Origin of the sequence: Streptomyces sp. CT34, from assembly GCF_000805335.1 — a bacterium.
GTDB lineage: Bacteria > Actinomycetota > Actinomycetes > Streptomycetales > Streptomycetaceae > Streptomyces.
Map to the genome: position 1 here is coordinate 695,923 of NZ_KN708638.1, position 40,788 is coordinate 736,710.

Annotated in this window: 34 protein-coding genes and 2 pseudogenes; 12 read left to right on the forward strand and 24 right to left on the reverse strand. The window is 70.3% G+C overall.

Features of this window, described 5'->3' with window-relative positions:
• Positions 1-323 precede the first annotated feature (323 nt).
• Together RZ84_RS03060 and RZ84_RS03065 are read left to right on the forward strand one after the other, a co-directional pair.
• Positions 324-2,195: a transketolase gene (locus RZ84_RS03060; RefSeq protein ID WP_043262990.1), complete on the forward strand. Its 1,872-nt coding sequence runs from the start codon at positions 324-326 to the stop codon at positions 2,193-2,195.
• 538 nt (positions 2,196-2,733) lie between these two features.
• Positions 2,734-3,099: a nuclear transport factor 2 family protein gene (locus tag RZ84_RS03065; RefSeq protein ID WP_043262991.1), complete on the forward strand. Its 366-nt coding sequence runs from the start codon at positions 2,734-2,736 to the stop codon at positions 3,097-3,099.
• 174 nt (positions 3,100-3,273) lie between these two features.
• On the opposite strand, the gene RZ84_RS03070 is transcribed toward RZ84_RS03065, so the two are convergent.
• On the reverse strand, positions 3,274-4,182 hold the full coding sequence (locus RZ84_RS03070; protein ID WP_157878757.1) for an alpha/beta fold hydrolase: 909 nt from the start codon (positions 4,180-4,182) through the stop codon (positions 3,274-3,276).
• A 610-nt stretch (positions 4,183-4,792) separates the two neighbouring features.
• Here RZ84_RS03070 and RZ84_RS03075 point away from each other — a divergent pair.
• Positions 4,793-5,485, forward strand: coding sequence for a hypothetical protein (locus tag RZ84_RS03075; RefSeq protein WP_043262992.1), 693 nt, complete (start codon positions 4,793-4,795; stop codon positions 5,483-5,485).
• A 307-nt stretch (positions 5,486-5,792) separates the two neighbouring features.
• Here the strand turns inward: RZ84_RS03075 and RZ84_RS42235 are convergent.
• From RZ84_RS42235 to RZ84_RS03090, 4 genes and pseudogenes are all read right to left on the reverse strand, one after another.
• Positions 5,793-6,035: pseudogene (locus RZ84_RS42235) on the reverse strand (arginine deiminase family protein); the annotation flags it as partial.
• Positions 6,036-6,170: 135 nt separating this feature from the next.
• Positions 6,171-6,374, reverse strand: coding sequence for a hypothetical protein (locus RZ84_RS40480; RefSeq protein WP_241777533.1), 204 nt, complete (start codon positions 6,372-6,374; stop codon positions 6,171-6,173).
• A 53-nt stretch (positions 6,375-6,427) separates the two neighbouring features.
• Positions 6,428-6,826: an ATP-binding cassette domain-containing protein gene (locus tag RZ84_RS40485; protein WP_241777534.1), complete on the reverse strand. Its 399-nt coding sequence runs from the start codon at positions 6,824-6,826 to the stop codon at positions 6,428-6,430.
• Positions 6,827-6,834: 8 nt separating this feature from the next.
• Complete coding sequence (locus RZ84_RS03090) at positions 6,835-7,578, reverse strand: metal ABC transporter solute-binding protein, Zn/Mn family (RefSeq protein ID WP_078893542.1); 744 nt, start codon at positions 7,576-7,578, stop codon at positions 6,835-6,837.
• Between RZ84_RS03090 and RZ84_RS03095 the strand changes: the two are divergent.
• Positions 7,559-8,446 (forward strand): annotated as a pseudogene (locus RZ84_RS03095) (IS30 family transposase); the annotation flags it as partial. The gene RZ84_RS03090 and the pseudogene RZ84_RS03095 overlap by 20 nt on opposite strands.
• Positions 8,447-8,606: 160 nt before the next feature.
• Here RZ84_RS03095 and RZ84_RS03100 read toward each other — a convergent pair.
• The 3 genes from RZ84_RS03100 to RZ84_RS03110 all read right to left on the reverse strand — a co-directional run bounded on the left by RZ84_RS03100 (position 8,607) and on the right by RZ84_RS03110 (position 12,431).
• Positions 8,607-10,244, reverse strand: coding sequence for an APC family permease (locus tag RZ84_RS03100; protein ID WP_043262995.1), 1,638 nt, complete (start codon positions 10,242-10,244; stop codon positions 8,607-8,609).
• Between the two features lie 809 nt (positions 10,245-11,053).
• Complete coding sequence (locus RZ84_RS03105; protein ID WP_043262996.1) at positions 11,054-11,539, reverse strand: YfbM family protein; 486 nt, start codon at positions 11,537-11,539, stop codon at positions 11,054-11,056.
• 460 nt (positions 11,540-11,999) lie between these two features.
• Positions 12,000-12,431 carry an ACT domain-containing protein gene (locus RZ84_RS03110; RefSeq protein WP_043262997.1) on the reverse strand — a complete coding sequence of 144 codons (432 nt, stop codon included), beginning with the start codon at positions 12,429-12,431 and terminating at the stop codon, positions 12,000-12,002.
• 102 nt (positions 12,432-12,533) lie between these two features.
• On the opposite strand from RZ84_RS03110, the gene RZ84_RS03115 reads away from it, so the two are divergent.
• Complete coding sequence (locus tag RZ84_RS03115) at positions 12,534-12,911, forward strand: 5-carboxymethyl-2-hydroxymuconate Delta-isomerase (RefSeq protein ID WP_043262998.1); 378 nt, start codon at positions 12,534-12,536, stop codon at positions 12,909-12,911.
• Positions 12,912-13,070: 159 nt separating this feature from the next.
• A complete protein-coding gene (locus RZ84_RS03120) occupies positions 13,071-13,355 on the forward strand; it encodes an acylphosphatase (RefSeq protein ID WP_107068219.1) in 285 nt (94 codons plus the stop codon).
• Between the two features lie 183 nt (positions 13,356-13,538).
• On the opposite strand, the gene RZ84_RS03125 is transcribed toward RZ84_RS03120, so the two are convergent.
• Together RZ84_RS03125 and RZ84_RS03130 are read right to left on the reverse strand one after the other, a co-directional pair.
• Complete coding sequence (locus tag RZ84_RS03125; RefSeq protein ID WP_241778004.1) at positions 13,539-15,083, reverse strand: adenosine deaminase family protein; 1,545 nt, start codon at positions 15,081-15,083, stop codon at positions 13,539-13,541.
• 330 nt (positions 15,084-15,413) lie between these two features.
• Positions 15,414-16,340 (reverse strand): LysR family transcriptional regulator, encoded by a 927-nt coding sequence (locus RZ84_RS03130; RefSeq protein WP_043268996.1) that lies wholly within the window; start codon positions 16,338-16,340, stop codon positions 15,414-15,416.
• 134 nt (positions 16,341-16,474) lie between these two features.
• On the opposite strand from RZ84_RS03130, the gene RZ84_RS03135 reads away from it, so the two are divergent.
• Positions 16,475-17,722, forward strand: coding sequence for an MFS transporter (locus RZ84_RS03135; RefSeq protein WP_043263000.1), 1,248 nt, complete (start codon positions 16,475-16,477; stop codon positions 17,720-17,722).
• Positions 17,723-17,899: 177 nt separating this feature from the next.
• On the opposite strand, the gene RZ84_RS03140 is transcribed toward RZ84_RS03135, so the two are convergent.
• Both RZ84_RS03140 and RZ84_RS03145 read right to left on the reverse strand, forming a co-directional pair.
• A complete protein-coding gene (locus RZ84_RS03140) occupies positions 17,900-18,427 on the reverse strand; it encodes a DinB family protein (RefSeq protein WP_043263001.1) in 528 nt (175 codons plus the stop codon).
• A 128-nt stretch (positions 18,428-18,555) separates the two neighbouring features.
• Positions 18,556-19,530: a helix-turn-helix transcriptional regulator gene (locus RZ84_RS03145; protein WP_043263002.1), complete on the reverse strand. Its 975-nt coding sequence runs from the start codon at positions 19,528-19,530 to the stop codon at positions 18,556-18,558.
• 114 nt (positions 19,531-19,644) lie between these two features.
• Between RZ84_RS03145 and RZ84_RS03150 the strand changes: the two genes are divergently transcribed.
• The 3 genes from RZ84_RS03150 to RZ84_RS03160 all read left to right on the forward strand — a co-directional run bounded on the left by RZ84_RS03150 (position 19,645) and on the right by RZ84_RS03160 (position 22,084).
• A complete protein-coding gene (locus tag RZ84_RS03150; RefSeq protein ID WP_052229744.1) occupies positions 19,645-20,214 on the forward strand; it encodes a DinB family protein in 570 nt (189 codons plus the stop codon).
• A 282-nt stretch (positions 20,215-20,496) separates the two neighbouring features.
• A complete protein-coding gene (locus RZ84_RS03155; protein WP_043263003.1) occupies positions 20,497-20,928 on the forward strand; it encodes a GNAT family N-acetyltransferase in 432 nt (143 codons plus the stop codon).
• Between the two features lie 79 nt (positions 20,929-21,007).
• Positions 21,008-22,084, forward strand: a complete 1,077-nt coding sequence (locus tag RZ84_RS03160; RefSeq protein WP_241777535.1) for a D-alanine--D-alanine ligase family protein — start codon at positions 21,008-21,010, stop codon at positions 22,082-22,084.
• Between the two features lie 61 nt (positions 22,085-22,145).
• Here RZ84_RS03160 and RZ84_RS03165 read toward each other — a convergent pair whose 3' ends face one another.
• Complete coding sequence (locus RZ84_RS03165) at positions 22,146-22,889, reverse strand: SOS response-associated peptidase (protein WP_043263005.1); 744 nt, start codon at positions 22,887-22,889, stop codon at positions 22,146-22,148.
• Between the two features lie 251 nt (positions 22,890-23,140).
• Here RZ84_RS03165 and RZ84_RS03170 point away from each other — a divergent pair, with 251 nt between their 5' ends.
• Together RZ84_RS03170 and RZ84_RS03175 are read left to right on the forward strand one after the other, a co-directional pair.
• Entirely contained in the window at positions 23,141-23,968 is an 828-nt protein-coding gene (locus RZ84_RS03170; RefSeq protein WP_043263006.1) for an SDR family oxidoreductase, read from the forward strand.
• 896 nt (positions 23,969-24,864) lie between these two features.
• Positions 24,865-25,986, forward strand: coding sequence for a PP2C family protein-serine/threonine phosphatase (locus RZ84_RS03175; protein WP_078893543.1), 1,122 nt, complete (start codon positions 24,865-24,867; stop codon positions 25,984-25,986).
• Between the two features lie 57 nt (positions 25,987-26,043).
• Here RZ84_RS03175 and RZ84_RS03180 read toward each other — a convergent pair whose 3' ends face one another.
• From RZ84_RS03180 to RZ84_RS40490, 11 genes are all read right to left on the reverse strand, one after another.
• Entirely contained in the window at positions 26,044-26,754 is a 711-nt protein-coding gene (locus RZ84_RS03180) for an SDR family oxidoreductase (RefSeq protein WP_043263007.1), read from the reverse strand.
• 592 nt (positions 26,755-27,346) lie between these two features.
• Positions 27,347-28,408 (reverse strand): C45 family autoproteolytic acyltransferase/hydolase, encoded by a 1,062-nt coding sequence (locus RZ84_RS03185; protein ID WP_043263008.1) that lies wholly within the window; start codon positions 28,406-28,408, stop codon positions 27,347-27,349.
• Positions 28,405-29,019 (reverse strand): GNAT family N-acetyltransferase, encoded by a 615-nt coding sequence (locus tag RZ84_RS03190; RefSeq protein WP_043263009.1) that lies wholly within the window; start codon positions 29,017-29,019, stop codon positions 28,405-28,407. Before RZ84_RS03190 ends, RZ84_RS03185 begins: the two co-directional genes overlap by 4 nt.
• A gap of 2 nt (positions 29,020-29,021) precedes the next feature.
• Positions 29,022-29,285, reverse strand: coding sequence for a hypothetical protein (locus tag RZ84_RS03195; RefSeq protein ID WP_043263010.1), 264 nt, complete (start codon positions 29,283-29,285; stop codon positions 29,022-29,024).
• Positions 29,275-30,801: an AMP-binding protein gene (locus RZ84_RS03200; protein ID WP_043269002.1), complete on the reverse strand. Its 1,527-nt coding sequence runs from the start codon at positions 30,799-30,801 to the stop codon at positions 29,275-29,277. The genes RZ84_RS03195 and RZ84_RS03200 overlap by 11 nt, the downstream gene beginning before the upstream one ends.
• Positions 30,802-30,815: 14 nt before the next feature.
• Positions 30,816-34,136, reverse strand: coding sequence for a non-ribosomal peptide synthetase (locus RZ84_RS03205; protein ID WP_043263011.1), 3,321 nt, complete (start codon positions 34,134-34,136; stop codon positions 30,816-30,818).
• Positions 34,133-36,409, reverse strand: a complete 2,277-nt coding sequence (locus RZ84_RS03210) for a class I tRNA ligase family protein (protein ID WP_052229745.1) — start codon at positions 36,407-36,409, stop codon at positions 34,133-34,135. Before RZ84_RS03210 ends, RZ84_RS03205 begins: the two co-directional genes overlap by 4 nt.
• Complete coding sequence (locus tag RZ84_RS03215; protein ID WP_043263012.1) at positions 36,406-37,476, reverse strand: NAD(P)/FAD-dependent oxidoreductase; 1,071 nt, start codon at positions 37,474-37,476, stop codon at positions 36,406-36,408. Before RZ84_RS03215 ends, RZ84_RS03210 begins: the two co-directional genes overlap by 4 nt.
• A complete protein-coding gene (locus tag RZ84_RS03220; RefSeq protein WP_043263013.1) occupies positions 37,476-38,795 on the reverse strand; it encodes a lysine N(6)-hydroxylase/L-ornithine N(5)-oxygenase family protein in 1,320 nt (439 codons plus the stop codon). The genes RZ84_RS03215 and RZ84_RS03220 overlap by 1 nt, the downstream gene beginning before the upstream one ends.
• Positions 38,796-39,104: 309 nt before the next feature.
• Positions 39,105-40,235 carry a cytochrome P450 gene (locus RZ84_RS03225; RefSeq protein WP_043263014.1) on the reverse strand — a complete coding sequence of 377 codons (1,131 nt, stop codon included), beginning with the start codon at positions 40,233-40,235 and terminating at the stop codon, positions 39,105-39,107.
• Positions 40,236-40,367: 132 nt separating this feature from the next.
• Positions 40,368-40,788 (reverse strand): acyl-CoA dehydrogenase family protein (locus tag RZ84_RS40490; protein WP_241777537.1); only part of this gene is annotated, 421 nt, incomplete at its 5' end.

A 40,788-nucleotide genomic window follows, 5' to 3' on the forward strand; every position in this document is an offset into this window, starting at 1 on the left:
TGCGCCGGCGACCACTTCGCCGAAACCGCCGACGAGGCGGCGCCTGGCCTCGGTAGGCCCGCCCTGCCGCCCTCGGAGAGATCAAGGCGCGCCACCGGTTCGATGTCCGGCCGCCACTGCCTGGCCATCCGCCCTCCGGTCCCCCCACCCGCCCGACGGTGCCAAGTGCGCAAAGCTCGCCGCCGCGTTCGAACACACCGCCCAGGGCCGTCCTGCCTGATCACCGGCCAAGGGGCGGATACCCTGCCCGGACGGTGATTCGGCCACCCCGAACCGGCGGCCCTCACCCGGCGCCCTCCGGCCGTCCACGAAAGGCCCTCACCATGACCGCAACGCAGACCACCATCCTCGGGCCCGAAAGCGACCTGCCCCAGATCTTCGAACTCGCGCAGCAGCTGCGGGTGGACTCGGTGCGCGCCAGCACCGCGGTCGGCTCCGGGCACCCCACCTCAAGCCTGTCCGCGGCCGACCTGATGGCGGTCCTCATGACCCGCCACCTGCACTACGACTGGGACGCACCCGACAACCCCGCGGGCGACCACCTGGTCTTCTCCAAGGGACATGCCTCGCCCCTGCTGTACGCGATGTTCAAGGCGGCCGGCGCCGTCAGCGACGACGAGTTGATGACGACCTACCGCCGTTTCGGCCACCGCCTGCAGGGCCACCCCACCCCCGTGCTGCCCTGGGTGGACGTCGCCACCGGTTCCCTGGGCCAGGGCATCGGCTACGGCGTCGGCATCGCGCTGGCCGGCCGGGACCTGGAGAAGCAGCCCTACCGGGTGTGGGTGCTGTGCGGGGACAGCGAGATGACCGAAGGGTCCGTGTGGGAGGCCCTCGACAAGGCCGGCCACCACCGGCTGGCCAACTTCACCGCCGTCATCGACGTCAACCGCCTCGGGCAGAGCGGCCCCACCGAGCTGGAATGGGACACCGGCGCCTACGCCCGCCGCATCGAGGCGTTCGGCTGCCGCGCGCTCGTGATCGACGGACACGACCTCCAAGCGATCGACCAGGCCCTCACCACCGCCGCCGACGGACAGGCCCCCACGGTCGTCGTCGCCAGGACCGTCAAGGGCCACGGCGTAACGGAGGTGGCCGACAAGGAGGGCTGGCACGGCAAGGCCCTTCCCGAGGACATGGCCGACCGCGCCGTCGCGGAACTGGGCGGCGTCCGTGACCTGCGTGTGCGCGGCCCCCGGCCACCCGCCACCACGCCCGCCCCCGTCCCCACCGCCGGTCCCGTCGAGCTGCCCCGCTTCGAGGTCGGCGACAAGGTCGCCACCCGCGTCGCCTACGGAGGCGCCCTGGCCGCCCTCGGCGCCCGCCCGGACGTGGTCGCCCTGGACGCCGAGGTCGGCAACTCCACCCACGCCGAAGACTTCGAAAAGGCCCACCCCGAGCGGTACTTCCAGACCTACATCGCCGAACAGCAGATGATCGCCGACGCCGTCGGCATGGCCGTCCGCGGCTACCGCCCCTACGCCACCACCTTCGCCGCCTTCCTCACCCGCGCCCACGACTTCATCCGCATGGCCTCCGTCTCCCAGATCACCATGGCGCTGTGCGGCACCCACAGCGGAGTCGAGATCGGCGCCGACGGCCCTTCCCAGATGGGCCTCGAAGACCTCGCCATGATGCGTGCCATCCGCGGCTCCACCGTCCTCTACCCCAGCGACGCCACCTCCGCGGCCGCCCTGACCGCCACCATGGCCGACCTCGACGGCATCTGCTACCTGCGCACCACCCGCGGCGCCTACCCCGTCCTCTACGGCAGCGACGAAACCTTCCCCGTAGGCGGCTCCAAGACCCTCCGCCACAGCGAGCACGACCAGGTCGCCCTCCTCGGCGCCGGCGTCACCCTCCACGAATGCCTCGCCGCCGCCGAACACCTCGCCGCCGACGGCATCCAGGCCCGCGTCATCGACCTCTACTCCGTCAAGCCCATCGACGCCGACACCCTGGTCCGCGCCGCCCAGGACACCGGCGCCCTGATCGTCGTCGAGGACCACCACCCCGAAGGCGGCATCGGAGAAGCCGTTCTCTCCGCACTCGCCGCCACCGGCAACCACCCCGCCTTCACCCACCTCGCCGCCACCGGCCTACCGGGCTCCGGCACCACCGACGAACTCCTCGACGCCGCCGGCATTTCCCACCCCCACATCGCCCAGGCAGCCCGCGCCCTGCTCCGGCGCTAGCCTCAGCAATCCGCAGCGCGACGCACAGCCCGCAACAGCAGCCCACACCCCACCATCGAGCGGCGGCGAGGCCAGACCCCGCCGCCGACTTGTCACCGAGATGACCACCACTCAGTCAGCGAGCCGGTCGATCGGTCAGCCACTCAGCCAGTCAGTCACCGCAAGGCACGATCCATTGCGACCCGGTGGTCGAGAACCCACTGATGCGCCCATCTCCCTACTGTGCACGAACGTCACCGCGGACTCTCGACAACCTCTGAACACAACGGCGTGCCAGTACAGATCAGGCTCGTTCTACCTTGGTGGCGAGTGCATACCACCCACCGTCGGCGATGACCGGTCCGTCGGCGACGAGCGCTCCGGATTCCACGAGCGCCGCAATCCTCCATCGGTGCCAGGTACTCCGCCGGCGTCAGTCACATACCCGTGCCGACCCCGGCACGACCCTTCGAGCGCCCCGCAAGAATTGGGTGCCGCGCCCAGCGGTGGCGGAAGCAATTCGCTGTCCCCTCGGATGCGGTCTGCGTAGGGTTCCCGCATGACGGATGAGAGTGCGCAGGCGATACAAGCGGCCATCGACCGGGAGTTGCGGCTTCTCGACCCTGAGGTCCGTGCCTGCCCGGCCCGTGTTCTGGAGCTTCTGGACCCGGAGTTCACCGAGATCGGGGCTTCTGGGCGCCGATGGGATGTGGAGTCGATCCTCTCGGTGACGAGTGCCGGAACCGTATCCCCGGACCGTCCGGTGAAGGTCAGCGACATGTCCGGTGTCGTCCTTGCCCCAGGCATCGTCCACCTGACGTACCTCGCCGACCACCGGGGCCGCCGGTCATGGCGCAGTTCCTTGTGGCGTCTGACGGAGACGGGCTGGCGGATGTACTTCCACCAGGGGACTTCGACCGGCTGAGTGTGGGAGACACAGTCGCAGGCCGGCGTCCCCGGTGCCTGGGCGACTCGCCTTCCGCCTCGGTCGACGTGCTCCAGCACTGCGGACGATTCGTGCCGGGACACCGCCGGCTTCCGCCTCCAGGCCGCTGCCTCCGTGGGGAAAAACATGCGCCGCAGCGGGTGTTGCGGCCGGTCAGCGGTGGTCCGCCAGTTCGTCGAGCCATGCGCCCAGTAGCGCATGTGCCTGGGCGGGGCGGTCCAGGTGGAGGTTGTGCCCCGCGCCGCCGAGCGTGACCGACGTCATCCGTGGGTAGTGCGGCAGCAGCAGGTCCATCTGGTCGCGCCAGCCTACCTGCCCGTCTTGACGCCCCGTCAGGAGCAAATGCGGGCGGTCGTCCGTAGCGATCCGCTCCTCGGGTCGAATCGGCAGCAGGTAGTTCTTCAGCAACTCCGCGGCATCCTCGCGGTGGCAGGCGCGCAGGCCCGGCAGAACATGTTCGCGGAACGCCTCCCAACCGCCGCGGTTCTGCCATACGCCGACACCGAGAAAGTCGGCGCGGTCCTCCGGCGGGAGCGAGGCCAGCAACTCCTCGTCGCGTTCCAGTGCCTGGTGTTCGGGAAGACTCCGCTCGCCGTGCGGCAGAACCAACGGCGCGAGGAGCGCCATCCCCTGCACCCGGTCTCGGCGCTCGGCCAGTACATGCCGGACCATCTGGCCGCCGAAGGACTGCCCCAGCACTGCGAACGGCTCGCCGTGCGTCGTCGCGTCGATGAAGTCCAGCAGCGCCCCGGCGACCGCCCCGGCGGTGACACGACCGTTCAGCCGTGGTGAGCGGCCGTGACCGGGCAGGTCGACATAGATCCGGCGCCAACCGGGACGACCGTCGAACACCGCCTCCAGCGGCAGCAGAAGCCGATGGTCCACGGTGTACCCATGCACCATGATCAGCGGCGTACCCTCTCCACGCTCGACGTGGAACAGCGGCATGGTCGCGGTCACGTAGTCCTCTTCCCCTGAGTCAGTGTTGCGAATGTTGCCAGTTGGCACAAGGTGGGGCGAGGTGCGGTTATTCCCGCTCCTGGAGACGTTGGCGCAGTTCACCGTGGTTGGTTCGTTGGCGCGGTCTGGGGCCGGGCTGGCCCTTGGCTTCGCTGTCGGAGGCAGTCGGACCGGTCGGTGATCCCGTCCCCCCTGTTGGCGCGTCCCGCGGACTCTCTGACGCAGAGCTCTGCCCTGCCGTGGGTGCCGGCCGCGGCAGGGCACGCGCCGGCTTCGGCTGCGCCGGCAGGCAGTGCGCCGGCGTGATGGCCTCTTCAACCACGCTACTTGCGCCAGTGCCTTGGGGTTTTCACGCGGTGGGTTACGAGCCTCGTCCACGACTCACGCCACCCCTTCACCGAGCAACTCGTGCGGGAAGCGCACGCTCGGCCGCCGGAACCCGAGTAGTGGCAGGCGCGGCAGGCGAGGCGAACGCCGGTCGCCTCGTGGCGTGACGCCTGGCCTCGTCAAGCCCTCAACCACCACAGACCCGCATGTGTGTTGCTCGTCAACCATCTGCTTGAATTGGCCGACGACCTGAGGAAACACGGCCCCGAACCCCTCGGCAGGCAGTGTCGCGGCGCAAGACTGACTGACCTGACTCGTGCCTTGCAGCCAAAGGAGCGGTACGGTGACTGGCGATCGCGCCCATTACTGGGAGGTTAGGAAGCGCATGATTGACCCACTTCTCCACCAGACCATCGAAAACCTCGAAAGCGCACTGCCGGAACTGGAGGCACAGGAAAAGCAGCTGCGCGGCGAACTCAACGACGTGGTCCAGCGCGTCACCTCTGCACGTCACGCCCTGGAGCACCTGCGGGTGCTGACTGGCGCCGCCGCTCCTGTTGAGCAGCCCGCGCCCACCACGGTCGAGACGGATGCCGCTGCGGCGGCACCGGCGTCGGTGGAACCGGCAGGTCACGGCGCCGGACAGGACTCCCCCGGGCTCGATGCCCCTGCCGCTCCCGAGCCCGTGGCGGAGCCCGCAGGCGCCGCGGCAGCGACCGTACCGTCGCCGCGCGCGGCGACGCCGCGCGCCAAGGCCGCTACGGCGAAGAAGCGCACCGCCAAGAAGGCCACGGCGAAGAAGGCCGCTGTACCGGCAACGGCCCGGGCCAGGAAGGCGGCTTCGAAGAAGGCCGCCCCGGCCCGGTCGGCCGCCGAGGGCGCAGGAGGGCTCCTGGAGGCCGCGCTGAAGGTGCTCCAGAAGGCGAACGGGCCGCTGCGCGCCAGGGAGATCAATGAAGCCCTGGGGCGGGAGGCAACTCCCGGGCAGATCGAGTCTGTTCGCAACACCCTCGATCGGGTGGCGAAGCAGCAGAAGCTGGTGACGCGTCCTGGGCGAGGCACGTACGCGGCACTCTGACCTCGTACAACCGCGTTACGGGTAGGGCCACGTTCCCCTTGGGACGTGGCCCTACCCGTACTTCGGCACTCGGGTCGGCGCTCAGTTCCGAGCGTGAATCTCCACGTCGCCAACCGGAATGCGACTTGGGGAGACAGGCGATGGGTCAAGTCTCGACGTCGTGGACGTCTTCCGCCAGTCGCCGCGTCTTCTGTCAGTCGCCGCGTCTTCCGTCAGCCGCTGCGTCTTCCGTCAGCCGCTGCGTCTTCCACGACCCACTACACCTTCCGTCACTCGCTCCCCGGAGCTTCTGGGCAGTGGCGAGCATGCGGTGGACGGGCCGGGACATGCAGCGGGGTCCCCCGCGTCCCCTGACCAGTTCGTCGCCTGTGATCTCGATGACGTGGATGCCGGCATGCCGCAGATCGTGCTTGGTGAAGGCGCGGTGCTGAAGGTCGAGTCGCTGGGTGTCCGGCCTCTCCCGGAACAGCGCGTACTTCTCCTGGTCACCTGCGGGGAACTCGTCCAGGATTCCCAGCGCATCGAACGCAACCGGGGTGTGCACCAACACCGCCCCGGACGACGTGGGTACTCAGCGGCGGTTACCACCATGGGGACCCCTGAATGAAGTTGACTGCCCCGAACCGGAGCGGACCGACCCTGCTTGCTGCCCACATACCGCCCTGACACGGGCGGCGCAGTGGCATCAGTCGGCAGCAGGGCACTCCCCCGCCCTCTCCGGACGTCCCACCACGACCAGTTGCCCGTCGGAGGAACGCAGCACCTCGATCGGCGTCCCGTAGAGCCCGGTCAGGGTGGCGAAGGTGATGACCTCCTGCGGACTGCCGGTGGCGGATCCGCCCGCGGCCACGTACACCACCGTGTCGAGGTGATGCAGTATCGGATTCACGTCATGGGCCACCATCACCACGGCCACGCCTTCCTGATGGCAGATGCGCCCGATCAACGCGGCCACCCACCCTGGTGGGACAGGTCGAGACTGTCCAACGGCTCGTCCAGCAGCAGCAGTCGGGGACGGCACACGAGGGCCTGGGCGATGAGCAGCCGTTGCTGTTCGTATCCGATGCGGTGGCCGGCCTGGCCGGGTCGGGCGCCGAGGACCCGCACCTCGCCCCCGGCGACCGGTACGGCACCGAGCAGCACCTTGATCAGCGTGGACTTGCCGACTCCGTTCGGCCCGAGGACCGCGGTGAACTCGCCCGCGCCGACGGTGAGGTTCACACCGGACCACAGGACCCGGCCGCCCACCCGCACGGCGGCGTCGCGCGGTTCCAGCACCGGCACGGCGCCGACTCCGGAGGCGTGGCCGCCGGCCACGTGCACCCCGGCTCCCGGGTTCATCACCCGACTCACCGCCCGGCGGCCTTTGCCAGGGCCTGCCGGATTCCCTGAAGTTGGGCGGTCTGCCACTGCCGGAAGGTCGCGATGGCGGGAGCCAGGGTCTCGGTGACGGTGGCCACGGGGATGCCCGCGTCCTTGGCCTCCTTGACCTGTGCCTGGACATCCGGCGTGGAGTTCTGGGAGTTGTAGACGTAGATCCTGATCTGCTTGTTCTTGATCTGGTGGTCGATGGTGGCCTTGTCCTTGGCCGTGGGGTCGGTGCCCTCGCTCATCGCGTGGAGGAAGGTCTCCGGGGTGAGCATCTTCAGCCCCAGGCCCTGGACAAGGGGGGTGACGATGGATTCCGAAGCACCGACGGGCGTGCCGTGGTACTTGCCCTTGATCTCCGATATGAGCGTGCTGTACGAAGCCAGGTCCCTGGTCTCGAAGTCGGTCTTGCGCCGCCCGAAGTAGGCGGCGTCGGCCGGGTCGGCCTTCTTGTAGTCCTCGGCGATCTGCTCGATGACCTGGTGGACATCGGCCGGCGAGTACCAACGGTGCGGATTGCCGCCCGGCTTCACACCGACCAGGTCGCCGACCTTCAACTCGGTACGCCCGCTGCCGGGGTTGGCGGCGAACAACTTGTCGGCCCAGGCGTCATAGCCGATGCCGTTGACGATCGCGTACCCGGTACCGGCCACCGTGCGCGCGTCGGCGGCGGTCGCCTCATAGTCGTGCGGGTCGGTGTCGGGGAGCCGGGAGGTCCGCCGCAACCGGACGGTGCTGTCCGACGGCCGCTGGTACTACCGGCCGCACGCCGCCCAGCGCCGCACGGACCAGCACAGGCCACGGCCCAAGACAGGCAAGATCGGGCAGAACCCTGAGCTGCGGGACTTCGTCCAGGACCACCTCACCAGGCGGTGGAGTCCTGAGCAGATCTGCCACGCTCTGCGCAGGCGCTTCCCCGACCCGCCGGAGATGCACGTGGTCCACGAGACGATCTACCAGGCCCTCTATGTCCAGGGCCGCGGTGAGCTGAAGCGGGAACTGACCCGCGCTCTGCGAACCGGACGCGCCATGCGCCGGCCCCACCGGCAGGCGGCGAGCCGTAGGCAGCGGTTCCCGCACCCGATGGTCATGATCAGCGATCGGCCTGCCGAGGTCGCCGACCGCGCCGTTCCCGGCCACTGGGAAGGCGACCTCATCATCGGCAGCAACAACCGCTCCGCCATCGCGACGCTGGTCGAACGCAGCACGCGCTACCTGATGCTCGTCCATCTTCCCCGCGGGCACTCAGCCGCTGCCGTCCGCACGGCACTGGTGGAGACCGTCCAAACCCTTCCGCCTCATCTGATGCGGTCGCTGACCTGGGACCAGGGCACAGAGATAGCCTACCACCACCACTTCACCGTCACGTCCGACATCCCGGTCTACTTCTGCGACCCGGCCAGCCCCTGGCAGCGCTGCTCCAACGAAAACTCCAACGGCCTGCTGCGGCAGTAGTTCCCCAAGGGCACCGACCTGCCCCGGCACACCCGCGAGGAGCTGGACGCCGTCGCCGCCGAGCTGAACAGCCGCCCACGCAAGACGCTCGACTGGGAAACCCCAGCCGAGCGTCTGTCTAAACTGATCGCGGCTTGATCAACTCACCACGGTGTTGCAACGACCCCTGGAATTCGCCCGGACGGGGCCCGCGTGCGTATGGACCATGGCCTCCATGTCTGGCACGACGTCGTCGGCCAGGGACCCGGGTACGGGTCGGCCGGGCCGGGAGGCCAGGTCGCGGGACGTGGGGTTGGGCTCAGTGGCCGCCCTCGTTGACGACCGCCACCTCCTCGATGTTCTGCTCGATGGCCTCGGCCGGGACGGCAGTGGCCCGGGCCCAGTAGTAGATGCCGACGGAGAACAGCGCGACGATCGCCATGTCCCACCAGAGCGGGATGTGGCCCTTACCACCGAAGCCACCCTGCCAGGAAATGACCCCCATACCGATCAGGTAGACCGGGAGCCACTGCGCGGCCTTCCAGTCCAACCTCGGCGCGTTCGGCAGCTGCCTCTTCGTGGCATAGGCGGCGTAGCTGCCGAGCAGGACGTAGCCGATGATGATCGCCCAGCCGAGCCGCTGGAGGGTGTCCCAGCCGGCCCAGTAGATGATCAGGCTCGCGACGACGAACGACAGCGGGGAGAGCACATTGCCGCCGGGGAGGCGGTAGGGACGCTCGTGGTTGGCCAGCCGCCGGCGGAACACTCCGAAGGCCAGCGGGGCGCCGGCGTACATCAGGACGCTGGCGGAGGTGATGAAGGAGACGAGTTGCTGCCAGCTGGGGAAGGGCAGGAAGCAGATCACGCCGGTCACGAAGGAGATGATCAGGCCGAACCACGGTACGCCGCGGCCGTCGGTCCTCTCGAAGAGCCGGGGTGCGTAGCCGTTCTTGCTCAGGCCGTAGGAGATACGGGAGGTGGAGGTGGTGTAGATCAGGCCGGTGCCGCCGGGGGAGATGATGGCGTCGGCGTACAGGACCCAGCCCAGCCAGCCCAGGCCGACCACGGTGGCCAGTCCGGCCCAGGGGCCGCTGATGCCGGCGTAGTCGAGCTTGGCCCAGCCGTGGGCGAAGGAGGCCAGCGGCAGGGCGCCGATGTAGACGACCTGGAGCGCGGTGTAGATCACCGCACCGATCACCACCGAGCCGATGGTGGCGCGCGGCAGATCACGCTTGGGGTTGCGGCTCTCCCCCGCCAACTGAATGGCCTGCTCGAAGCCCAGCAGCGCGAAGATGATGCCACTGGTGCTGATCGCGCTCAACACACCCTTGGCACCGAACGGCGCGAAACCGTGCGAGGTGAAGTTGTGCGGATGGAAGTTGGTCGCCGCGATGACGAAGATCGCCCCGAGGGGTACGGCGATCTTCCACCACGTCGCGGCACTGTTGGTGTGTGTGAGCACCTTCACACCGAGGAAGTTCACTGCGACGAAGATCGCCATGAGCACGAGAGCGACAACGAAACCGCTCGGTGTCAGGGTCCCGTTCGCGTGTTGGAATCCCTTGGCCCATGACCAGTGGCCGGCGTAGCCGATCATGGCCTCGACCTCGATGGGCGCCACCGTCGCCGCCTGGAGCCAGGAGAACCAGCCGAAGGACATGCCGGCCAGGCCGCCGAAGGCGTAGTGCGGATAGCGGGCCGTGCCACCGGCGACCGGGAAGAGGCCACCGAGCTCGGCATGCACCAGTGCCAGCAGCACGATCGCGACCGCGCCGATGCCCCAGGAGATCACCGCGGCCGGGCCTGCCACCACGACGGCCTTCTGGGCGCCGTAGAGCCAACCGGATCCGATGATCGAGCCCACCGAGGCCCACATCAACCCGATCAGTCCCACATCCCGGCGGAGAGAGCTGGGGTCACGTGCCTTCTGGGGAGCAAACTCGCCAATGCTTACCATGCGGCGCCTTTCAAAAAAGCCCAGGGCTTGCTGGAAAATCTGCCTAAGATTAGAAAGCGTTTACGGATACGCAAAGAGTCATTGCCGGAATATTACTTTCCCTGGAAAGTTTCCGGCTGACTTTCTCTGGTTCTCTGGTACCGCCGGGATGCCCGATCGGATGGGCGGCGGGATGAATGCGCAGACCTGAAGGCACGGCGGAATATTTCCAGCGATCCCTTCGACCACCGTTCGCGCCACACGATCAAAGCTTGATCTTTCGTGTTCGGACATTGCCATTGAACACAGCTGTCCGCCCTGTTCACGGTCCCGAGTACTGCACTAACTTCCCGTCAAGTTACCTGATCTGGAAGGCGATTGGCGTCCTGCCGACCGGGAACCGGACGTCCCAGTTCGGTGTGTACACCGGCAAGTTCCGGCTGTGGCCGGCGGCCGTTTGATCGAGGCACAGCGCGGCGGTCTCTCATTTCGTCGGCGGCGTAGAACCTGGGCACATTCGTTGCCACGGCCTACTTCTGTCCAGATTCGCTGACCCCGGCCATACCCCTCTCGGACGCTTCGTGCCGGCACACCAGGGCTGTCTTCCGGGGCGGAGCGGCACTCCCTCCGGAACGTCCGACAGCCGAGCCGGTCCAGGTTCCGCCGGTCGAGCCAGAGCGGGCAGGGCACAGCCTGCCGGGCCACAGCCAGGTCCGGCAGGCTTTCCCTCACCCGTGACCAGAGGTCCCGTGCAGGGGACGTCGCACGGTTGATCCCCGGCCTACCGAAAGGGGACGGGGCGGCTAATCCCGAACGCGCGAAAGCTCAGCTCAAAAACTGAAGCTCATGAACGCCCCATATCCGCTCTCCGCCGCCTCTATGAAGAATGTGACGAGTTCCTCGTAGGAGCGCTCGAGCCAATCCAGCTCGCCCTCCGGATCGAACCTCCAGGTGTTGGGGTACACCTCCTCCGTCATCATCTGCTCCGGGTCATAGTGCACCGCCAACCGCTCCCACGGGGTCGCCCGCAGCTGCCTTGCCAAGCTCCCGATTTGCTCCGCCGACCACCCGAACAGGGTGCCGTCCTCCAGGATCTGAAACCCGTCCATCAGGAACTCGATTTCCACGTCCGTCTCGTCGAGCAGAAACTGGAGGCCGGCCCACGCCTTGTCCGGGCCGCCGTGAGGGCGATCCGGCATCGAGAGGTCGTCGCTGTCGTACAACTCGTAGATGTATTCACCAGCCCAACTCGGGTCGTTCTCCGCCCTGTCCAGCTCCTCCATTGTCGCGCTGATGAAGGAGATGCTCACGCCCATGAAGTCCAATCCCCCTTGATGTAGGACTTGTTCAGCACTTGTTCGACCCTTGGCTCGAACGGCGACGTGAGTGTTCCACACAGCTCTGACACACGGCTGCGGCCGGCGGCGAACGACGGCAGCGGTGTCCGATGGCGTATGTGGTTGGGCATGGTGGAGAGGAGGGTTGCACAGGCTGGTGTCACGGCCGACGTGGATGCGATCCTCCGTCGGTCCCGCCGTCCACGATTCATCGCCCGGCCCGGTTGTGGGAAGAATGAAGGAACCTCGCCGGAGCGACATACCGGTGGCCATGCTCGTAGCCCGGCATATCCCTTCAACCGCTGGTGCGGTATTACGCGGAACACCGTTGAGCTGACGGGGCCCTGGAGCGGTTCCGCCGGTCGGCGGCCGACACGTCCGCAGCTGGAGCGTCCCCGCCGCCAGGGTCACACGCCTCCGGAATCACACGCCGCCAGAATCACGCGCCGCCGGAATCCGGGGCACCAGTTCGCCGTCCGCACTCGGTCAGCTCCTCCAGTACGGCGAGGGTGCGGGCGGTGGCGTCGTGGGGAACGAACAGGTGGTCATGGTGGAAGCCGGCGACCACGTTGCAGCTGATACCGGCCTGCGTCAGCGCCTCGGCGACGGCCGCGGTGAGGCCGACGGCATCCAGGGCCGAGTGCACACGCAGTGTCACCCAGCCGGCGATGTAGTCGTAGGCGAGACCGGCCCGGTCGGCCTCCTGCCTGGGCAGGACGAGCGTCAGTCCCTCCTCCTCGGCGACGGTGACGACGGGACGGATGTCCGGCCGGACACGACCATCGGGAGCCACGGTGAACACGTACTCCCCTGGGTTCAACTCCGGTCGCATATCAGCGAGCAGCTTGTCCAGGTCCTTCTCCGCGGGCAAGTGGCTCTCCTTCAGTGGTCGGTGTCAGAGTGGCATCGGGCGTCTGCCGGACGGTGACTGTCCGCATCCGCCTGCTGGTTCGACGCTCCGGGAGGAAACCCTATGCCGCACATACTCATCGACCACGACGCGACGCTGCGGGAGGTCCTGGACCGCCGCCGCTTCGCTCACGAACTGCACGCGCTCGCCGCGAAGACGGTCGACGGCATCACCGTCGAGAGCTGCAAGACTCGTTTCCGCTGCGTCGACGACGTCGTCATCGCCCACGGCGAACCCCAACAGGCCCTGATCCACGTGGATTTCGCGATCCTCCCGGGCCGCACCACGGAAACCAAGACGCTACTGAGCCAGGCCGTCCTCGACCTGGTACGCACCCACACGGCGGCGGCCACGGGCCTCACGGTCCATGCCTCCGTCGAGGTCCGGGACCTCGACGCGGCCTACGCCAAACACGTGAAGCCGGTGACCACACAGGAGTGATGACCGGAGTGATGGGTGGGAAGTGACGCACGTCACCGGGCCACCTGAGGGCCTGGAGCGTGCCACGCCCAGGCCCTCAACCACACCCAGGGGTTGGCGAGGGGCGTGCCGGACGCGACGATCGTCCCCCGGCCCGGCCCGTTGATCTACAGTCTGCCCATGGTGAGGAAGCACGTGATCGTGTCCGGACGGGTGCAGGGCGTCTTCTTCCGGGACACCTGCCGTCAAACCGCCCTTGAGCACGGCGTCTCGGGGTGGGTGCGCAACCTGCCCGATGGGAATGTCGAGGCGGTCTTCGAAGGAGACGAAGGCCGCGTCGCGCAGATGGTCGACTGGGCACACCAGGGGCCACCGGCCGCGGCCGTGGAGAAGGTCGAGGTACGGGACGAGGAGCCGGGACGGCTGGGCGGCGGCTTCGAGGTCCTGCCCACGCCGCGCCTGTAGACCCGTGCCGTGCGGCCGGTCGGGAGCGGCGATCGGGCTCGCGCGGCCGGTCGGGACCAGTACACCGGTACCGCAGCGCACGGCCTCGGCGCCCCGTGCGTGAGACGTGCACGGGGCGCCGAGGCCGGGAATGGGACAGCGGTCGGCGTCAGCGGTGACCGGGAAGAGGCCACCGGTGAGTGGTCACCGGTGAGTGGTGAACTTCCGCTCGAAGGAGGTGAAGGCGGTCTCCTGCCGCCACTCGACGGCCGCCTTGGGGCTGGACGCGAGCAGGCGGCGGCAGGTGGCACCGGGGGTTCCGCTGCCGGGGAGCTGTCCGCGGCAGGCGGCGACCGGGTGGTAGCCGTACCGGGTCGGGTTGCCCTGCCACAGGCTGCGGCCGGGCAGGAAGGAGTACTGCAGCGAGGCGCGGGCCAGGTCCTTCAGTTCGCCGTAGCCGAGACCGTACGTCGTGGACGCGTACCGGTACTCGTGGGAGATGTCGATGCGGGAGATACCGGGGTCGTCGGTGGCCAGCACGATCGGCACCCCGTACGCGCGGTAGGTCGTGAAGGGGTGCTCTGCTCCCTTCACGCCGAGGATCTGGGCGTTACTGGTGAAGGGGACCTCGACGGCCACCTGGCGGTCGGCCATGGTCCGTGCCAGTTGCCGCCAGTTGTCCTCGTGGACGAGGTCGACGCCGTGACCGATACGTTCGGCGTGGGCGACGTCGACGGCCTCGTTGATGTGGAACTTCAGGTCTTTCGGCTTGGCCAGGCCCGGCCACAACTCGCCCGCGTGCAGGGTGATGTGGGCGCGCGGATACGTGCGGTGCAGATAGGCGAGCATCCGCATCTGGAGGGAGTAGTTGCGCAGGGCGCTTTCGCCGTCCTCGGGCTGGACGAGGTTGACCGCGGTGAACCGGCCGTCCCGCTCGGCCAGGCGCATGCCCAGTTCCATCTGTGTGAAGACCCGCTCGGGACTGCTGCCGCGGGAGACCTGGGAGTTCCAGCGCACGGTCAGGCGGCAGCCCGGGGCGGGGTGGGAGGTACCGCAGCGGGAGGCCGTACGGAACTCGGCGTCGGCGTCGTCGGCTTCCTTGCGGGCGGTGGCCACCAGGCGGTCCAGCTTGCCGTCGGCGACCAGGGCCTTGTGCATACGGTCGAAGTCGCCGTTCCAACCGACCTGGTCGGCAACCTTCTTGGCCTGATCGGAGGCGGGCGTGACCAACGTCTCCAGGTAGAACTGGTTCTGCCCGACGATGTCGTCGGCGACCTTCGACAGCAGCTTGCCGCGATGGCGCCAGGTCACCTCACCGAACTTGCCGAACGCGTCGAAGAAGTGGTCGTGCCCGGACTGTCCCGCCGGGAAGTCCTCCATGGACCAGGCACGCATCAAGGCGTCGTGGAAGGACCGGTCGGTCCGGGCGTCGGCGGCCGGCCGCTTGCCGGGCCCGCACGGCGCCTCGACCGCCGTCATCGTCTTTTCGTCGATGCACAGTCCGTCCTGGGCGGCGAGCGTGATCAGGTACTCGGTGGGGACTGCGCCGGAGAGGTGGTTGTGCAGGTCACCGCCCTTCGGCAGATGCCGGAAGAAGCCGCGCAGCCGCGCCGGGTCCTGGCGAACGGACTCCAGATAGGCGGCGGTGCGCGCTTCGGCCGCGGTCAACGGACGCACGGAACGCGACGTGGGGGCAGAGGAGTTGGCCGGCTGCGCGGCAGCGGGCAGTACGGACGACAACGAGAGCATGCTGAGGGTGGCCAGACCGACCCGGAAGGCCCGGCGACGGTTCACGGCACGATGGTGATCACGATTCACCATGGCATCGTTGCTGCTCAACCGGGCTACCGGGAGGCACTTTTCGGCAATTTCCCCCGGACGAGAGTCCGGCTCGGGGACCGGCGGGACTGGCGGGACCGGCGGGACTGGCGGGTCCGGCCGGTCCGGCGTTCACAGCGGCGGGCGCCGGCGCGCGCTTCGCCCCTCCCACGCCCGTACATCCCCACAAATCCCACCAAGCCAACTGATTCCATCAACATCATCAACTTCCGGGCGCCGGGAGCGCGGTGGTCCCGACCGCTATGCCCATGCGGGCGTCCAGCTCCCGGCGTCGGAGTGGTCGCGCCGCCCGGAGTGGAGGTGGTCGCGGAGCGCGGCGAGTCCCGGGTGCGCGTTGTCGCGGTGCCACAGCAGTGAGTGCGGGTAGACCGGTGTCGGATTCCGCACGGCGACGCGCCGCAGGCCGTGGTCGGCGGGCCAGGCGAAGCGGGTCTGCTCGCCGACGAAGGTCGCCAGTGACCGGGAGTCGGCGATGGTGTCCAGCAGCGGCTCGGTGCCGAAGTCGGGGCCGGTGATCTCGATGGTGAGCCCGAACGCGGCGGCGAGGGCGTCGTAGTAAGCCCCCCACTCGGTTCCGGGAACGATGCCGGGCATCCAGATCCGGTGCCCGACGAGCTCGGCGGGCGTGACCGCGCGGGCCGCGGCGAGCTCGTGGGCCGGCCCGGTGAGGAACTGGATCGGCTCGTCGAGGACCCGGGCGGCCCCGATGTCGTCGGGGAGCTGCCGGCCGGGCATGGTGACGGCGCGGAAGGACGCGTCGATGGTGCCGGACCGGATGGCGTTGACGGCCGCGTCGGCGTCGAAGAGCGTCACGACATCGAGCTCGACCTCGGGATGCGCGCGATGGAAGTCGCGCAGCAGGTCGGCCGGGGCGAGCCGCCGGCCGATCACGTCGACGCGCAGCGCGCGGCGGCCGGGACGAACGGAGGCGACCGCCCGCTCTTCGGCCCGCAGGAGATCGCGGGCGTGGGGCAGGAACGCCTGTCCGTCGATGGTGAGCGTCGCGCCTCGCGCGGTGCGGGTGAACAGCCGCACGCCGAGGCTCTTCTCCAGCGTGGCGATGCGTTTGGAGACGGCCTGCTGGGTGATCGACAGTTCGGCGGCAGCGTCCTGGAACCGCCCCGCGTCCGCGACGGCCACGAAGGTACGCACAACATCGAGATCCACGCCCGCCACGCTATACGCACAACACACGGTTGTGCATTGCTGTCTGGTCGGTTGTTTGATCCGGGCGTCTGCCAGTCGCTTTGATGCCGGTGGTCGGTGAGCGGTTGTTCGGAGCGGCGAGAGGCGCGTGGGGTATGGCGGGTAGGCGGGCGCTGGGGCGGCGGTTCCGGCGGTTGTGGGCGGCGTATGCGGTCAGCGCGTACGGCACCGGGCTCGGTTTCGGTGCGTTTCCGCTGATCGCGGTCCTCGTGCTGCACTGCGGGCCGACCCAGGTGGCGGCGCTGTCCGCCGCGGGACGGGCGGTGGGGGCCGTGGTGGCGGTGCCGCTCGGTCCGTGGGTGGAGTTCCACCGCAAGCGGCCGGTCATGGTGGCGATGGACCTGACCCGCTTCGCGGCGTTGCTGAGCGTCCCCGCAGCGTTCGCGTGCGGCCTGCTCAGCTTCGCGCAACTGCTCGTTGTCTCCGTCGTCGTCGCCGCGGCCGACATCGCCTTCAAGGCGGCCAGCGGTGCGCATCTGAAGGCGCTCGTGCCGCCCGAGGACCTGCTCGTCGCCAATGGCCGGTTCGAGTCCACGACGTGGACCGCGACCGTGGTCGGACCACCGCTCGGCGGGGCCGCGATCGGACTGTTCGGCCCGGTGACGACCGTGGTGGCCGATGCGGTCAGCTATCTGCTGTCGGCGCTGGGCATCCGCGCCATCGGCGGGAGCGAGCCGCGCCCCGCACGGACCGGTGCCCCGCGGCTGCGCGCCGGTGCCCTGCTCGAAGGGTGGCGCCACATCCTCACCCACCCCACGCTCCGCCCGCTGTTCTTCAACTCGATCATCGTCAACGGCCTGATCATGGCCGCCGAGCCGCTGCTCGCCGTACTCCTGCTGGGCCGCCTCGGGTTCGCGCCCTGGCAGTACGGTCTCGTGTTCGCGGTCCCTTGCGTCGGCGGTCTCGTCGGCTCGCGCCTGGCGCCCCGGCTCGTGACGCGGTTCGGGCAGCACCGGGTGATGGTCGCCGTCGGGGCGCTGCGCGCGTGCTGGCCTGTCGGATTGGCGTTCGTCCGGCCCGGCGTCCCCGGGATGGTACTGATCATCGCCGTCCAATTCGGCCTGGTGACCTGCTGCGGTGTGTTCGCTCCCGTGCTGGCCACCTACCGGCTCGACCACACCGCCCCCGACCGGGTCGCCCGCACGCTGTCCGCGTGGTCGGTCAGCAGCAGCACCAGCATCGCGGCGATGACCGCCGTGTGGGGTCTGCTTGCCGCCGTCACGAGCCCCCGCACCGCGATCGCACTCGCCGGAGTCCTCCTCCTGGCCACCCCGCTGCTGCTCCCGCGCCGCGAGAAGGCGCCCCGGAGCGCAACGGAACAGGCCGCGAGTGCATCGGCGTAGACGCCCGCTTTCAGGAACGGCTACCCGACCGCTCCCATCGGTCCGCGGCTGACGTACCCGGCCCGCGGCTGACGTCCCTGGGCGGTCGGAGCGGCAACCGCAGGCAGTGCCAACGTCCCCGTACGGAAGTCCGGCCCTTCGGTACGGCTTCGGTTGCCGGACCTCCGCACCGAGGGATCATCGACCCGTGCTGCCGTCCAACTGCTCGCGCAGAATATCGGCGTGGCCGGCGTGCCTGGCGGTTTCCTCGATCATGTGCACCAGGACCCAGCGCATCGACGGGGGCGGCGTCTCGCGCAGCGAGCGCGCTCCGGGACGGTTCAAGTCCTCGCATGCTGCGGCGATCTCGTTGCTTCTGACGACCGCGGCACGATAGCCGTCCACCACCTCGTCAACCGTCTCGCCATCGGCGATCGGCGCCGCGTCATCCCACCGGTCGGTCCGCTTGCCGGCGTACGCCCACTCGAACCAGTTGAGCTCGACCGACGTCAGGTGCTTCACCAGCCCCAGCAGGCTCGTTCCGGAGTCCACCCCGGGCTTGCGGGCCTGCTCTTCCGTGACGCCGACCGTCTTGGCCGCGACGGCATCGCGCAAGTAGTCGAGGAAGGCCGGCAACGTCGTCTTCTCGTCCGCGTTGAGCCCTGGGGGGCGCAAGTCACCGCGCGTATCCGCATCCGTATCCGTGGCCGTGTACGTGTCCGTCATCGCCTGAGCCTACGGCATCGTTGTGGATCGTCCACTGTCAATTCAGCGCAGCGAGACGGTTGTTGGCAACGGTGGTACCGCAGGTGACCACGCCACCCGGGATCGGGGCGGTCCCGCAGCAGCCAGCCCTAGCCACCGGTGCGCCGGCGCGACGCGCGGTTGAACCGGGTACCCCAGTCGCGGATCCGGTCGAGCAGTTCGGGCGGGTGCAGCACGTGGAAGTCCGCGCCGAGCACGCCCATTGCCATGGCCGGCCAGTCCAGGGAGTCGGCGGTCATGCGTACGCGGCAGTGCCCGGCGTCAACTTCCTCGATCGTTCCCCACCGGCCGATCCGTTCCCGCACGGTCGCGGCCGGGGCGTCGACCAGGACCTCCACGCGGTACGGGCGGGGCACGTTGCTCAGGCGGGCGCGGACGAATTCGGCGGCGTCGGCGGCCGGCAGGTCGCGAAGCCGGAACCGGGAGCCGGTGCTGTGCGGTGCGGTGAGCCGGTCGACCCGGAAGGTGCGCCAGTCGTGCCGGGTGAGGTCGTAGGCGACCAGGTACCAGCGCCGGCCAAGACGGACCAGGCGATGGGGTTCGACGTGCCGGTCGGTGTTCCGGTCGTCGGCGGCCGTGTAGGAGAAGCGGAGTTGCTCGGTGTCCCGGCAGGCCAAGGCAATCGTGGTGAGGACGGCCGGGTCGACGTCCGCCCCGGCCGCCGTGCCCCAGTCGGCGGGCTCGGTCATCGTGCGCAGACTCTCCACCCGGCGCCGCAGCCGGGCCGGCATCACCTGCACCACCTTGGCCAGCACCCGGACCGAGGACTCGGCGATGCCCTCCACCGCGCCCTGGGCGGCGGTCTGCAACCCCACCGCCAGGGCCACCGCCTCCTCGTCGTCGATCACCAGCGGCGGCAGTGCCGCGCCCGCGGCGAGCTGGTAGCCGCCCTCGACGCCGCGCTGCGCCTCGACCGGATATCCCAGCTCGCGCAGCCGGTCGATGTCCCGCCGAAGGGTGCGGACCGAGATCCCCAGTCGCCCGGCCAGCTCGGTGCCTGGCCAGTACCGGTGGGTCTGAAGCAGGGACAGCAATCGCAATGTCCGGGTACTGGTATTTGCCATGCTCCTGATTCTCCCCGGAATTAGGTCAGAAAGTGACCGCTATGGCTCCTAACGTGATACCCGACCGACGGAACAGAGACACCGGCGGCACGGATTCAAGGGAAGACGGAGACCATGAGCGAGAACATCACCGGCACGGAGTCCACCAACCGCGACCTGGCCAACGCTCCGGCCGCCGCCGGCGAGCGTGCCGACCTGCTGGAGTTGCTGGCCCACCAGCGGCGCTTCCTGCGCTTCACCACCCGCGATCTCACCGACGACCAGGCCCGGCAGCGGACCACGGCCAGCGAGCTGTGCCTGGGCGGTCTGATCAAGCACGTCGCCTCGGTCGAGCGGAACTGGGTGAACTTCATCCTGGAGGGCCCCTCCGCGATGGGTGACTTCACCGCCATGACGGAGGCCGACTGGGCCCGTCGAGCCGACGATTTCCGACTGCTGCCCACCGAGACGCTGGCCGGCGTGCTTGCCGACTACGAGGAAGTAGCCAGCCGCACCGATGAGTTGGTGACAACCCTGCCCGACCTGAACGCCGCCCAGCCGCTGCCGAAGGCCCCGTGGTTCGAAGCCGGGGCGCACTGGACCGCGCGTCGGGTGGTGATGCACATCATCGCCGAGACCGCGCAGCACGCCGGCCACGCCGACATCATCCGCGAGTCCCTGGACGGCGCCAAGAGCATGGGCTGATGGGCCAATGGGCCAACTGGCCGGCAGGACTGGCTCGTTGCTGCCCTGCGATCCGGCGCGCCCCGTCCTCGTACGGTCGACTCGTACGAGGACGCGGGCACCCTGCGATTCGGCACGCTGACGGTCGCGCACCGCCACTGCGGTGTAGCGAAGTGACGTAGCAGGTCGTCGTGACGGGCCGGCCGTCGGGCCGCCCGTTGCTCCGCCACACACCCGGGAACTACTTTGTTTTTCAAAGTTAATGCTTGGAAAAACAAAGTGCTCTCGCTACGCTGCTTCCCCATGACCAGAAACAGGGAAGATGGATACGCGCTCTCCACGGACCCGGACCGGCTCGATGTCGCCCTGGTGCACCGCTGGCTCTCGACCGATGCGTACTGGGCACTGGAACGCAGCCGGGAAACCGTCGAGCAGTCGATACGCGGCTCGGTGAACTTCGGCATCTATGACACCGCCGGCTCCCAAGTCGCTTACGCGCGCGTCGTCACCGACCGGGCAACCTTCGCCTGGCTGTGCGACGTCTATGTCGCTCCTGCACACCGCGGCAAGGGTCTTGGAACCTGGATGGCCGGCGCCGTGCGCGATCACCTCGCGCCCTACAAGCTCAAGCGCGTTCTGCTCGCCACTCGCGACGCGCACGAGGTCTACGCGAAGGTCGGCTTCGCGTCGCTCCCGAACCCGGAGAGCTTGATGGTCTTGAGTCCGGCGTCATGAACCGACCGGTCACAAGGTCAATTGATCGTTGCCCAATGCGGCCGAGCCGGCCGGTCGACGCCGGCCCGGGTACGGGAGCGTGCGCAACACCGGCGGGAATGGAGCGAAGGGGGCAGGCATGCGTGTGGTGATCTTGTGTGGTGGGGAGAGCCCCGAACGAGATGTCTCCCTGGCCTCGGGCCGGTCGGTGGCCCGGGCGTTGCTTGATCTACGGCATGAGGTGGTGCTGGTCGACCCGGCTGCCGAGGTGCCGGTGTTGGCCGGGCCGCTGCATCCCGGTGACGCGGTCGCCGAGTTCGCGGTGGGGAAGGAACCACCGTCCCTCTCGGCACGGCATGAGTCGAGGCGGCGCATGCACGCCGCGCTGACCGGCGGACCGGTCCTGGAGCTGCTGCGCGACGCCGAGTTGGTGTTCCTCGCGTTGCACGGCGGCTGGGGCGAGGACGGGCATGTCCAGGCGCTGCTGGAGATGGCGGGCGTGCGGTTCACCGGTGCGGGCAGCGGTGCCTGCTCGGCGGCGTGGCACAAGGGGCGGGCGCAAGCGGTGGTGGGTGCGGCCGGTGTGCCGGTGGTCGAGCGGGTCCTGTGGCGGCCCGAGGCGGGCGAGGTGCCACCGGATGTGAAGCGGCTGGTGACCGATGGGCCGGTGGTGGTCAAGCCGGTCGCGGGCGGTTCGAGTGTGTCGGTCTGCCGTGTCGACTCGCTCGCTCAGCTGACGCAGGTTGCGGCCGAGGCCCGGTCCGGTGATGGGGCGCTGATGGTGGAACCGTTCCTTTCGGGGCGGGAGTTCACCGTGGGCGTGGTCGGTGGCCAGGTGCTCCCGGTGGTCGAGATCGAGCTGACGACGGCGGTGTTCGACTACACGGCCAAGTATCAGCCCGGGGCGGTGAGCGAAGTGTGCCCGGCGCGGGCGCCGGCCAACTTCACTGCCCGGCTACAGGAGTTGTCCCTGCGTGCGCACCAGGATCTCGGCTTCGGCGGTGACGCGTACTCACGCACCGACTTCCGTTGCGATTCCCACGGCGAACCCATGTGCATCGAAGTCAACGCGCTTCCGGGCCTGACGGCGACGAGCCTGCTGCCGCTCGCGGCAAACGGGGCCGGCTGGGCCTACCCCGACCTGATTCAGCGCATCATGGACCTCGCGACACGCTGAGCGCGCATATCGCGCATGGTCTCGGTCGTCTGCTCGGCGGCGCCTTCGCTGCCGGCCGGCGTCAGACGTGGTCGTCGTCTGCGGCGTCCAGGAGGTGAGGGCCGTTGTTGCGTACGTTGTTGACTGCGGTGGACACCGCTCGGGAATTCAGGTGGCCGGCAGCGGGGGCTGCCAGCAGGGCGCGGAGTTCGTCGGCGTCGTGGTGGTCGGGGTCGAGCCAGGCGTTCCAGTCGGCAGGGGCGATGGCCAGCGGCATGCGGGGGTGGACGTGTCCGGCGGCGTCGGTGGCTTCGGTCGTGATGATCGTGCAGGTCATCCACCACGCCCCGGGGGCGTCGTCGTCAGACACGTCGGGGTCGCGCCAGTACTCGTACAGGCCGGCGAGCGCCATGACCCGGCCGTCCTCGGGGCTGATGAAGTACGGCTGCTTGCGGGCCTTGGTCGTCTCGGTTGCCGCGATGGCCTGCCATTCGTAGAAGCCGTCGGCGGGCAGGAGGCAGCGGCGCTTTGCGAACGCCCGACGGTAGGCCGGCTTCTCCGCGACGGTTTCGACCCTGGCATTGATCATCTTGGCGCCGACGTTCAGGCTCTTCGCCCAGGACGGCACCAGGCCCCAGCGCAGCGGTCGCAGCTGCCGGGTGATCTCGCCGGTGTCGCGCTCGACGCGTTCGAGGACCGACCACACGTCATCGGTCGGAGCCACGTTCCAGCTCGGGGCGAGCTCCTGGGCGGGGTCCCAGGAGGTGACGTCGAACACGCCCGCAAGATCCTGCGGGCGGCGGGTGGAGACGTATCGGCCGCACATACCCCCACCCTGCCACGTGGCGGTCCGGTGGCCGGCAGTACGCTCCGAGTGGCCTCCGCGGGCGCACCCCACGGCGAGTGGAGACGAGGCCGACGCCGAATCCGACGAGGGGCAGCTGGGTCGGTGGGGAGGGTTCCGCGAGAGGCTCAGACCGGGACTCGTACCGGGATCGGGGTCCCACCGGTCTCCGTTGGCGAAAATCCCCTGGCAAGCCGCACGTGGCGCCGCACGGGTCCGTAACGTGGCGGATCGTGAACATCCTCATCGTAGGCGGAAGCGGCTTTCTGGGCCGGGAGTTGACTCGGCAGGCATGGGCTGCCGGGCACGCCGTGACGGCGACCTTCGCGACCCGCGCCGGCGACATCCCCGGGGTCCGCCGGCTGCCCATGGACCTGCGTCACAGCGCCGAGATCGCAGCGGCCCTCGCGGAAACGCAGCCGGACGCCGTCATCAATGCGGCGTACCGCAAGACCGACTGGGCAACAACGGCCGACGGCGCGATCCGCCTCGCTCTGGCGGCCACTCAGCACGGATCCCGGCTGGTGCACGTATCCAGCGACGCCGTCTTCTCCGGCGCCGACGTCCACTACGACGAATCCGCCACGCCGGATCCCATCACCCCGTACGGGGCTGCGAAGGCCGCGGCCGAAACCGCGATCCGCCTGTTCGCCCCGACCACCGTCATCGCTCGCACCTCGCTGATCATCGGCGACGGTGGCTCCGTGCACGAGGCATTCATCCACGAGCTGGCCGCCGGGCGACGACGTGGCGTGCTGTTCACCGATGAAATCCGGTGCCCCGTCCACGTAGCCGACCTCGCCCGGGCCCTTCTTGAGCTGACCGTCTCCGACCACACCGGCGTGTGCCACCTCGCCGGTTCCGATGCCATCAGCCGTCATGAACTCGGTCTCCTGGTAGCCGACCGCGATGAGCTGGACGCCGCCATGCTGACCGCCGGCAGCCGCGCCGGCACCGGTTCCCCAGGGGCGCTGGACGTCCGCTTGGACAGCACGCGGACACAACGCACCTTGCGCACCACACTGCGCGGCGCCCGCGACTTCCTGCGTCGCGAACGATGATTTGTACCTCCCCGCATGGGAGTTGAGAAGCCAGGGCTTGCCAGATCCCGGGTTTGCCAGATCCAGGGGTTGCCGGATCCCGGGTTTGCCGGGCTCCGGAAGGCGATCGCAGTGGGTGCCGCTGTGGTGGGGATGGTCCCGTCGGCCGGCCGAGCTGGTCAACGGGGCAGCCGGCCGAGCTGCTCAAAGGGGCAGGCTGCTCGGCTTTCCCGCGCGGGTCTTTCCGACGTAGCGGTTGATGGCCGGGAGGCTTGTCGCCTTGAGCACCGCGCGGCGGACGTGGAGTTGTCAGGCGGAGTTGGGGACGACCAGCGGGCGGCGTTCCGCGCGGTGCGCTGTCGGTCCGCGACGACCGGCCGCCATGACTTTTCGTAGTGGTCGAGAGCGGCCTTAGTGCGCGAGTAAGCCTGCCGGCCCGGCCCCTGACGTGAGCTCACGTAGATCGGTCATCGGCCCGGCAGGCCGCCGGGACGGAGCCCGAACGCCGTGGTCACCCGCCTGGTGAGGTCGTCCTCGGTCATCGTGGTGTAGATCTCGATGGTGCGCAGCTGAAGACGGAACGACGTTCCGGATCCGTACCGGAACGTCGTTCCGCTTTTCCTCGGATGTCAGGACGCCAGAGCGGGCCCGGCAAGCGGCTCGCCGGCGCACGGCTGTCTGGACGTGCCACGCCCGCGGCGGGTGCCTGCCGCGTCTTCGCTGCGATCGGCTCGGCGCACCACGTACGCACCTTGCCCTGAGCACGTTTCCGCCGGAACCTCGGTTACGCGCCCCGGTCGACGCTGCCGGTGTCGTCACCGCCGGGCACCCCCTGCCGCGCGCTCACGACTGGCAGGCGTCATCCGGCCCGAGGATGCTTGAGGTGTGGTACAGCGCGACAGAGCGGGAGCGGGGACGTGAAGGCGCTGAGCGTGGTGCGCGCCACCGTGGGACGCTGGTGTCTGCGCCACCTTCAGCTGCTCCCCGTCCTTCTGCTGGCCGGAGGTGCCCTGTTCGACTACGCCACCCCGCCGCATGTCAGTGCGGAAGCCTTCTACACGGCCGCGCCGATGACCGCTGCCGCACTGCTGTCACTGCGCGCGACCGTCCTGGCGGGCATCGGAGCCTGTGCCACCGACATCGCGCTGCTCACTCACTTCGGGTTTCTGCCGGGTTCCGGCGGGCTGAGCGAACTGGCGGCGGTCGCGACCGTCTCGGTCCTCGCCGTCGTCGTCAACCGCCTCATGTACTACAGCTACGTACGGCTGCAATCCGCACGCAGGATCGCACTGGCCGCGCAGCGCGCCGTGTTGCCGCAGCCACCGGCCTCGATCGGACCGCTGCGGATCGCGGTGCGTTATCAGGCAGCTGTGAAGGACGCACAGATCGGTGGCGACTTCTACGGCGCGCAGGACACTCCGTACGGTGTGCGCTGTCTGGTCGGCGACGTACGGGGCAAGGGCCTGAACGCGGTCAGGGTGGTGGCGGTGGCCATGGGGGCGTTCCGGGAGGCCGTCGAGGAGGAACCGACACTCGTGGGGCTCGCGGCCCGGCTGGAGCGGGCACTGCTGCGGGAGAGAGAGCGGCGTACGGGGCCCGAGCGGATCGAGGGGTTCGTCACCGGCGTGCTCGTCGAGATCCCGCCCGGCGACGACGAAGTGCGGCTGGTCAATCGCGGCCACCCCGCGCCGCTGTTGCTGCACGCCGGCCGGGTACGCAGCGCGGAGCCGTCCGAGCCGGCCCTTCCCCTGGGTCTGGCGGAGCTGTCCGCCGGCCGGCAGCGGACCGACACGGTGCCCTTCCCCTCAGGGGCCACTCTCCTGCTGTACACCGACGGCCTGAACGAGGCGCGAAACCGCGCCGGGGACTTCTACGACCCGGCAACCAGGCTGACCGGGCGCGAGTTTCCCGGGCCGGATGCACTGCTCGACGCCCTGCTCTCCGACGTGAATCACCACACCGGTGGCCGCATCAGCGATGACATGGCGCTGCTCGCGGTCAACCGTGCACCGGCCGCACCGGGAGACGATCCTCGATGACGCCCTGTGCGTGGTGCGGTCGCGACGCCCGCACGCGGTGGGGCGTGACGCGTTCTGTCAGCGTCCGCCCAGGCTGCTCCCGCCATCGACGTCGAGAACGTGGCCGGTAATGAACCCCGCCTCGTCCGACAGCAAGAACGCCACAGCCGCGGCGACGTCGTCGGGGGTGCCCAGACGCCCCATCGGAATCGACGCAATCGCCCTTCGCTCGCCCTCGCTGCCGACCGGCCGCGCACGACGGAACAACTCCGTCGCCGTCGGGCCGGGCGACACCGCGTTGGACGTGATGCCATCCGGGGCCAACTCCAACGCCCACGACCGCGTGCACCCCACCAGCGCGCTCTTGGCCGCCGCATAGGACGTACGGTCCTTGGCCCCATACGTCGCCCGCGAGGTGATGTTCACGATCCGACCGAACCGCTCCGCACGCATACCCGGCACCAGCGCCTGGACGATCTGAACCGAAGCACGCAGGTTCAGGTCCACCACCTGCTGCATGACCGCCAAGTCCAGGTCCTCGATGGGCTGAGGCTGGGCGATACCCGCGTTGTTGACCACCCGGCACACCGTACGCCCCCGGGTCGCCTCCTTGAGCATGCGCGCGGTGTCCTCGACATCGGACAGATCGCACCGCAGGAACGTGCCGGGGAACTCACCCTCGGGCGCACTCCGCGCCACACCGACGACCCCGTACCCCGCCTCCGCCAACCGCCGAGAAACCGCCAACCCGATGCCCTTGCTGGCGCCGGTGACCAGAACGTCTTTCATGCCGCTCCCCAAACCTCCACAGTTTTCCGGGCGTTGCTCGCCCAGTGCCCTCGAACACGGTCGCGCACACCATGGTGACACGCCCGCAACCACACATGCGGAATCCCAGTCACCGCCACGGCCTCAACACGGCGATCCTGTCGGCTCGGGAGGGAGTCCGCCAAGATCGTGCCGAACCCCACAGGCAACACGAAAGGGCCCTCACCTTGGCCCGCTTGCTCGACTGGTTGACGGTGCCGCGCAGATCCTCCGGGAGTTTCATTCCGGCGCCACAGATGGTGGGTGCGGACGCCTCCCAGCCGGGCGGTCCGGTCCGGGATCACGGATGGTGGGTGCGGGGCCAGGGAGTTGGGTCTTGAGCCACCCCCCAACCGGGACACTCGGGGTGCCACCTCCGACGCGGTACCGCCATGGCCGGTCCCGCATCCACCCGTTCCACCCGTACCGCGGCGCCGCACCGCGGTACGGGTGGAACGGGTGGAACGGGTGGAACGGGTGGATGCGCGGCCAGGTCTTCCGGTCCTCCCTTCCTTGCCCCTCCTTCCTTTCCCTTACCCTGTCCTCCCCAACAGGTCCGTGCTCCTGTCCTCCCCTACAGGCGGAAGGTCTGGGTCCGGGACAGTGACGGGTCGCCGGGGCGTACGTGGAGTTCGCCGCGGTCGGGGAACATGACGACGGCCGCCACGGTGCGCTCGGCGCGGATGTCGCCCCGGTCGGGGACGCAGATGGGGGGCTGTGCCATGAGGGCGAAGTGTTCCTCCGCGCCGGCGCCGGGCGGCAGTTCGTCCAGGCCGGCGGTGGCCGCCTTCAGTCTGCGCACCGAGGAGTTGCGGGCGAAGACGTTGATCTCGTCGCCCGGTGCGAAGTCGGGGTGCAGGAAGTGGTTGGTGTGCGCGACGTGGGATCGGGCCGGGTCGTCCGGCTCGATGACGCGGAGGTCGTCGCCGAGGATCTCGACGCATACCGCTCGCTGCCGGTCGCACAGCACGATCGTCCGGGAGCTGGCGAGCGGGAGGGTGCGCAGGATCTCCAGGCCCTCGGTGACGTCGTGTGCGGTGTCCAGCACGTGGCGGATGGCGAGGTAGGGCGGTACGCCGGGGCGCCAGTCACCGCCCAGGACCAGATTGAGGCCCACGGCGAGGCCGTCGCTGTTCAGGCCGAGGTAGCCGAGCAGGCCGCCGAAGCTGAGGACCAGCGAGCGGCGGGGTGAACCGGTGCGGGCGATCTCCAGGACGCCGAGGTAGTCGTCCAGGTTGCCGTTGAGGTCGACGGTTTGGGAGAGGACCGGGACGGTGTGCCCGGTGCGGGCGTAGGTGGTGCAGTCGCCGGCGGTCGGGATCCGGCGATAGCCCATGATCTCGCGGCGCAGTTGCAGCAGCCATGCCTCGTCCTGGGTGATCCCGGCGCCCGCCGCGAGCCCCGCGACCTCCGCTGCCTGGTCCGGCAGGGCCGCCGCGACCGCCGCCCGGTAGGCGGCGATCGACGGCAGCAGCCCCTCCCAGGTGACCGGCTCCTGCAGAACCTTGTTCAGGCGGCAGAGCGAGTCGTCGAGGAAGGTGCGCAGCGGACCGGCGAGGGCCTCGCCGTGGGCGCGGCCGACGGCGTAGGGGTCGCCGGACGCGCGGACGAGTGGGATGCCCCCGCCCCCGGTCATCCGACGGCGTCCAGCTGGGTGACCTTCGGCTTGGTGGCCAGCTCCTGCTTGACCCGCGGCCATTCGGCGCGCAGGACGCTGTAGAAGATGGCGTCGCGGCGGCGTCCGCCGGGCATGAAGTTGAAGCTGCGCAGGGTGCCTTCCTCGACGGCTCCGATGTTGCGCAGGCCGCGGCGGGCCTGGGTGTTGAGGATGTCGGTCTTGAACTCGACGCGTTCCGCGTTGAGTTGCTCGAAGGCGTGCTCCAGCAGGAGGTACTTCGCCCAGCGGTTGATGCCCTGGCCGCGGAAGTCGCGGCCCAGCCACGACCAGCCGATCTCCAGCCGGGCGTCGGCCTCGGCCATGTTGCCGTAGCTCATGCTGCCCGCGACCCGGCCGCTGGACTTGTCGGTGATGATGAAGACGACGCGCCGGCCGGCCGCCTGGTCGGCGAGGCAGGCGTCGAAGAACTTCTCGAAGTCGGCGTCGGTCTCCACCGCGGAGACGAAGTAGCGCCAGATGTCGGGGTCCATGGCGACCGCTCGGACGGGCTCGCGGTCCGCTTCGGTGACCGGTCGCACCAGGAGGTGTGTGTTCTCCAGGACCGCTGCTGCGTTCTGTGCCCAGGCCATGGTCAAGCCGCCTTGTTGGTGTGTCGGGTCAGGGACTCGGCGACGCTGCGCAGGGTGCGCATCTCGGCGAGGTCGTGCTCGGTGAAGTTCGCGAGATCGGTGTCGGTGGCCTCGCACACCTCGGTGAGGAAGAGGACCTTGTTGAGGGAGGTCAGGCCGTAGATGCCGGCCATGTCGGCGTCGAGGTCGAGGGCGTCGGGGGCGACGGGCGGGTTGAGTACCGCGGAGAGGTGTTCCCGGGTGGCGTTCTCGATGTCAGACCGCATGGATGCCTTCCTTGCTGTCGTGGATCCCGGCCCTGTGGGCGGCGAGGATCTGCTGGCGCTTGGGCTTGTACTGCGAGGTGAGCAGACCGTTGTCGATACTGAACGGAGTGGTGGCGACGACGACCCGGCTGATCCGCTCGTCGGCGGCCAACGAGGCGTTGGTTTGGGAGAGTTGGGCGGCGATGGCGTCCCGGTCCGCGGGCACCGAGGCGGGTGAGACGACGGCGACCAGCTCGGTCTGGGCGGGGCAGTAGAGCACGCACTCGGCGATGGCCGGGCTGGTGCGCATGCTCTCCTCGATGGGCCGGACGATGACCTTCTTGCCGTTGTCGAGGACGATGACGTCGTCGGCGCGTCCGCGGATGAAGAGGAAGCCGTCCGCGTCGAGATGGCCGAGGTCGCCGGTGCGTACGGTGCCGTCGGGGCCGAAGATCCGCTCGGAGTCGCCGGGGGCCGCATACGCGTAGTGGTCGTTGACGGGGTGGTCGCTGCGGACGGTGATGACGCCGTCCTCGTCCAGCAGCACCTGCTTGCCGGGCAGCACCTGTCCGACGCTGCCCGCCCGGTTGGCGCCGGGGTGGTTCTTGGTGACGATGCAGGTCTCGTTGAGCCCGTAGCCCTCGTAGATCGGCAGGCCGGCCTCGGTGAAGAACCGGAGCGTGGTGGCGTCGGCGGGGGCGGATCCGGTCCACAGGTAGCGGATGCGGTCGCCGAACATCCGGCGTGCCGCCTCCGGGACGGTCCGGGTACCGTCCGCGCGGCGCACCCGTGCCTCGATCTGCCGCCTGGCCGTTTCGAAGAAGGCGGGGACGCCCATGACGACGGTCGGCCGGGTGCGGCGCAGTGCGGCGAAGGCGGCCTCGTAGGTGCTGATGGTGACGTCGTGGCCGTGGACGAGCGCCGAGTAGACCCAGTAGCGCTGCTGGAGCAGGGACAGCGGCAGGAAGACGAACAGGTCGTCCCCCGGCTTGTGTTCGAAGATCTCCTGGACCGCGGCCAGCGAGCTGTCGATGCTGCCAACGGTGGCGCCGAGGCCCTTGGGGGTGCCGGTGCTGCCGGAGGTGAACTTGACGGTGGTGACCTCGCGCGGCGCCCAGTGGACGGGGGGCAGCGGCTCGGTGCCGGGGTCCTCCGGGTCTTCGACGAGGGCGCGGACCTCGCCGATCGGCACGGCCCGGGGGTCGTCGGCGGGCCGGTCGGTGAAGAGGAGGGTGACGTCGTAGCGGCTGATGAGCCCGTCGTCGGGGTCGAACTTGCCGGGTTCGAAGCCGGCGGTCTCCGCCTTCAGGCGCAGCGCGGCGAGGTCGAGCAGCACCCATTCCAGGCAGTTGGCGGCCAGGATGCCGATCCGGTCGCCGGGACCGATGCCGCGGGCGCGCAGCCGCCGGGCGAGGCGGCCGGCGCGTTCGTACAGGTCCGGAAGGCCGAGGGTTTCGGTGCCGTCGAGGCGGGCGAAGGAGATCTGCCCGCCGAGCGGCGCGGTGGATACGAGGTGGTTGACGGTGGAGTGGTCGATCGTGGGGTGGTCGCTCACGGTGCCTCCTCGCCCGTGGTCAGGGCCGCGGCCATGGCCCGGACGGTGTCCATGTCCGCGAACACGTCGAGCGGGATGGTGACCCCGAAGCGCTTGCGGACGGCGGTCAGGATGCGGGCGGCGGCGATGGAGTCGCCGCCGAGGGCGCCCAGGCTGTCGTCGAGGCCGACCCGGGTGCCGCGCAGCACCCGGGACCAGATGTCGACCAGGGCCTTTTCGGTGTCGGTGGTGGGTTCGCCGCCGCTGGGGGCGTCGGCGGCGGGGGTGGTCTCCTCGACGGCGAGGTCCGCGAGTCGGGCCCGGTCGACCTTGCCGTTCTTGGTCAGCGGCAGGTGCTCGTGCCAGACCACGGCGGTGGGCACCATGTAGTCGGGCAGGTCCCGGCGCAGGGCCTCGCGCAGTTCGGCCACCGCGGGCCGGGCCTCGCCGGCCGGCACCAGGTGGGCCACCAGCCGGTCGCCGCGGGCCCCCGGGCGGCCGGCGACCACGGCCTTGGCGATGGCGTCGAGGGCGACCAGCCGGGTCTCGACCTCGCCGGCCTCGATGCGGTAGCCGTTGACCTTGATCTGGAAGTCGCTGCGGCCCAGGATCGCGATGTCGCCGCTGGGCAGGTAGCGGCCCAGGTCGCCGGTGCGGTAGAGGCGTTCACCGCGCCGGACGTCGTGGACGAAGCGTTCCGCGGTGCGTCGGCTGTCGCCCCAGTAGCCGCGGGCCAGTCCGGTGCCGGCCGCGCAGATCTCGCCGGTGACCCAGTCGGGACAGTCCAGGCCGTCCCGGTCCAGGACGTAGGCGCGGTTGTTGGCGTTGGGGCGGCCGTAGGGGATGGATTCGCTGCCGTCCTCCTCGGGCGCCACCGGGTGCAGGATGTTCCAGATCGTCGTCTCGGTCGGGCCGCCCAGCGAGATGACGTCCAGGTCGGGCTTGAGGCGGCGCAGTGCGTCCGGCAGGGCCGGCGGGATGCGGTCGCCGCTCATCATGACCAGGCGCAGCGCCGGCGGGGTGGTGGCGTCGGCGACGGCCTGATCGTGCATCAGGGACACGATGGCGGGTACCGAGTTCCACACCGTCACCCCGGCGCTGCGGCACAGCTCCAGCCAGTGGGCGGGGTCGACGGCCTTGTCGCGGTCGGGCATCACCAGGGCCGCGCCGACCGACAGGGCGCCGAAGACGTCCCAGACGGACAGGTCGAAGTTGAAGGCGCTGATGGCGAAGAACCGGTCCCTGGGGGCGATGCCGAACCGCTTGTGGCAGTCGGCGACGACGTTGGCGACGCTGCGGTGGCTGACCATGACGCCCTTGGGCTCGCCCGTGGTACCGGAGGTGTAGAGCACGTAGGCGAGGTCGTCGGGGGCGGAGCCGGGCAGCCGTTGCGGGAGGTCCGCGGCGGTGTCGGCGGGTCGGATGACGTCCAGGCGCAGCACCTCGCGTTCGCCGTCGGGGTCCTGCCAGTCGGTGTTGGTCAGGACCCTGCGCACCCGGCCGTCGCGCAGCATGTACTTCTGCCGTTCGGCGGGCAGGGACGCGTCGACGGGCAGGTAGGCGCCGCCGGCCAGGACGGTGGCGAGGATGCCGACGATCTGTTCCGGGCCGCGGTGCATGACCAGGCCGACCAGTTCGTCCCGGCCCACGCCGCCCGCGCGCAGCCAGCGGGCGGCTGCGGCGGCGCGGCGCAGGAGTTCGCCGTAGCCGATGCGTCGGTCGGAGGTGATCAGGGCGGGTGCGTCGGGGGTGCGCTCGGCCTGCGCGGCGAACGCGTCGCCGAGCATCTCCTCCGGCAGCGGGGTGGCGGTGTCGTTGGCCTCGCGGCGCCGCTCGCGCTGGGCGGCGGGCAGCAGGTCGAAGGTGTTGCGCTGCCAGGCGGCCTCGTCGACGAGGATGCCGAGGAGGGTGCGGTAGCCGTGGGCGAGGTCGTCCAGCAGCCCGTCGGGGAACAGCTCGTCCACGCCGTCGAGTTGGACGACGAGGCCGCCGTGCTGCTCCATCGCGAAGGCGTTGAGCCACACCTGCGGGGTCTGGCTGACGGTGAAGACCTCCGGTCCGAACAACTCCAGCGCGGAGCCGTCGGCCTCGCCGCCGACGAGGCCGAGGGCGCTGTTGAAGGTGAACGGCATCCGGGCGCCCGCCACTCCCCCGCGCCGCCGGGCCAGTTCCTGCATGACGTCGCTGCCGGAGAAGTGCCGGTGGTCCAGGTCGCGGCGCAGCCGGGTCTGCAGGGCGCGGGCGCGCTCCTCGAAGCTGCGGCCGCGGTCGACCTCGGCCTCGACGAGCAGGGTGTCGGAGAAGTTGCCGATGGCCTGGAAGATCCGCGGGTGGACGGGCGGGCGGTTGGCGACGGTGGTGTTGAGGGTGAACCGCGGCCCGGCTCCCCAGGTGGCGAGCGTCTCGGCGTAGGCGGCGAGCAGCAGCGCGGAGGGGGTGAGGCCGGCGAAGGCGGCGCGTTCCTTGAGGGCGGTCCACTCCTGCTCCCCCAGGCGCACCGCGCGCTGCGAGAAGCGGGTGCGGGTGAGCGCCGCCGGGCTGGTGCGCAGCGGCAGGTCGGGGTGCGGGGGGAGGTCGTCGATGCGGGAGAGCCAGTAGTCGCGCGAGCGGCGGGCCGGGGCCCGGTCGCGGCCGGCCGCCAGGGCGGCCACGTACTCCTCGTACGACAGCTCCTCGGGTGCCTCCTCGCCGGCGCCCTCGCGGTAGCGGCGCCACCATTCCCGGAAGAACAGGAACATGCTGATCCCGTCCATGACCAGTCCGTCGTGGCTGACGTGGAGCACCATCCGGTCGTCGGCGAGGAGGGTGACCTCGGCGGCGATCAGCGGCATGTGGTCGGCGGCGAGCACCCGGTGGGAGCGTTCGGCGCGCAGGTCGCGGCGGATCCGCTGCTGCTCCTCGGGGGTCTCGCCGCGCAGGTCGAGACGGGGGATGCGGGGCCGGTACTGGCGGAACTCGGTGACCTGGCGGTCGTCGCCGACGAAGCGGGAGCGCAGCGCGCTGTGCGCGTCCACGACGGCTTCCAGCGCGGACTCCAGCCGGTCGACGTCCCATGCCCCTTCGATCTCGTGGTAGACGTGGCTGGCCACGTCGCCGATCTCGAAGATGCCGCTGCGGCCCAGCAGATAGGCGCGCTGCAAGGGGGTGAGGGGGAAGCCCGGGCCGTGCCGCTCCTCCTCGGCGAGGTGGGCGATCAGCTCCTGCTTCACGCTCTTGATGCGGGCGATGAACTGGGGGTCCATGCGCTCGCGGCCACCTTGGAGCCGCAGGTCGTTGCCGGACAGCGAGACGGATAAGCCGCGGCTTTCTATCTCGCGCAGCACTTCGCGGTAGCTCATCGGTCCTCCACTTCGGCGAGGGCGGCCAGTGCGGCGTCCTCGGCGCGCTCCTCGATCGTCGCGGCGAGCGTGCCGACGTCCTGGCTGCCGAGGAGTTCCTCGACGCTGATGTCCACGTCGAGGGCGTCGAGGATCTGGTACTGGAGGGTGACGGCCTGGAGCGAACTGGTGCCCAACTGGGTGAGGTTGCGGTCGCAGACCCCTTCGTCGTCGGGGAGTTGGAGCACGGTGCGCACCAGGCCGCTCAGCCACGGCACGAGCTGTGGGCCGGCGTGGGCGGGGCGGGGTGCGGGCGCCGCGGTGGGCCGGAAGAACACCGCGTCGGCGAGGCCGATCCGGCTGCCGGGGGCGACGAGTTCGACGGTCTGCGGCCAGACGGCCGGCTCCGGCAGGCCGAGGGCTTCGGCGAGCCGGGTGGCGAAGCGGGGCATGACGGGGGCGGCGGCGTGGGCGAGGAGGCGGGCCGCGGCCAGTTCCAGGGCGATGGCGGTGCGGGCCTCGTTCTCCCATCCGGGGGTCTCGGCGACCAGGGCTTCCTGGCGGGTGAAGCGGACGGTGTCGGTGACGATGCCGTCCAGTTCGGCGGCTGCCTGGTTGAGGGAGAAGGCGTCGGAGCTGAGGGCGCCGGTGACGGCGGCGAGCCGGGCGCCGAGCCGGCCGAGGAAGGCGGAGTGCTCCGGGGTCCAGTTCCCGGCGTCGGGGGCGGTGCCGTCGTGGCGCTTGGCGACCCGGGCGCCGAGGTCGTTCAGCCAGTCCTGCCAGGTCCCGATGAGGGTGTCGTTGAGGGTGGTCTCGTAGGCGGCGCGCTGGAAGTTGGTCCGGGTGCCTTCGGGGCGGGTGGCGGCCAGGAAGTAGCGCACCGCGTCGACGGAGTCGGGGCCGAGGATCTCCTTGCCCCAGATCGCGTGGCGCCGGCTGGTGGAGAACTTGCTGCCTTCGAGGAGGTAGAACTCGTTGACGTGGTAGTCGATGTCGGGGGTCCAGTCGGGGAACGCGAGCCGGTACAGGGCCGGGTAGAGCACCGAGTGGTAGAAGCTGTTGTCGTAGCCGAAGAAGTGGACGATCTTCCAGTCCTGGTCCGGTGCGGCGGCCTGCCAGTCCTCGCCCAGACGGGCGCCGAGTGACTGGATGCCGTGCAGGAAGCCGTAGGACATCTCCGGCCACACCCAGATGACCTGGCCGTCGACGTCCGTCTCGGCCGGGGGGACGCCCCAGCCGGCGGGGTGGCTGACGGGGATGTCCAGGGCCGGGCGGCTGAACAGGCGGTCGGCGAGCTCCCGCAGCCGGGCCGGGACGCGGCCGAGGTGGTGGTGGGCGGCGATGTCGTCGCGGAGGGTGTGCAGCGGCAGGGTCCAGCGGGCCAGGGGGGCGCGGCGGGGCGCGGCCGCCGAGTGGGCGGAGACCGGTTCGGCGAGGTCGGTGACGGTGTTGGGCTCGCCGCACTCCTCGCAGATGTTGCCGCTGGTGCCCGAACCGCAGCCGGGGCAGCCGCCCCTGACGTCCACCTCGTAGAGGTACTGGCCGCTCTCCGCGTCGAAGAGGGCGTCCGCCTCGGTGGCCCGTACGGTGCCGGAGGAGACCACGCGGGAGAAGTAGTCCCGCAGGCCGGGGCGGTAGGTCGGGTCGTTGTTGGTGACGGTGTACTGGTCGGGGGTGATGTCCATCAGCGCGAGCGTCGCTGCGATCTCGGCGCTGTAGTGGGCGGCGGTCTCGGCCGGTTCGCGGCCCTCGGCCGCGGCGGCGGCCGGGACGTAGCTCTGGTAGTCGTCGCTGCCGGTCAGGTGCCAGGCGGCGGTGCCGTTCATCCGCTGGTGGCGGACGAAGGCGTCGGCACCGAGGTAGGGGCCGGAGAGGTGGCCGAGGTGCAGGTCGCCGTTGGGGGTGGGCGGGGTGGAGAAGACGAAGACGGGGCGGTTGCCGAAGGTCTTGCGCCCGGTGTCCCGTGCGGAGACCAGGGCCCGCCCGGCGTCCCGCCAGTACTGGGTGAGGAAGATCAGGTCCTCCTCGCCGGTGTTCTCCAGGACGTGGGACTCGAAGGGCTCGAAGAGCGCCACGGTGCCGGGGGCGGCAGGGTGGCGGTGTCCGTCGATGCGGAACTCGCCGCGGCCGGCGACGATCACGAACATCTCGGTCTCGTCGTGCTGGTGGCTGTCGGAGGCCCGGCCCGGGGCCACCCGGCCCCAGCCGGCGCCGGTGCCCAGGCCCTCGATGCTGCTCATGTCGATGCCGAACGCCTCGGAGAGGGCCGTGCTGTCGTAGGTGTTGATGATCACGCCGCGTCCTTTCGCTGGGACGGAAGGGGGAGGAGATCCACGGCCGCCGCGGCCATGGCCGGGGCGAGCCGGTATCCGGAACCGTTGGCGGCACCGGCGAAGACCACCCGCCGGTCCTCGGTGACCGCGCGGATCAGCGGTTCGTGGTCGGGTCCGTAGGCGTCGCAGAAGACCCGGCCGGAGGCGCAGTGCCCGACCAGTTGGGGGGCGTAGCGGCGGAGCGTGGCGAGCGCCGCGTCCCGGTCGGCGGGGGTCAGGGCGGCGGGGACGGTGTCGGGGTCGACGTCCCACTCCTGGCAGGTGTAGCTGAACAGCCAGTGGCCGCGCTCGTGGTACGGCAGCAGGAAGGCGTCCTCTTCCTGGAAGACGATGGCACGGTCGTCGGGGCCCGGCGGCACTTCGATGTGCAGGGCCACCACCTTCTTCACCCGGGCGCCGAGCGGGGCGAGGAGGTCGCGCCAGGCCGGGGCGGCGAGCCAGGGGCCGGGGGCGAGGACGGTGTGCCCGGCGACGAGGGTGTCGCCGGTGCCGAGGGCCAGGCGGACGCCGTCCGCCTCGGGGGTCACCGCGGTGACCTCGACCCCTTCGCGGAACTCCGCGGCGCGGCGCAGGTCGCGGGCGAGGAGCTGGGTCAGCGTGTGGACGTCCGCGTACTGGCAGCCGTCGCCTTCCCAGGCAGCCATGCCCTCGGGTAACTGCCGGACGGCCGCGGGCAGTTCGGTGGCGGGCCGCAGCTTGGCCTCGGGCAGATAGGCGCGCAGCAGCCGTATGCGGTCCGGTTCGGGGGCGAGGACGGTCATCGGCAGGCGGTGGATGGGGACTTCGGGGCGGGCCGCCCGGAGGTCGGCGTACCACCGCTGGCTGTACGCCGCCATGCGGCGGACCCGCGGCGAGGCGCCGCGCGGGAAGTGCAGGCCGGCCGAGCGCCGGGTGGCGCCGCTGCCGATCGCGTCCCGCTCGACCAGGACCACGTCGGCCTCCGGGGCGCGGGCGAGGATCTCGCGGGTGATCTGGCAGCCGAGCACGCCGGCCCCGATCACCGCGTAGTCGGTGCGCCGGGTCGCCATCACACCCCCCACGGCACGTTGACGCGGGGCTTGGTCCCCCACTCGATGAAGGACGCGAGCTGGTCGACGCTGCGGGCGCCGCGGAGCCGGTCGGCGATGCGCTGGCTGCGCCAGGCGTTCAGGCTGAGGTTGGGGTCGGCCAGGCCGCGTTGGGCGCGGGCCGCGTTCTGCACGAAGATGTTGCGGTCGGCCGGGCCGTCCCAGCGCACCGCGAAGTCCTCGTCGATGCGCAGTTCGTCGCCGTCGCGCTCCAGGCGGTCCGCGATCGGGGCGAGGAAGTCCATGGCGGCGGGCCGGAATCCGGTGGCCCAGACGATGACGTCGGTGTCGAGGTGCTCCAGGGAATCGGGCTCGTCGTTGTGGCGGACGCCGATGTCCCAGCCGCCGGCCGATCCGGCCTCGACCCCGGTCACCTCGCGGTTGGCGTACAGCTCGACGAGGTCGGGGTTGCCGTCCACGAAGCGGTGGAGGTAGATCCGCTGGTAGATCTCGCGCAGCGTGGACTCGGAGATGCCGTCGCTGCTGAGGACGTGCCGGTCGTTGAACGCGGCCCGCGCCTCGGGGCTCAGCCGGTAGAAGTAGTCGGAGTGGGAGGGCATGTAGAAGTCGTTGGTGAACGGCGAGTCGTCTATCGGGAAGAAGTTGCGGCGCCGGGATATCCATGTGACGCGGCGCGGCAGTTCGGCTCCCGGGCGCGAGATCAGGTCCGAGAACGCCTCGGCGCCGGACTGTCCGCCGCCGACCACGACGACGCGTTTGCCGCCGAGGTCCTTGGCGGCGTGCACGAAGTCGTTGACGTGGAACTGGGTGGCGCCGAGGTGGTCACGGCCCTGGGGCGGGACCCAGGACTGGTTGCCGATGCCGATGACGACATTGTCGGCGGTGACGGTGCGCTGGTCGGTGCGGACGGTGAAGACGTCGTGGAAGCCGATCTCCTGGACCGTCTCACCGAAGACGATGTTCTTGTTGCGGCGGCTGGCCCAGGCGAGGTAGTTGCGGAACTCCAGCCGCGGCACGTCGTCGAACTGGGCGTTGAGGAAGTGGTAGACCCGCCCCTGGTCGTGCAGGTAGGCCAGGAACGAGAACGGGGACGTGGGGTCGGAGAGACTGACCAGGTCCTTGAACATGGAGACCTGGAGGGTGGTCCCGGGTATCTGCTGGCCGTCGTGCCAGCCGAAGGACTCCTTGCGGTCGATGAAGAGGTTGTCCACCTCCGGGTAGCCGTGCAGCAGTGACGCCAGACTCAGGTTCGCCGGTCCCACGCCGACTCCCACGCAGCGGTAATGCGCGGTGCCGGGACTGGTTTGCTCGTGCCCCATTGTTCGGACCTCTCCTTCGGGCGGTGCCGGCGGTCGCCGGCTCGGGTCGTGCCGGATAGGGGATGCGCAGGGGAAAGTACGGAGGTGCGGTGGTCGGGCCGTTGAGCGGGCGGCCGGCCGGGCGGGATCGCCGCCGGCCGTCGCGCGAGCCGGCCGCCGGTTCCCCGCAGGGGGCGGCCCGCTCGGTGTCGCGGCGGCCGTGCCGGTGGTCACCGGGCAGCCGGCACGGTGTCGTGGACGGTGCGGTGGCCAGGGTCTGTCAGGCGGGTCGGGCCGTGGTCTGTCCGATGGGTCAGGGTCGGAAAGGCCCTAGAGCACCGGGATGCGGGCGTTGGCGAGCGGACGGTAGGCCGGCTCGGCGGGGAGCCTGGCCAAGTCGGCGCCGGCGGCGAGCAGTTCGGTCAGGACGGCGGCTGCCACGGTGACGGCCAGGGACTCCCCCGGACAGCGGTGGGCGGCGGCGCCGAACGTGAAGACGGCGGGGTCCGGCCGGCCGGGCCGGAAGGCGTGCGGGTCCGGGTTGGCCGCCGGGTCGCGGTTGGCGGCGGCGAGCACCACCAGCACCTGCTCGCCCGGTGCGATCTCGGCGCCGCCGTGGCGGAGGGCTCCGGCGGCGAAACGGCGGGTGTTCTGGACCGGTGCGTCGTGCCGTGCGACCTCGCGGACCAGCGCTTCGGCCGCGGCGCGGGTGGGTGCCTGGGCTCCGCGGGCCAGCGCCAGCAGGGAGTTGCCGATCAGTCCGGCGGTGGCGTCGAACGTCTGGGACAGGAAGCCGACCGCGTTGGCCAGCAGGGCCGCCGTACGGGGCCAGGCGGCGCGCCGCGCGGCCCGCACCAGCTCGGCGAGGAGCCCGGTGCCGTCCTCGCCCTTCTCGATGCCAGGGCCGAGCAGTTCCCGGAGCCGGGCGGCGGCCCGGGACGCCGCCCGGTACTGCTCCGGGCCGGCCGAGGCGGGGATGCACTGGACGAAGTCGCCCGTCAGCCGGGCGGCTTCGGCGTCCAGTCCCCGGTCCAGTCCGCACAGCGCCGCCACGACGCGGGCCGGGACGGCGAACATCAGCTCCTCGTACGGCGGTTGGCCGCCGGCCGCCAGGCACTCACGGGTGCGTTCGGCGGCGAGGCCGGCGGTGTGCGCCGGGTCGAGGTGGCCCAGCGCATCGACGACCACGGACTTCAGGTGCTGCTGGAGCGGGCCGTCGGTCATCCGCACCAGGTCGCCGAAGACCTCGCCGGCCGGGGTTCCGACGATCCCGCCGGGCACCGGTTCGACCGCCGGGCGCACCCGCAGGCAGTCGGCGGTCAGCACGGCCCGCACCGCCGCCGCGTCGCACGCCACCCAGGCGCCCAGGACCGCGTCGAAGGCCAGCGGACGCTCGGCCACGAGCGTCGCGTAGTAGGGGTACGGGTCCGGCAGTCGGACCGCGTCTATCACTGTGGTCACCCGGGGGCTCCTTGCTCGGTGGAACGGTCGAACGGTGAAACGGTGGTCGTGGGGAAAACGGTGGTCGTGGAGGGAGGTGCCGTGGTGGTGGGGAAAGGTGCCATGGTGGGGCGGAGGCCGGTGGCGGCTCCGTCAGACGTCGTGGCGGGCACGGTCCGCGCGCCGCATGTCGAGGGTGCCGGCGATGGTCAGCCGCATGACCTCCGACGTCCCCTCGTAGATGCGCAGCGAGCGGATCTGCCGGTACAGGCGCTCGGTGACGCTGTCCTTGACGACGCCCGACGCCCCGAGGAGCTGGACGGCGGTGTCGACGATGCGCTGGGCCTCTTCGGTGGCGTGGAGCTTGGCGATGTTGGAGTGGCGGGCGAAGCGCGGGGCGCCGCGGTCGGCCTCCCAGGCGGCCCGCGCCACCAGCAGGGCGGCGGCGTTGAGTTGGACGTCCATATCGGCCAGGGCGACCTTGGTGAGCTGCTGGTCGATGAGCAAGCTGCCGCCGATCCGCCGGGTGCGGGCCCGCGCCAGGGCGGTGTCGGCGGCGCGGCGGGGGGAGGCC

Excerpts from the sequence above, each read along its gene's own strand:
- RZ84_RS03075 (WP_043262992.1), top strand. The coding sequence starts at position 4,793 with ATGATTGACCCACTTCTCCACCAGACCATCGAAAACCTCGAAAGCGCA.
- RZ84_RS03060 (WP_043262990.1), top strand. The coding sequence starts at position 324 with ATGACCGCAACGCAGACCACCATCCTCGGGCCCGAAAGCGACCTGCCC.
- RZ84_RS03150 (WP_052229744.1), top strand. The coding sequence starts at position 19,645 with ATGAGCGAGAACATCACCGGCACGGAGTCCACCAACCGCGACCTGGCC.
- RZ84_RS03105 (WP_043262996.1), bottom strand. The coding sequence starts at position 11,539 with ATGGGCGTGAGCATCTCCTTCATCAGCGCGACAATGGAGGAGCTGGAC.
- RZ84_RS03205 (WP_043263011.1), bottom strand. The coding sequence starts at position 34,136 with ATGAGCTACCGCGAAGTGCTGCGCGAGATAGAAAGCCGCGGCTTATCC.
- RZ84_RS03135 (WP_043263000.1), top strand. The coding sequence starts at position 16,475 with ATGGCGGGTAGGCGGGCGCTGGGGCGGCGGTTCCGGCGGTTGTGGGCG.
- RZ84_RS03195 (WP_043263010.1), bottom strand. The coding sequence starts at position 29,285 with ATGCGGTCTGACATCGAGAACGCCACCCGGGAACACCTCTCCGCGGTA.
- RZ84_RS03120 (WP_107068219.1), top strand. The coding sequence starts at position 13,071 with ATGGTGAGGAAGCACGTGATCGTGTCCGGACGGGTGCAGGGCGTCTTC.
- RZ84_RS03065 (WP_043262991.1), top strand. The coding sequence starts at position 2,734 with ATGACGGATGAGAGTGCGCAGGCGATACAAGCGGCCATCGACCGGGAG.
- RZ84_RS03180 (WP_043263007.1), bottom strand. The coding sequence starts at position 26,754 with ATGAAAGACGTTCTGGTCACCGGCGCCAGCAAGGGCATCGGGTTGGCG.
- RZ84_RS03115 (WP_043262998.1), top strand. The coding sequence starts at position 12,534 with ATGCCGCACATACTCATCGACCACGACGCGACGCTGCGGGAGGTCCTG.
- RZ84_RS03140 (WP_043263001.1), bottom strand. The coding sequence starts at position 18,427 with ATGACGGACACGTACACGGCCACGGATACGGATGCGGATACGCGCGGT.
- RZ84_RS03185 (WP_043263008.1), bottom strand. The coding sequence starts at position 28,408 with ATGACCGGGGGCGGGGGCATCCCACTCGTCCGCGCGTCCGGCGACCCC.
- RZ84_RS03165 (WP_043263005.1), bottom strand. The coding sequence starts at position 22,889 with ATGTGCGGCCGATACGTCTCCACCCGCCGCCCGCAGGATCTTGCGGGC.
- RZ84_RS40485 (WP_241777534.1), bottom strand. The coding sequence starts at position 6,826 with ATGAACCCGGGAGCCGGGGTGCACGTGGCCGGCGGCCACGCCTCCGGA.
- RZ84_RS03190 (WP_043263009.1), bottom strand. The coding sequence starts at position 29,019 with ATGGCCTGGGCACAGAACGCAGCAGCGGTCCTGGAGAACACACACCTC.
- RZ84_RS03155 (WP_043263003.1), top strand. The coding sequence starts at position 20,497 with ATGACCAGAAACAGGGAAGATGGATACGCGCTCTCCACGGACCCGGAC.
- RZ84_RS03125 (WP_241778004.1), bottom strand. The coding sequence starts at position 15,083 with ATGCTCTCGTTGTCGTCCGTACTGCCCGCTGCCGCGCAGCCGGCCAAC.
- RZ84_RS03145 (WP_043263002.1), bottom strand. The coding sequence starts at position 19,530 with ATGGCAAATACCAGTACCCGGACATTGCGATTGCTGTCCCTGCTTCAG.
- RZ84_RS03220 (WP_043263013.1), bottom strand. The coding sequence starts at position 38,795 with ATGGGGCACGAGCAAACCAGTCCCGGCACCGCGCATTACCGCTGCGTG.
- RZ84_RS03100 (WP_043262995.1), bottom strand. The coding sequence starts at position 10,244 with ATGGTAAGCATTGGCGAGTTTGCTCCCCAGAAGGCACGTGACCCCAGC.
- RZ84_RS03215 (WP_043263012.1), bottom strand. The coding sequence starts at position 37,476 with ATGGCGACCCGGCGCACCGACTACGCGGTGATCGGGGCCGGCGTGCTC.